51 protein-coding genes and 2 tRNA genes (2 of these 53 cut by a window edge) are annotated in these 57671 nt (G+C 62.6%); 20 read left to right on the plus strand and 33 right to left on the minus strand.

The window, feature by feature from the left end:
• Nucleotides 1-295 carry the end of a protein kinase domain-containing protein gene (locus RE4_RS13680; RefSeq protein WP_019746232.1) on the plus strand. Its footprint begins 1064 nt before the window's first position, so 295 of the gene's 1359 nt are visible here — the last part of the coding sequence; the start codon falls outside the window, past its left edge; the stop codon is at nucleotides 293-295.
• Nucleotides 292-2217, plus strand: coding sequence for a Stk1 family PASTA domain-containing Ser/Thr kinase (pknB, locus tag RE4_RS13685; RefSeq protein WP_019746231.1), 1926 nt, complete (start codon nucleotides 292-294; stop codon nucleotides 2215-2217). The genes RE4_RS13680 and pknB overlap by 4 nt, the downstream gene beginning before the upstream one ends.
• A gap of 57 nt (nucleotides 2218-2274) precedes the next feature.
• Here the strand turns inward: pknB and RE4_RS13690 are convergent, their stop codons facing one another.
• Both RE4_RS13690 and RE4_RS13695 read right to left on the minus strand, forming a co-directional pair.
• Complete coding sequence (locus tag RE4_RS13690; RefSeq protein WP_003942537.1) at nucleotides 2275-2940, minus strand: aminodeoxychorismate/anthranilate synthase component II; 666 nt, start codon at nucleotides 2938-2940, stop codon at nucleotides 2275-2277.
• 22 nt (nucleotides 2941-2962) lie between these two features.
• Nucleotides 2963-3676, minus strand: a complete 714-nt coding sequence (locus RE4_RS13695; protein WP_020967993.1) for a DUF881 domain-containing protein — start codon at nucleotides 3674-3676, stop codon at nucleotides 2963-2965.
• Nucleotides 3677-3778: 102 nt separating this feature from the next.
• Between RE4_RS13695 and crgA the strand changes: the two genes are divergently transcribed.
• Together crgA and RE4_RS13705 are read left to right on the plus strand one after the other, a co-directional pair.
• Nucleotides 3779-4042, plus strand: a complete 264-nt coding sequence (gene crgA, locus RE4_RS13700; RefSeq protein ID WP_019746229.1) for a cell division protein CrgA — start codon at nucleotides 3779-3781, stop codon at nucleotides 4040-4042.
• Nucleotides 4043-4149: 107 nt separating this feature from the next.
• Nucleotides 4150-4641 carry a PH domain-containing protein gene (locus RE4_RS13705; RefSeq protein WP_020905623.1) on the plus strand — a complete coding sequence of 164 codons (492 nt, stop codon included), beginning with the start codon at nucleotides 4150-4152 and terminating at the stop codon, nucleotides 4639-4641.
• Nucleotides 4642-4648: 7 nt separating this feature from the next.
• On the opposite strand, the gene RE4_RS13710 is transcribed toward RE4_RS13705, so the two are convergent.
• Together RE4_RS13710 and RE4_RS13715 are read right to left on the minus strand one after the other, a co-directional pair.
• Complete coding sequence (locus RE4_RS13710) at nucleotides 4649-5497, minus strand: TauD/TfdA family dioxygenase (RefSeq protein ID WP_060938746.1); 849 nt, start codon at nucleotides 5495-5497, stop codon at nucleotides 4649-4651.
• Between the two features lie 123 nt (nucleotides 5498-5620).
• Nucleotides 5621-6988, minus strand: a complete 1368-nt coding sequence (locus RE4_RS13715) for an FAD-binding oxidoreductase (protein WP_024487653.1) — start codon at nucleotides 6986-6988, stop codon at nucleotides 5621-5623.
• Nucleotides 6989-7114: 126 nt separating this feature from the next.
• Here RE4_RS13715 and RE4_RS13720 point away from each other — a divergent pair, with 126 nt between their 5' ends.
• Nucleotides 7115-8980, plus strand: a complete 1866-nt coding sequence (locus RE4_RS13720) for a helix-turn-helix domain-containing protein (RefSeq protein ID WP_060938788.1) — start codon at nucleotides 7115-7117, stop codon at nucleotides 8978-8980.
• Here RE4_RS13720 and RE4_RS13725 read toward each other — a convergent pair.
• The gene (locus RE4_RS13725) at nucleotides 8971-10314 is read right to left on the minus strand and encodes an MFS transporter (protein WP_021332618.1); all 1344 of its coding nucleotides are present in this window, start codon (nucleotides 10312-10314) and stop codon (nucleotides 8971-8973) included. The genes RE4_RS13720 and RE4_RS13725 overlap by 10 nt on opposite strands.
• A 304-nt stretch (nucleotides 10315-10618) precedes the next feature.
• On the opposite strand from RE4_RS13725, the gene RE4_RS13730 reads away from it, so the two are divergent.
• Nucleotides 10619-11146, plus strand: coding sequence for a lipoprotein LpqH (locus RE4_RS13730; RefSeq protein WP_021332617.1), 528 nt, complete (start codon nucleotides 10619-10621; stop codon nucleotides 11144-11146).
• A gap of 31 nt (nucleotides 11147-11177) precedes the next feature.
• On the opposite strand, the gene RE4_RS13735 is transcribed toward RE4_RS13730, so the two are convergent.
• The gene (locus tag RE4_RS13735; protein WP_041814390.1) at nucleotides 11178-12122 is read right to left on the minus strand and encodes a rhomboid family intramembrane serine protease; all 945 of its coding nucleotides are present in this window, start codon (nucleotides 12120-12122) and stop codon (nucleotides 11178-11180) included.
• A 17-nt stretch (nucleotides 12123-12139) separates the two neighbouring features.
• On the minus strand, nucleotides 12140-12667 hold the full coding sequence (locus tag RE4_RS13740; RefSeq protein ID WP_007729190.1) for a peptidylprolyl isomerase: 528 nt from the start codon (nucleotides 12665-12667) through the stop codon (nucleotides 12140-12142).
• Between the two features lie 90 nt (nucleotides 12668-12757).
• On the opposite strand from RE4_RS13740, the gene RE4_RS13745 reads away from it, so the two are divergent.
• Nucleotides 12758-13210 (plus strand): hypothetical protein, encoded by a 453-nt coding sequence (locus RE4_RS13745; RefSeq protein WP_019746221.1) that lies wholly within the window; start codon nucleotides 12758-12760, stop codon nucleotides 13208-13210.
• A gap of 57 nt (nucleotides 13211-13267) precedes the next feature.
• Here RE4_RS13745 and RE4_RS13750 read toward each other — a convergent pair whose 3' ends face one another.
• The 16 genes from RE4_RS13750 to dnaA form a co-directional block, all read right to left on the minus strand.
• Nucleotides 13268-14545, minus strand: coding sequence for a lipase family protein (locus RE4_RS13750; RefSeq protein ID WP_060938747.1), 1278 nt, complete (start codon nucleotides 14543-14545; stop codon nucleotides 13268-13270).
• Between the two features lie 127 nt (nucleotides 14546-14672).
• On the minus strand, nucleotides 14673-16337 hold the full coding sequence (locus tag RE4_RS13755) for an alpha/beta hydrolase (RefSeq protein ID WP_019746219.1): 1665 nt from the start codon (nucleotides 16335-16337) through the stop codon (nucleotides 14673-14675).
• A gap of 62 nt (nucleotides 16338-16399) precedes the next feature.
• Nucleotides 16400-17509, minus strand: a complete 1110-nt coding sequence (locus RE4_RS13760) for a baeRF11 domain-containing protein (protein ID WP_060938748.1) — start codon at nucleotides 17507-17509, stop codon at nucleotides 16400-16402.
• A gap of 271 nt (nucleotides 17510-17780) precedes the next feature.
• A tRNA-Ala gene (locus tag RE4_RS13765) sits at nucleotides 17781-17853 on the minus strand.
• 176 nt (nucleotides 17854-18029) lie between these two features.
• Nucleotides 18030-18103, minus strand: a tRNA-Ile gene (locus RE4_RS13770).
• 75 nt (nucleotides 18104-18178) lie between these two features.
• A complete protein-coding gene (locus tag RE4_RS13775; RefSeq protein WP_060938749.1) occupies nucleotides 18179-19612 on the minus strand; it encodes a DUF3566 domain-containing protein in 1434 nt (477 codons plus the stop codon).
• Nucleotides 19612-22143, minus strand: a complete 2532-nt coding sequence (gene gyrA / locus RE4_RS13780) for a DNA gyrase subunit A (protein WP_019746215.1) — start codon at nucleotides 22141-22143, stop codon at nucleotides 19612-19614. Before gyrA ends, RE4_RS13775 begins: the two co-directional genes overlap by 1 nt.
• A gap of 86 nt (nucleotides 22144-22229) precedes the next feature.
• Entirely contained in the window at nucleotides 22230-24266 is a 2037-nt protein-coding gene (gene gyrB / locus RE4_RS13785; RefSeq protein WP_003942515.1) for a DNA topoisomerase (ATP-hydrolyzing) subunit B, read from the minus strand.
• A gap of 197 nt (nucleotides 24267-24463) precedes the next feature.
• A complete protein-coding gene (locus RE4_RS13790; protein ID WP_020967979.1) occupies nucleotides 24464-25387 on the minus strand; it encodes an alpha/beta fold hydrolase in 924 nt (307 codons plus the stop codon).
• 28 nt (nucleotides 25388-25415) lie between these two features.
• The gene (locus RE4_RS13795; protein WP_024487650.1) at nucleotides 25416-26537 is read right to left on the minus strand and encodes a PDR/VanB family oxidoreductase; all 1122 of its coding nucleotides are present in this window, start codon (nucleotides 26535-26537) and stop codon (nucleotides 25416-25418) included.
• Nucleotides 26537-27448 (minus strand): metal-dependent hydrolase, encoded by a 912-nt coding sequence (locus RE4_RS13800; protein ID WP_007729174.1) that lies wholly within the window; start codon nucleotides 27446-27448, stop codon nucleotides 26537-26539. The genes RE4_RS13795 and RE4_RS13800 overlap by 1 nt, the downstream gene beginning before the upstream one ends.
• Nucleotides 27449-27572: 124 nt before the next feature.
• Nucleotides 27573-28118, minus strand: a complete 546-nt coding sequence (locus RE4_RS13805; RefSeq protein WP_003942471.1) for a DUF721 family protein — start codon at nucleotides 28116-28118, stop codon at nucleotides 27573-27575.
• Entirely contained in the window at nucleotides 28111-29340 is a 1230-nt protein-coding gene (recF, locus tag RE4_RS13810) for a DNA replication/repair protein RecF (RefSeq protein ID WP_060938750.1), read from the minus strand. The genes RE4_RS13805 and recF overlap by 8 nt, the downstream gene beginning before the upstream one ends.
• Entirely contained in the window at nucleotides 29341-30249 is a 909-nt protein-coding gene (gene gnd / locus RE4_RS13815) for a phosphogluconate dehydrogenase (NAD(+)-dependent, decarboxylating) (RefSeq protein ID WP_019746211.1), read from the minus strand. It abuts the gene before it with no gap.
• A 44-nt stretch (nucleotides 30250-30293) separates the two neighbouring features.
• The gene (gene dnaN, locus RE4_RS13820; RefSeq protein WP_007729165.1) at nucleotides 30294-31478 is read right to left on the minus strand and encodes a DNA polymerase III subunit beta; all 1185 of its coding nucleotides are present in this window, start codon (nucleotides 31476-31478) and stop codon (nucleotides 30294-30296) included.
• A 584-nt stretch (nucleotides 31479-32062) separates the two neighbouring features.
• Complete coding sequence (dnaA, locus tag RE4_RS13825) at nucleotides 32063-33625, minus strand: chromosomal replication initiator protein DnaA (protein WP_003942491.1); 1563 nt, start codon at nucleotides 33623-33625, stop codon at nucleotides 32063-32065.
• A 780-nt stretch (nucleotides 33626-34405) separates the two neighbouring features.
• Here dnaA and rpmH point away from each other — a divergent pair.
• The 7 genes from rpmH to RE4_RS13855 all read left to right on the plus strand — a co-directional run bounded on the left by rpmH (nucleotide 34406) and on the right by RE4_RS13855 (nucleotide 38219).
• Entirely contained in the window at nucleotides 34406-34549 is a 144-nt protein-coding gene (rpmH, locus tag RE4_RS13830; RefSeq protein WP_003942540.1) for a 50S ribosomal protein L34, read from the plus strand.
• 26 nt (nucleotides 34550-34575) lie between these two features.
• Nucleotides 34576-34956, plus strand: coding sequence for a ribonuclease P protein component (rnpA, locus tag RE4_RS13835; RefSeq protein ID WP_060938751.1), 381 nt, complete (start codon nucleotides 34576-34578; stop codon nucleotides 34954-34956).
• A complete protein-coding gene (gene yidD / locus RE4_RS30710) occupies nucleotides 34953-35333 on the plus strand; it encodes a membrane protein insertion efficiency factor YidD (protein WP_007729147.1) in 381 nt (126 codons plus the stop codon). The genes rnpA and yidD overlap by 4 nt, the downstream gene beginning before the upstream one ends.
• Before the next feature lie 4 nt (nucleotides 35334-35337).
• The gene (gene yidC, locus RE4_RS13840) at nucleotides 35338-36444 is read left to right on the plus strand and encodes a membrane protein insertase YidC (protein WP_019746208.1); all 1107 of its coding nucleotides are present in this window, start codon (nucleotides 35338-35340) and stop codon (nucleotides 36442-36444) included.
• A 20-nt stretch (nucleotides 36445-36464) separates the two neighbouring features.
• Nucleotides 36465-37028, plus strand: a complete 564-nt coding sequence (locus tag RE4_RS13845) for a Jag family protein (RefSeq protein WP_003942504.1) — start codon at nucleotides 36465-36467, stop codon at nucleotides 37026-37028.
• A gap of 121 nt (nucleotides 37029-37149) precedes the next feature.
• On the plus strand, nucleotides 37150-37476 hold the full coding sequence (locus RE4_RS13850; protein ID WP_020971491.1) for a hypothetical protein: 327 nt from the start codon (nucleotides 37150-37152) through the stop codon (nucleotides 37474-37476).
• Between the two features lie 257 nt (nucleotides 37477-37733).
• Nucleotides 37734-38219: a DUF6301 family protein gene (locus RE4_RS13855; RefSeq protein WP_060938752.1), complete on the plus strand. Its 486-nt coding sequence runs from the start codon at nucleotides 37734-37736 to the stop codon at nucleotides 38217-38219.
• A 138-nt stretch (nucleotides 38220-38357) separates the two neighbouring features.
• Here RE4_RS13855 and RE4_RS13860 read toward each other — a convergent pair whose 3' ends face one another.
• Nucleotides 38358-38657 (minus strand): hypothetical protein, encoded by a 300-nt coding sequence (locus RE4_RS13860; protein WP_097386589.1) that lies wholly within the window; start codon nucleotides 38655-38657, stop codon nucleotides 38358-38360.
• Between the two features lie 713 nt (nucleotides 38658-39370).
• Between RE4_RS13860 and rsmG the strand changes: the two genes are divergently transcribed.
• The 4 genes from rsmG to RE4_RS13880 all read left to right on the plus strand — a co-directional run bounded on the left by rsmG (nucleotide 39371) and on the right by RE4_RS13880 (nucleotide 43118).
• Nucleotides 39371-40051: a 16S rRNA (guanine(527)-N(7))-methyltransferase RsmG gene (rsmG, locus tag RE4_RS13865; RefSeq protein ID WP_019746204.1), complete on the plus strand. Its 681-nt coding sequence runs from the start codon at nucleotides 39371-39373 to the stop codon at nucleotides 40049-40051.
• Nucleotides 40052-40132: 81 nt separating this feature from the next.
• The gene (locus tag RE4_RS13870) at nucleotides 40133-41137 is read left to right on the plus strand and encodes a ParA family protein (protein ID WP_020909862.1); all 1005 of its coding nucleotides are present in this window, start codon (nucleotides 40133-40135) and stop codon (nucleotides 41135-41137) included.
• 1 nt (nucleotide 41138) lies between these two features.
• On the plus strand, nucleotides 41139-42179 hold the full coding sequence (locus RE4_RS13875) for a ParB/RepB/Spo0J family partition protein (protein ID WP_019746202.1): 1041 nt from the start codon (nucleotides 41139-41141) through the stop codon (nucleotides 42177-42179).
• 255 nt (nucleotides 42180-42434) lie between these two features.
• The gene (locus tag RE4_RS13880) at nucleotides 42435-43118 is read left to right on the plus strand and encodes a hypothetical protein (RefSeq protein WP_007729135.1); all 684 of its coding nucleotides are present in this window, start codon (nucleotides 42435-42437) and stop codon (nucleotides 43116-43118) included.
• A 20-nt stretch (nucleotides 43119-43138) separates the two neighbouring features.
• Here RE4_RS13880 and RE4_RS13885 read toward each other — a convergent pair whose 3' ends face one another.
• The 4 genes from RE4_RS13885 to nox all read right to left on the minus strand — a co-directional run bounded on the left by RE4_RS13885 (nucleotide 43139) and on the right by nox (nucleotide 47170).
• Nucleotides 43139-44329 (minus strand): N-acetylmuramoyl-L-alanine amidase, encoded by a 1191-nt coding sequence (locus tag RE4_RS13885; protein WP_020909860.1) that lies wholly within the window; start codon nucleotides 44327-44329, stop codon nucleotides 43139-43141.
• A 128-nt stretch (nucleotides 44330-44457) separates the two neighbouring features.
• A complete protein-coding gene (gene trxA, locus RE4_RS13890) occupies nucleotides 44458-44781 on the minus strand; it encodes a thioredoxin (protein WP_003942530.1) in 324 nt (107 codons plus the stop codon).
• Nucleotides 44782-44819: 38 nt separating this feature from the next.
• Entirely contained in the window at nucleotides 44820-45827 is a 1008-nt protein-coding gene (trxB, locus tag RE4_RS13895; RefSeq protein WP_003942521.1) for a thioredoxin-disulfide reductase, read from the minus strand.
• A gap of 131 nt (nucleotides 45828-45958) precedes the next feature.
• A complete protein-coding gene (gene nox / locus RE4_RS13900) occupies nucleotides 45959-47170 on the minus strand; it encodes a 4,4'-dithiodibutanoate disulfide reductase (RefSeq protein ID WP_060938754.1) in 1212 nt (403 codons plus the stop codon).
• Nucleotides 47171-47268: 98 nt separating this feature from the next.
• Between nox and RE4_RS13905 the strand changes: the two genes are divergently transcribed.
• Complete coding sequence (locus RE4_RS13905) at nucleotides 47269-47835, plus strand: helix-turn-helix domain-containing protein (RefSeq protein ID WP_020909857.1); 567 nt, start codon at nucleotides 47269-47271, stop codon at nucleotides 47833-47835.
• Between the two features lie 9 nt (nucleotides 47836-47844).
• Here RE4_RS13905 and RE4_RS13910 read toward each other — a convergent pair whose 3' ends face one another.
• The 5 genes from RE4_RS13910 to RE4_RS13930 are packed head-to-tail and all read right to left on the minus strand — an operon-like array spanning nucleotide 47845 to nucleotide 56243.
• Nucleotides 47845-48561 carry an RsmA family anti-sigma factor gene (locus RE4_RS13910; protein WP_060938755.1) on the minus strand — a complete coding sequence of 239 codons (717 nt, stop codon included), beginning with the start codon at nucleotides 48559-48561 and terminating at the stop codon, nucleotides 47845-47847.
• Between the two features lie 53 nt (nucleotides 48562-48614).
• Entirely contained in the window at nucleotides 48615-49241 is a 627-nt protein-coding gene (gene sigM / locus RE4_RS13915) for an RNA polymerase sigma factor SigM (protein WP_019746195.1), read from the minus strand.
• 47 nt (nucleotides 49242-49288) lie between these two features.
• Entirely contained in the window at nucleotides 49289-53308 is a 4020-nt protein-coding gene (locus RE4_RS13920; protein WP_060938756.1) for a lipid II flippase MurJ, read from the minus strand.
• Complete coding sequence (locus RE4_RS13925) at nucleotides 53305-55659, minus strand: DUF6049 family protein (protein ID WP_020909854.1); 2355 nt, start codon at nucleotides 55657-55659, stop codon at nucleotides 53305-53307. Before RE4_RS13925 ends, RE4_RS13920 begins: the two co-directional genes overlap by 4 nt.
• The gene (locus RE4_RS13930) at nucleotides 55656-56243 is read right to left on the minus strand and encodes an NUDIX hydrolase (RefSeq protein ID WP_019746192.1); all 588 of its coding nucleotides are present in this window, start codon (nucleotides 56241-56243) and stop codon (nucleotides 55656-55658) included. Before RE4_RS13930 ends, RE4_RS13925 begins: the two co-directional genes overlap by 4 nt.
• 111 nt (nucleotides 56244-56354) lie before the next feature.
• Between RE4_RS13930 and RE4_RS13935 the strand changes: the two genes are divergently transcribed.
• Nucleotides 56355-57671, plus strand: the 5' portion of a protein-coding gene (locus tag RE4_RS13935; protein ID WP_019746191.1) for a CCA tRNA nucleotidyltransferase. It continues 135 nt past the right edge of the window; only the first 1317 of its 1452 coding nucleotides appear in the window; it begins with the start codon at nucleotides 56355-56357; the stop codon falls past the right edge of the window.

The raw sequence follows: 57671 nt of genomic DNA on the forward strand, positions 1-57671 counted from the left end.
TCCGAGCGACCCGACGCCGCCCGTCGTCACGTCCACGACGTTGCCGACCACGACGACGACCAAGCCCACCACGACGACGACTCGGCCGACGACGACGACCACCGAGCCGACAACAACGACGACTCGGCCGACGACAACCACGACCGAGCCGACAACCACCACGACAACTCCGACCACGACAACAACAACTCCGACGACCACAACCACCACCACGACGACAACGACGACCACAACGACCACTGAGCCGTTGGCGGATCCCGGAGACGCTGAAGAACCGCTAGGACAAGACCAATGACGACACCCCGCAATCTCTCCTCCCGCTACGAGCTGGGTGAGATTCTCGGCTTCGGCGGAATGTCCGAGGTTCACCTGGCGCGCGACCTCCGACTCAGCCGCGACGTCGCGATCAAGGTGCTGCGTGCAGACCTCGCGCGCGATCCCACGTTCTACTTGCGGTTCCGTCGTGAGGCGCAGAACGCTGCCGCGCTGAACCATCCGGCGATCGTGGCCGTCTACGACACCGGTGAAGCCGAGACCGACGCCGGACCGCTGCCGTACATCGTCATGGAGTACGTCGACGGCGACACGTTGCGTGACATCGTGCGCAGCACCGGGCCGATGACTCCGCGCAAGGCGATGGAAGTGATCGCGGACGTGTGCGCCGCTTTGGACTTCAGCCACCGCAACGGCATCGTGCACCGCGACGTCAAGCCCGCCAACATCATGATCAACCGTGCCGGCGCCGTGAAGGTGATGGACTTCGGTATCGCCCGTGCCATTTCCGACGCGTCGAGCCCGATGACGCAGACGGCCGCCGTGATCGGCACCGCTCAGTACCTCTCGCCGGAGCAGGCGCGAGGTGAGCAGGTGGACGCACGTTCGGACGTCTACTCACTCGGTTGTGTGCTGTTCGAGATTCTGACGGGCGAGCCGCCGTTCAAGGGTGATTCACCGGTCGCCGTGGCGTACCAGCATGTTCGTGAGGATCCGCAGACGCCGTCGGAGATCAATCCCGACATTCCGCGCGAGCTGGATTCGATCATTCTCAAGGCGATGAGCAAGAACCCGGCCAACCGCTACCAGAGCGCCGGCGACATGCGCAGCGACTTGGTACGCGTTCTGGGCGGTCAGCGTCCGAGTGCGCCGATGGTGATGAACGACGAGGACCGCACCACCATCCTCGGCGCCGTCGGCTCCGACACCGGGAACTACCGCACTGCTCCTGATCCGGTCGAGCCGGTTCCTGCACGGACAACTCGCGCTGCCGAGCCGCCTGCCAAGAAGAAGGGCGGACGCTACGCCCTGATGGGCATCGCGGCGCTTCTGGTGATCGGACTGGTGACGTTCTTCCTCATTCGGGTGAACTCGCCGAAGGTCGAGATGGTGACCGTTCCGGGTGACCTCACCAACCAGCCCGCTGATGTCGCCGAGGCGACGCTGACCAACGCCGGATTCCAGGTGGAGCGTCAGCAGAAGACGGACAAGGTGATCGCCGCCGGAAACGTCATCACGACGCGTCCGGTTGCCGGGGTGCGCATCGAGAAGGGCAGCACCGTCACCATCGACGTGTCCACCGGCCCCGAGCAGGTCGCGATCCCACGCCTGACCGGGCTGAGCCAGGACGACGCCGAGAAGAAGCTCAACTCCGTCGGACTCCGACTCGATCCGACAATCGGCAAGGCCGCGTCGACCATTGCCGAGGTCGACAAGATCGTCAATCAGGATCCGGCCGTCGGAGTGTCGGTTGTTCTCGATTCCGCGGTCTCGATCACTGTCGGCACCGGTCCGGAGCAGGTTCGTGTCCCGGATGTGACCGGTCAGCGTGAAGAGGTGGCGAGGCCCAACATCGAAGGTGCCGGGTTCGTCGTCCAGATCACGGAGATCGATTCGGGACTGCCGAAGGGACAGGTCGTTTCGACCGACCCGACCGGCGGCACGTCGGCCACCAAGGGTTCGACCGTGACGCTGCGAGTGTCCAACGGCAACCAGGTCGCGATGCCTGATCTGACCAACAAGACGGTGTCCGAGGCGTTGACCACGCTTCGCGCAGCCGGCTGGGCGGGAACTGCATCGCAGCTGGTGCAGAACCAGAGCACGACGCTCACCCCCGAAATGGTGGGCAAGATCGTCTCGCAGACGCAGCCTCCGGGCTCGGAGATCTCCAAGGACGCGGTCATCACCGTCAGCGTCGGAGCGCTCGGAATCCCCGGCCGCTAGCAAAGTGAAAAAGTGCCTCCCGGAGATTTCCGGGAGGCACTTTTTTGTGGACAGGTGTCAGAGAATTGCGGGCAATGCGCCACCGAGCGCCGACGCGACCTCGGCCTCGAGGGCTGCGACGAGCCCTTCCGGGGGCGCCTCACCGCAGACTGCGAGCCAGTTCGCGAGCATCCGGTGCCCACCCTGAGTGAGAACGGACTCGGGGTGGAACTGGACGCCGTGAATCGGCAGTTCGCGGTGACGCATCGCCATCACGACGCCGCTCTCGGTGTGTGCGGTCACCTCGAGTTCCTCGGGAATGGTGTCCTCGAGAACCGTCAGCGAGTGGTAGCGGGTAGCGGTGAACGGATCGGGCAGCCCGGCCAGGACGCCGACGTCCTTGTGGTGAACCAGACTCGTCTTGCCGTGAAGCAGTTCGGGTGCGCGGTCGACGGTTCCGCCGAAAGCCGCACCGATCGCCTGATGTCCGAGGCAGACGCCGAGCAGCGGGGTCTTGGTGTCGGCGCAGACCTTCACCAGATCCATCGTCGCTCCCGCGCGCTGCGGAGTTCCGGGGCCAGGGCTCAGGAGAATGCCGTCGAACTGAGCTACTGCACCCTCGAGGTCTGCCGTCAGTTGTGGATCGTCGTTGCGCCAGACCACGGCTTCGGTTCCGAGCTGGCCGAGGTACTGCACCAGGTTGAACACAAAGCTGTCGTAGTTGTCGACGACGAGAATCCTCATGAGAGCAGGGTAAACGCCCGTGCTATCCGCCGGTATAGGCGGGGACCGTGATCTGCGACGGTGTCGCCTGCGTGTACCCGAGGCCGAAGCGGGTCGCGTACTGCTTGTAGATCCGAATGCCCGGTTCGGCAGCGAGTGCCGCCTCGAGGCGCGCAACATCGCCGATCGCACTCATCACGTACGGCGGGCTGTAGGTACGGCCGTGAAGAAGGAGGGTGTTTCCGATGCACCGCGGCGCCGACGTACTGATGATCCGTTGGTCCTGCATGCCCACCGCTTCGGCCCCGCCGGCCCACAGTGCGTTCAGCACGCTCTGGACGTCCTGCTGATGCACGACGAGGTCGTCCGGGGTGGCGTCGACCGGATACTTGCCGTCGGCGTTGCGCGGGGCGTCCGTCATGGTGACCACGACGCCGGGGCCGGTCATCTCCGTCAGTCCCGCGTCGGCGGAGATGTTCTTGATGTCACCGAGAGCGGCGGCCACGCCGGCGTCGGACCGAGCGGCGTCTTCCTGCAGCGAATCGAGCTGAGCGGCAAGTTCGTCCCGGTCGGCCGAAACTTTTTCGGCGTTGGCCTGGGCGCTGCGGACCAGATCGGAGAGCCTGGTGCTTTCGGTGACCTGCAGCTGATTTTCCTCGGCGGATCTCTGCGCCGTGGCGACCATCAGACCGGCTACCAGGCAGACGGCAAGTACACCGATGTGCCAGACGGTTCGTGAAGATTCACCCGAAGACACGTGGCTCCTCCCGGATTGTGCAGGTCGGCCGGTGACCAACTGGACACAGCTACGTTAGCGTGTAGGTAACACATGCAGGTCACACCGTAGAGCGAGGACGCCATGCCCAAGTCGAAGGTCCGTAAGAAGAACGACTACACAGTCAACCCAGCAAACCGCACTCCGGTGAAGGTGAAGATGGGTCCGTCGAGCACGCTGTACGTCTCCGTGATGCTCGGATTTATGCTTCTCGGCCTGGCGTGGTTGATTGTGTACTACTTGGCCGCGGATTCGATCACGTGGATGAACGACTTGGGAAACTATAACTTCCTCGTCGGCTTCGGCTTCATGGTTGTGGGCCTTGTGATGACCATGAGATGGCGCTGACCAGCGATTATCTGATTCGGCTCGAATCGTGACCGTCTCTCAATTACATGGGTGTCATTCATCCCCATTGTGGATAACTCCTGTGGACAACCTAGGAAGTTATCCACATGCTCGAGGATGAATTTCATCCACAGCCTCGTGACAACGCCACAGAGGTCGTCTCGTGGGCCACTCCGATGGGTGTTGTCTACGCGATGTTCGGCGGCGGAATTGCCCTCGCGATCGCCTCGATAATCGCGCCCACGGAGCCTGCCGGACGCTTCCTGCTCGCCCTCGCGGTGATCGGGCTGTTCGTGATGGGCGGCCTCGCCCTGCGTCAGCGCCCCCGGCTAGCGGTGATCGACAACGCAGGAACCAAGTCGATCGCGGTGCAGCGACTGCGCGCCCGCCACACGTTCACCCGCGAACAGATCGACCGCGTGCGTCTCGTCCGCTACCCGCGTCTGGGTCGACGCGTGCCGATGCTCGAGATCGACATCGTCGACCGGCCCACCGACACGGAGAAGCTGTTGATCTTCGGACGCTGGGATCTCGGTACGACGCCGGAGGACGTCCTGGACGTGCTTACCGTCCACGGCTTGGTGCCGCCCGAGAAGTAAGCGCGGGTTACATGGCCAGTGCCGCGAGGTCCGGCTGCACGATGTCGAGTGCCTGCTGCGGCACCGCGACGGCGTCGCTCGACCATCCCCAGATCGAGTACAGCTCACGGCCGGGGTCGGTGTACCCGTCGCGGCCGTGAAGCACCCGGTAGTTGTCGATGCAGATCATCTCGCCGGCTTCGGCACGGAACATCGGCCCGCTGTCTCGCACGTGAATCACGGCCTCACTCCACTGCTTCACCAGCGGCCACTGCGCTTCTTCCGATTCGCCGGCGATCGGCGCGAGGTACGGGTGGTACCGAACCTGGTTGCGTCCACTTGGCACCGTCCGGGCGATCGGCGCAAATGTGTTCTGCGGGAAGTTCGGTTCCGAATGGTCGATGTCTGTGCTCCAACAGAATTCGGCCAGCTCCGCTGTTGCGGGATCGAAGGCGAGCAATCGCGTCAGTTTGACCGCGTCGATGAGAAACGAGTCGCCGCCACTCGGGTACGCCGGGCGCTTGCACCACAGAAACAGGTAATCGGGAGCGTAATCGCCGAAAGCGAAGCCGTCGTTGTGGGCGGTCATCCGCTCGCCGGAGATACCGAACGAGCGCTTGCGGCCGCGTTCATCCACCGGTTGCGTGTCGACGACAGCTGCTTCGGCATCCTGACTTTTGGCGCTCGCCTCGAACTGGCGGCCGACGCGAATGCACTTCTCACCGAGCAACTTCGACGCGAATGCAATGGCATCTTCCTCGGTGTGCAGCCTACCGAAGACCGCGGCGCCGTCCAGAGCGATTGCCGCCCGGACGGCCTCGACCGTGTCCACGCGCCGCGGAACAACACTTGCCAGCGTCAAATCGGAAGAGAACATTCATCACTCCATACGTCGAGTTCGCCAAACGGTTCAACTCGAGCGTAGGAACTCGTCATTTCGACGGCGTAACTCCGGAAACCGATTCGGTTACGGAGCCAGTCTTTCAGATCACCCGGCCTTTCAAATCACCTTGCCCGGGTTCATGATTCCGTGAGGGTCGAGTGCGCCCTTGATTGCATGATGCATCGCGACGACGGCCGGTGACAGTTCCTGTGCCAGGCCACCCATCTTCAGTAGGCCGACGCCGTGTTCACCGGTGACGGTTCCGCCCAACTCGAGGGCATTGTCGATGATCTCGGCAAAAGCCGCCTGAGCACGCCTCCGCGCCGCTTCGTCGTCGTGTGGCGTGATCAGCAGCGGATGCAGGTTGCCGTCACCCGCGTGCGCGATGTTCGCGATGTGAGTGTCGTGCCGGGCCGAGATGGCCTCGATCCGTGCCAACATCTCCGGGACCGCTGCCTTGGGGACGCAGATGTCCTCGGTGAGCACCGGGCCGAGCCGCTCGAGGGCGGGGTATGCCAGACGCCGGGCGGAGAACAGGGCGTCGGCTTCCTCCTGGTCGGTGGATCTGGCGCTCCAGGTTGCCCCGGAACGGTTGAAACAGGCCAACATTCGCTCGGCTTCGGCGTCGCCGATCTCACCAGGTGTGTCGATGCGGCCGAGTAGGACCACCTCGGCGTCGGCCGAGAGGCCCATGTTCTTCCAGGCGTCGACGGCAAGCAGGCACTGTCGATCGATCAACTCGAGGGCCGACGGCGTGAGACCGTCCGCGGCGACGGCTTCGACTGCCTTGCCCGCAGCAACGATGGAGTCGAAGTATCCGACGATGGTGCGCTCGGGATCGCGCTGAGGACGTAGCTTGACGGTCACCTCGGTGATCACCCCGAGAGTGCCTTCGGAGCCGACCATGAGCGCGGAGAGATCAAACCCAGCCACTCCCTTGGCAGTTCGACGCCCGAGCCGAACCAGCTCACCGGTTCCGGTAACCACCTGCATGCCCAGCACGTAGTCCTTGGTGACGCCGTACTTGACGCAACACAGGCCCCCGGCATTGGTCGCGACGTTGCCGCCGATCGTCGACCAGGGTGCGCTCGCCGGATCGGGCGGATACCAGAGGCCGTGCTCGGCGCACGCGTCGCGGAGGTGATCGTTGACCACTCCGGGTTCGACCACGGCCAAACGCTCGAGGGTGTTGATCTCCTTGATGGCGTTCATCGCGTCGAAGGCGATCACGACGCCGCCGGCGACTGCGTTGGCTCCACCCGACAGACCGGTGCCTGCGCCGCGCGTGACGACGGGCGCACCGTGGGCGATGCACGCCTGCACAACTGTCTGTACCTGCTCGGCTGTGCGCGGACGGACCACGGCGACGGGCATCTCGTAGGGAGCCCACTCGGCGTCGTCGTGGATGTAGCTCGCCATGATGTCGGGGTCGGTGATCAGTCGATCCGCATCGATCTGCGAGCCGAGCGCCTCGAGGAGTGTCATGCCTCCACGATAGTGACGGCGGCTACACCACCCCATGTAGATTTACTCCGAGAAACCGGAAACCGTATGGACATTCTCTCCATACTCATCGTTGGCCTGACAAGTTGGCCTGACAAGGGAGTGCGGATGCACGAGAACTGGCTACAGCTTCTCCTGGCCGAGGCATCTACCGAGGAACTGATCGAACACCGCGATCAGTTGGCCGCCGGGTCAGGCCCCGAGGTCGCAGCCGAGATCGAGCGAGAAGCCCGATCCGCACTCCAACTGCGAAGTCTCCTGGCTCAGCGCCGACAACGTGCCACCGAACTGGGCGCGCTCAACGACATCGCGTCACTGCTGACCACGATGCACGATCACCACGCCCTTCTGCAGGAGATCGTGGATCAGGCCAAACGGCTACTCGGCGTAGACCTTTCGTACCTTGCTCTCATTCACGACGACATCTTGATCATCGAAGTCACGAGCGGGGCGTATACGTCGCAACTGCTCGGCCTGACGGTTCCGTTCCGAGAAGGCCTCATCGGTCGCGTGGTCGAGAACTCCTCTCCTGCTTGGTCTCCCGATTACCGCAACGATCCCTCGTTTGCGCACATCGGGCCCGCCGACGACGCAGCACGAGCCGAGAACATGCGCGGCCTGTTGGCCGTTCCGCTGACTTTGAACGGCAAGATCCTGGGTGCCCTCTGCGCGTGCAAACGTCAAGAGCGCCGATTCGGCAACGAGGAAGTTGCGTTGCTGTCCGCTCTCGCAGCTCATGCCTCGGTGGCGATCGAGAATGCCCGCTCTCTCGAACGCTATCGCGCGACGGTTGCAGAAGTGAATGCAGCGAACACCGAACTTGCCGAGCGCACAGCACTTCTCGAACAGACCCTGACCTGGGACCGATCGCTCACACAAGTTGTCCTGCGCGGCGGCGGTGTTCGCGAACTCGTGGAAGAAACCTCCGCGTCGACGGGTTCACCGGTGTTCTTCGTGACCGGAACGTCGGAGATCCCACCGGGACTGCAACGGGTGAGCGAGAGCGTCAACCGGGTCTTCGACATCCTTGCCGCTGACCGACGCGAGCAGGAGGTGACGCTCATCGTCGGTGAGCAGTTCCTGTTCGCCACCGAAGTGCGCAGTGCCGGTGATCAACTCGGAGTTCTGTTCCTACTCTCGCGTCACGAACCCACCGCCGCCATGAGGTTGGCACTCGAAAGGTCAGCCCCGGCCATTGCGCTTGCCCTGGTAGGCGAACGGGCGGCCAGGGAAGCCACTCGCCGAGCACGCGACGCATTTCTGGTCGATCTGATCACCAGGCCAGCGCCGACGCCGGCCGAAGTCACCGGTCAGTTCCGCCTGGCTGGACTCAACCCCGACCGCTCGTACACCGTCGTGGTGGCCCGCCCGGCCGACGCCGTAGACCGTACACGTCGCAGTATCGAGGAAATTCCATTTCCCTCGGGAACTGTTGTTGCCGAACATGGTTCACGGGTCATCGCTTTGATTCCGGGAATGTCACCGGCAGAGGTTGCGGCAGCGTGGGTGCAGCCGGCGGAGAACCCGACCGTCGGAATCGCCGATCCCGCGGTGGGAGCGGAAGCTCTGGCGCGAGCCTATGTCGAGGCACAACACACCGTCGACGTCCTCGAGACTCTCGGGCGGGCCTCCCACGTAGAACCGGCAAGTTCCCTCGGCATTTACCGAATTCTCCTCAGCCGCACCGGCCGCGAAGAACTCGAATCGCTGACGCAGCGGTCCCTCGGTCCTCTCCTCGAGGAGGAGCAACGACGCGGCGTTCCGCTCTTGGACACCCTCGCGTCGTACCTGTCGCACAATTGCAAACATTCTGCGACCGCCACCGCGCTCGCGATTCACGCCAACACTCTGTATCAACGCCTCGAATCGATCGACCGATTGATCGGCACACAGTGGCGTCAGCCGGACCAGGCGCTCGATCTTGCGCTCCTGATCCGGCTGCGTGCCAGTGCGGGGAAACTAGGTCAGATCTGAGCGGTCTTGCTCGATCGCTTGGCCAGCGCCACCACAAGAATTGCGGCACAGAGCATCACGGCGCCCACCACCCACAGGCCTGCCTTGGCATTTCCGGTCACATCGGTGAGCCAGCCGGTGATGTACGGAGCACCGAAGCCCGACGCGTTGCCGATCGAGTTGATCATGGCGATGCCCGCGGCCGCACTGGCACCCGTCAGGAACGTGGTGGGCAGGTACCAGAAGACAGGGAGCGCACAGAGCACGCCGACGGCGGTGAGCGAGACCGCAATCATGACGGTGAACGGTGAATCCAGGTACAGCGCAATCGGAATGGATACCGCGCCCAGGAGCGTCGGGGCTGCAACGTGCCACATTCGTTCACCGGTCTTGTCGGAATGGCGGCTCCACAGCACCATCGCGACAGCGCCGATCGCGTAGGGGACGGCCACGATCAGGCCTGTCTCGACGAGCGAGAAATCGGTGTTGAACGTCTGCTTGAATCCTGCGACGATGCTGGGCAGGAAGAAGCTCAAAGCGTAAAGGCCGTACGTGATTCCGAAGTAGACCAGACCGAAACCGATGACGCGGGGATCGCGCAAGGTCTTGCCGGCGGACTGGTGACCGGCGTCGCCGAGTTCTTTCTCCTCGTCGGCCATGGACTTCATCAGCCAGGTGCGCTCCTCGAGGGTCAACCACTTCGCGTCGGCGGGACGGTCGGTGAGGTAGAACCAGACGACAAACGCCAAGATCACGGCGGGCAGACCCTCGATCAGGTACATCACGCGCCATCCGGCCAACCCGAACAAGCCGTCGCCGTACTGGATGATGGCAGCCGAGAGCGGGGCACCGAGCGCCGACGAGAGCGGAAGCGTCAGCAGAAACAAGCCCATCAGGCGTACGCGGTACTTCTTCGGGAACCAGAAGGTCAGGTAGAGAAGAACTCCGGGGAAGAAGCCGGCCTCGGCGATTCCCAGCAGAATGCGGAGGAAATAGAGGCTGCCCACGTTGGGCACGAATGCCAGCGCAGCGGCGAGGATTCCCCAGGTGAGCATGATCCGCGCGATCCACAGCCGGGCGCCGAAGCGGTGCAGGGCCAGGTTGCTCGGCACCTCGAACAGCAGATAGCCGACGAAGAAGAGACCGGATGCGAGCCCGAACATCGTCTCGGTCATCCCGAGGTCGGCGCTCATGGTGAGCTTCGCGAAGGCGATGTTCGTACGATCCAGATAGTTCACGAAATAGAGCAGGATCAGGAAGGGAATCAGCCGGCGCGCTACCTTCTTCACCACGCGAGATTCGATCTCGCTCGGCGCAACCCCACCGTCAGTGGTGGTGCTATCGGTGGAGGTCATGGCAGGGGTACTCCTCGGAAAAGGTCAGCGTTGCTATCTACGAAGTGACTCAAGCCACAGTAGAAGTACCGATGTCCTCAACCTATGTGGACAATCTCTACAGAAGCCGTCCCTGCATGTGCGTTTACTCCCAACGATCCGGCGAATGACCCGCAGCAGCCTGACGAACGTCCCTGAACAGTCGAAGGCGACAAACCCGCCTGAGCTGGGGGTTTAGCGCTATGAGCACCGAGTCACTGGCTAGTGTTATCGGCGAAATAGCCAGAGCAAGTGCGGACGCACCGCGTGACTTGAAGGACAGAACATGACGAAGATGGTTCGGACCACGATGACCCGCCGGTCCTCCACCGCAGTCGCTGCCACCATCGCGGCGGTCGCACTATTCGCCTCCGCCTGCGGCAGCGACTCCGACAAGACCGACTCCGACAAGAGCGCTGCCGGCGCCTCGTCCGCTACATCCTCGGCCACCGTCGGCGGGAAGACGCTCGACGCCAAATTCGAGACGAAGTGCGCAAAGGACGGCGGCACGACAGTTATGACACTGCTCGACGCGGAAAATGCCACCTACGGCATGTTGACCGTCTCAGCCATCATCGATGAATCCGGCACGGTTCAGACTGCTGGAATCGCCGGAAGCGAGGGTGGATCGAACGGTCTGCCGTACACCGCCGGATTCGCGCCGGGTCTGCCCGGCGGATCTGCCAGTGCCAAGCAGGACGGCAATACCTTCGTGGTGACGGGCGAGGGAATCGGCGCCCGGGACAAGGGCAACCCGATGGAGACGTCGAGCTTCGAGATCACGTTCGCCTGCGAGTCCATCATCGGCGGCTGATCCATAGAACGGCTGGGCCCTAGGATTCTTGCTAGCTGATTCCCAGCTGTTCGCGCAGTTGGACGACGCGGAGCACGATGACTCCCAACGTCACCACGGTGACGGCACCAAAAGCGATCCAGCCGATCCGCACTGCTTTCACGCGGTTCTCACCGGCGCCCAACCACTGCGGGGCGTACAGGAAGGCAGCGGCCGTTGCGGCACCTGCCACCAGACCTCCCGCGTGACCCCAGAACGAGATCCCGGGCAGCGAAATGCTGATGATCACATTGATCGCGATCACCGAGATGATCGGGACCGGGCTTCGACGCAAACGCAGTAGAAGGACGGCCTGTGCGCCCATGATGCCGAAGATTGCACCCGACGCTCCAGCGGTCCAGGACAGGGCCGTGAGCGAGGAGAACACCGGCTGGAACGCCATCACCGAGGCGGAACCGCCGAGGAGCGAAACCAGGTAGATGCCGATGTACCGGGAGCGGCCCATCACGATTTCGGTGTCGCGCCCCAGGATGTAGAGGGCGTACATGTTGACCGCGAGGTGCAAGATGCCGAAGTGCAGGAACCCGGAGCCGATGAGCCGGAACCAGTCACCGCTGGCGACCAGACCCGGATTGAGTGCCCAGTTCGCGAAGATCGACGAGCCGACCTGATTGTTCATGATGCTTCGCGACTGCGCGAAGGTGGCGAGGAACGCCAGGACGTTGAGCCCCATCAAGGTGTACGTCACGATCGGGACCGCGCGGGTGGGGCTCACGGTGTTTCCGGCGACGCCCCGAACGGGGCGGACATCGCGTTGGCCGGCAGCTACACAGTCAACACATTGGTATCCCACCGCCGCCTCACGGAGGCAGTCCGGGCACGCCGGACGTCCACAACGATTACAGGAAAGTGCGGTAGGTCGATCTGGATGGCGGACGCACCGCGGTTGGGGCGGGATGCCCTCACTCGCACCGCCGCCCCAACCGGGGTTCGTCATCTGCTTGTTTTACCTGTTCAGGAGATGGTGATGCTGTTGATCACGACGGGCTCGACCGGACGATCGCCACGATCGACGGCGGTGGAGGAGATAGCGTCGACAACCTTCTTGGAATCGTCGTCGAGAACCTCACCGAAGATGGTGTGGCGACGGTTCAGGTGCGGCGTCGGGCCGGTGGTGATGAAGAACTGCGAGCCGTTGGTTCCCGGGCCTGCGTTGGCCATGGCCAGCAGGTAGGAGCGGTCGAACTGCAGTTCCGGGTGGAACTCGTCACCGAACTTGTAGCCCGGGCCGCCGGTGCCGGTTCCGGTGGGGTCGCCACCCTGGATCATGAAGCCGTCGATGACGCGGTGGAAGATGGCACCGTCGTAGAACGGGCCGGTCTTGGTGCCGGCGGCGTTTGCGGTGGTGTACTCCTTCGAGCCGTCGGCGAGGCCGACGAAGTTCTCGACGGTCTTCGGCGCATGGTTGCCGAACAGAGCGATCTTGATGTCGCCGCGGTTCGTGTGCAGCGTTGCGGTTGCGGTCTGATGAGTTGAAGTCACACCACCATCGTGCCATTGCCGGCGTTCTCGCGGATGCCGCCCCGTAAAACTCTCCCTGTCCCCGCCTCACTGTTATGGCACAGTGAAGTCATGACACGAGTGACCGAGTCCCTCAGCACGCAGTTGCCCGACACCTTCGATCACGCGCGCGCCCGCGTCGAGGACACCTTCGACGAGACTGCCGCCTACCTCGAAGAGACAGCGGCTCGTATCAAGGAATCCGAGGCAGCCGACAACGCTCGCCGCATCGCCGCGGTGGTCGCGACGTCGGTCGCTCGCGGTGCCGGGCAGGTCGGGTTGTTCCTGGGTCGTCAGGGCAAGGTCCTCGCCAAGAAGGGCGTCGAGCGCGCAAAGGCTATCCCCACGAAGTCCGCGGAACGCACCGAGAAGCCTCGCGGCCGCAAGCGCGTCGCCGTGTTCGTCATCGCCGGTGTTGCGGTGATCGGTGGCGCGGTGTTCTTCAAGAGCCGCCGACGCGAGCATCCGCCGGTCGCTTCCGCACCCCCTCGGCTCGAAGAGAACTCGGCCGAGAAGACCGCTTAGTCGACACACGAAAAGCCCCGGAACAGATTGTGTTCCGGGGCTTTTCGATGTTCACGTTCAGCAGTTGGACGGTGCCGGGACGTTGTTGAAGCGATCGATCATGTACCCGACGGATTCCGGGGTACCCACCAGGTACGGCGTCGCATGATTGATTGCCATGCCCGGAATGATCGGGGGCAGTTCGTTGACGGAGAACTGCACCGTCGCACCCTTGCCGCACCAGTCACGGGCCAGTTGCTGTCCCTGGCCGAACGGAACGATGTCATCGGAGCGGCCATGCTGAATGAGCACGGGCGACTCCGGCGTCAGCTTGCCGATCTTCTGCTCGTCGAGGATTGCCTGCGCCATGGGTAGACGCGCCAGAACTGCGGAGAGTGATTCACCGGAATTGGTGAAGCTCGACGACTGCTGGAAGCCGAACTGCAATCCACTTTCGGCGACGCACTGGTTCTTGGTGGCGGCCAACATCTGTCGGCCGCGATCGTTGATCTCGGCGTCGAGCAGCGGCTGAACCTCGGGGTACTGCGCAAGGATCCCGTTGAGCGCGTAGCCGATCACTCCGGTGAGGAACGTGCCGTCGACCTGATGCAGCGTCGCCGCCAGATCGGCGGGCGGTGCACCTGCGTACGTGCCCTTGAGATCAAGCTCGGGAGCATACGACGGCTTCAATTCCGTTGCGGCAGCGGCAGCTCCACCACCTTGCGAGTAACCCCACAGTCCGACGGGGCCGTCGGCGGGAATGCTCGTGTTCGGGAGCTGCTGAGCCGCGCGCACCGAGTCCAGAACCGCGTGTGCTTCGGCTTCGCGGTTGACGTAGGTGTGATCGCCAGGAGTTCCGAGGCCCTCGTAATCGGTGACTACGACGGCAATGCCGTTGAGCAGCAACGTGTTCACCCAGATGGACTCGTAGCCGACCATGACGTCCGTCGGGAACTGGTACTCGATACCGGTGTTGAACAGTTTGGACGGTGCGCATTGATCGCCCTGCCCATGCGTTCCTACCGCTGCGGCAACCAGTGGACGCGCCCCCTGCCCGGTCCACGGGTTCGACGGTTCGAGGTAGGTCCCCGTCACTGCAACGGGAGCACCCTTGGCGTCCTCGCTTCGGTACATGATCTTGGTGGCGGTTGCCGGCCACGCACCGTTCGATCCGGGCACGCTCAGCAGCAGTGGTGACGGCTCACTCTTGATGAGATCTCCGTTGGCACCTGCCGGAAGCTCCGACGGCGGCGTGTAGAAATCCGCCGGGTCCGCCATTGCGGCAGGGGCCGTCACAGCACCCATGACCAGTGCCGCGACGGAAACCCCGGCCGCCCACCATGCTCTGCTCTTCACGTTTCGATCTCCCCACGCTCGCCTGCGCTGTGGCTTGGCACACAGCGAACGCAGAGTAACACATACCTCACGTAACACTTTTTCGTGAGGTTTTCGCCTTAACAGGCTGACTTACAACCGTTTACGACTACTTCGTGGGCTCCAGATTGGAGGTCAGCAGCGAACGAAGCTTGTCGGTATCAGCCGAGGTCCACGCCTCGGGGTGCAGGATCTTGGCCCACATGTCCGCTGCATCCTCGCCGTAATTGTGACCGTGCCCGGACGGGACGTCAGCCGAGAAGACCATGTCGAGGGTTACCTGCCAGAAGGTCACGAGAGGTACCCACGTCATTCCCGGATCCACGTCGCGACCCAGCGGTTCCTTGAGCCAATCCGGCTTGTTGAGCAGCAGGTCGAAGGACCACCATGTGATCGGGTCGCTTGCGTGCTGCCAGTACACGATGCGATCGTCGTCCCAGTCGGACTTCAGCTCCAGATCTTCCGGATCGCCGGCAAACCGAATTGCCTGGCCACCATCGATCACCGGCAGGATCTCCGGTGAGCCCGAGTCGCGGCTGTCCGTGATTTCCTGCCACTGAGCAGTGAAGTTGGGGGTTCCGACCCACAGCGCGCCGTCGACGCGCGTCATCATGTCCTGAGCGCCGGCAAATGCGGCCTGGCCACCGTAGGAGCCGAGGCTCTCACCGAAGACAACCAGCTCGGGCCGCGTCTCCACGGGCAGGTCGATCCACTTGGCGTACACCGCGTTGAACAGTGCGCGACCGGCAATCATCGGCGTCTCACGGTCGGCGATGAAGGCCAACGGACTCGGAAGGAACGAGTACTGCATCGACGCGATCGCCGTGTCCCCGCCCTCGACGTACTCGAACGCCGACGCGACGTCCTCGTTCACCCAACCGCGGCCGGTGGTCGTGACAACTGCGAGGGTTCCGCGGTCGAATCCGCCGGTGCGCTCCAACTCGTCGACGACCCGCTGTGCGACACCGTTGATCGAGTCCGAGGATTCACGTCCCGCGTACACCCGGATCGGTTGCTTCGCTTCACGTCCGGTCAACGCGGTGATCTCGGCCGCGGTGGGACCGCTGCCCATGAAGGTGCGCCCCTCCTGGCCGAGCGAATCCCAGGCTTCGGCGGACATCGGCGAACCACTGCGCTCAGCGATCAAGGGTTGTTCGATGCCGTCCGGTGTTTCGTGATCCGCACCGGAGAAACTCCAGTTCGCGAAGGCAATCAACCCGTTGTACAGCGCACCGTTCACAATGAAGATGCCGAGGGCGAAGATGACGATCAAGCTGCCGACCTTCGCCGCTTCGAGGGGAACGAACCGAAGTGCGACGGCGGTGAGCTTGTTGGTGGTGAAACGAAGACCACGGCCTGCCTCGAGCAGGATGAACCAGATTCCGAGCGAAATCAGCAAGACCAGAAGGTAATTCGCCTGGTTGGTGCGTGGAGCTTCCACCAGATCGCGAACGATCTGCTGCCACCACGAACCGAGGACCAAGAACGTCGGAACCAGAATGACGGCCGCGACCAACAGGATTCGCCAGCCGATCTTCTTGGTGCGATCCGACCACTGCGGTTCGACGCCGCACTTGCGGATCATCCAGGCAACCGTCACGCCGACGCCGTATCCCATCGCGAGCGAGATGCCCGTCGCAACGCCCTGCAAGTACCACGCGCGCGGCAACAGGGAAGGACTCATCGACCAGGTGAAGAAGACCAGAGCAAAGGCAAGCCCGACCGGGTGCAGCGTCTTGCAGTAGAGGCGCAGCCGTTCCCACACACGTTTCATGCCGGAATCGTATGCGCCCCGTGCCCGAATCAGGTCACGAAGCGCACACGCGTCCAGTCTGTTTACGGGGCGAAGCGCAAAATCGCGGCAACTGCGCCGCCACCCGGAATGTCCTCGGCGCGAACAGCGAGGACCCGAGCACCCGTCAGGAGCGCACGACGAGCGATCTCGTCGACGACCCCGTATGTACTTCCGTTGCTCGACTCACCGGTCGTGAGAGCGCCCGTCTGGGGATCGAGACTTCCGGGCACAACGGAGTCGATGTCGATGAAAACGGTGTCGACCTGTCCGTACGTCGCGGCCGTTGCCACGTCGGCGACGTCGGTTTGAGTGCGTCCCTGTTCGGTGCGCACATTGAAGGTGTCCCGCACCGCCGCCAACTGCTCGGCGTGGAAATCGTCGAGCGCCGGACGCGAACCGTCCGCCACCTCCTGCGTCGACAAGGCTTCCGGGTTTCCCTCGACGGTTTTGTCGACCAGGTGGCGGTACGAATTCACGGAGCGATACACCGACGCGATGGGTTCCGCAGCGGCCAGGATCAAGGGGACGTCGCGGCCGGCGAGGACACCACGGACCTCGTGATCGACTGCGCGGGCGTACTGATTGACGCGCAACTTTCGGCTGTCCGAACCCGAGAGCCGACCGGCTTCAGTTCGGCTGTTGATCGAGGACTTACCCGCGTGATCCGCAGCGTTCTTCGGCATTCCCTGAACACGAACCTCGTCGGCCGGTTGGTCGGCGGCGATCTCGATCAATCGCACCGAACCTTCGGCGAGAGCGAGAACAAACGCCGTCTGGGGGAAGGTCACCGAACGGAGCAGTGGCTTGAGATGAAACCGATCGCTGACCGTTTCGAGCGCCTGCAGACGGTTGGGCAGGCGGAAGGTCACCAGACGCTCCGGCGTCGCGTACGTGACCAATGAGCGCGACTGGAAGCGCCAGAAATCGTCGTCGTCGTCGAGCTCTGCGTATTCGGCCTCGAACAGCTTGCGCTCGGCCGGATCCTCCACCGATGCGAGTGCCGAGCGGACCTGGTCCTTGAAGGCGATGCGCGCTTTGTCATGATCCTGCGGCGCATCTTCAGTCGGAGTCACGATGGTGATGCAGGTGGGCCCTTCCACCTCCGCGAGTGCGGCAATTTCACCGTGGCTGGGAATGTCGTTGTGAAGCACTACGAACCTCCTGAAATTGGGTTCTCCTCACGCTACGCCCGGCTGGTTATGACCACTAGACTTTCCGGAGAATTCGGGACGAACGGTCCATAGTGGGCGCTGTTCTGGCCACCCCACTCCGAGCGAACGGCATGTTCATCGCCTTCAGTGCGCCGAAAGTGCCGTTCGCTCAAAAGGGGGAGGGCCACGAGTCGGGCACCGGCCAGCCGGACATCCGCACATCGGCATACAAAAACACCCTCCCGGATCCCGGGAGGGTGTTTTCTTACTGTGGAGCCTAGGAGATTCGAACTCCTGACATCTGCCTTGCAAAGGCAGCGCTCTACCAACTGAGCTAAGGCCCCGTTCGGTTTTCTGACCGGAGTCAGAGTACCTAGGTTCTATCCTGTTTCCAAATCGTGCCAAACCTTGTCTCCGCGCTGACTTTTGATCAGCTTGGTGACCCCGAGAGCTACCAGAATTCCGGCCCCGACAAGCAGGAAAACCTTCATTCCAGCAACCCTTCTTCGGCACATGGGAGTGGGCCTAGGAGGACTTGAACCTCCGACCTCTTCATTATCAGTAAAGCGCTCTAACCACCTGAGCTATAGGCCCCTGAACCGATTCCAAAGATTACCCCACCGGGCCGCTGACACCAAAACGGGCCCGGCGGAGCAATGTTTTCGCAGGTCAGTCGCGGTCGGCGAGAGTTACCTCGACGCCGCCAACCAGGTCGCTGCAGAGGTTGTAGATGAACGATCCGATCGTGACGAGTGCCGTGAAAAGCACCATGTTCGCGATACCGATCAGCGCGGCGTAGCCGAACACCTGGCCGGCCGTCACCAGACCGTCGGAGCCGCCGTCGGCAACGATGTCGGTGAACGCGTTGTTCAGGCGATCCCAGACGCCCATGCCGTCGAGAACGACGTAGAGCAGTCCGACGGCCACCATCCACACGAAGAACAGCGACACCGAGATCACGGACGTGATCTTGAGCGTGGACCACGGGTCGATACGACGGATCTGGACCGTTGCGCGCAGTGGCGCACCGTCCACGACCGAAGCCGATACGGCGTGAGTTTTCTCACCCTTCACCGCAGCAGGCAACGGATGCTTGGCCTCGGAGAGGTCAGGCATGTCCTTCGGCAGATCCTTGCGATCGATGTGCCGAGTCGGCCCGTCGATCGCGGCGGCTTTTGCTTTCGGATTAGCGACGGTGGGATTGGCGACCGTGGGATTGGCGACCGTGGCATTCGCAGCCTTGGGATTTGCGCCCGAGGGTGCAACAGCCTTGGCTGCCGCTGCGCCGGCGACGCCACCAGTAGCTGCGGCAGCTGCCGTTCCTGTCACGACAGGACGCGCCGACGGGTTGCCGGCAGGACGACCTGTCTGTGCACCCGCAGCAGGGCGACCCGCCTGCGGCTGTCCCTTCGGCGCACCACCCTGTGCGGGGGTTTTGGCCGGACCACCCTGTACCGGACCACCCTGTGCCGGGCCTGCCGCTGCAGGACGCTGCGGACCCGCAGGCGGCTTACCCCCAGCAGGAGCTGCCGGTCGACCCGCAGGAGCACCAGCGCCGGCCGGGCGCGTGATGTTGGTCTGCGGCTGACTTTGCGGAACCTGATTCTGCGGTGCCGGAGCCTTGCCCGGGTTCTGAACAGCGGGGTTCTGAGCACTCGGGTTCTGAGCAGGAGCCTTCGGCGCCTGAGATGGCTGCCCCTGAGGCTGGCCTGACGGCTGGGGTCCCCGCTGCCACGGCGGTGCCTGGCTGCCACGAGCCTGATTGGCGACCGGTTGCGGCGGAGCCTGACCATCACCCTTCGCCGGAGTTACCGGCGCAGCCGGAGCCACAGAAGGAACGGAAGGAGCCTGACCCTTGGCCGCACCCGCGGCGTCGGGAGCCGCAGCCGCCGGTTTCTGGGCCGAATCCGACGGGCCGCGAGGCGGCTCCGGTGCCTTGGGCGCCGGAGCTGCCTCGGAAGCTTTGGGTCCGCCGTCCGCTGGAGCTGCAGGTTTCGAGGTCTGCGGCCCCGCCGGAGCAGTTGCCTGCTCCGGCTTCGGTGGCGTCGAACCTGAAGTGCTTTCACTCTTCTGGTCACTGCCCGGCTGGTTGGGAGTGCTCACTAGGACTCCTTAGCTCCATCGGCATTGTCTGCGTTGTCGGTGGTCTCTGCAGCGAGCTCTTCGGGCTCGTCGGCGTTGCGCGCAATCGCGAGCAGTGTGTCGCCTTCGCCGAGGTTCATCAGACGCACGCCCTTGGTCTGGCGTCCCGCCTTACGAACCTGCTTGGCAGCCGTCCTGATGACGCCGCCGCCCGAGGTGATCGCGTACAGCTCGTCGTCGTCGTCGACGATGAGCGCACCGACCAGAGTGCCACGTTTCTTGTCGTACTGAATCGTGAGCACGCCCTTGCCGCCGCGACCCTGCACCGGGTAATCCTCCATGCCGGTTCGCTTGGAGTAACCGCCCGAGGTGGCGACCAGGAGGAACGTTCCTTCACGAACGACGTTGAGCGAGAGCAGCTCGTCGTCACCGTTGAAACGCATGCCCTGGACACCGGAAGTGGCGCGGCCCATCGGACGCAGTGCCTCGTCGGTGGCCGAGAAGCGGATCGACTGGCCCTGTGCCGAGACCAGGAGCAGGTCGTCGTCGGCGGAGCAGAGAACAGCGCCGACCAGTTCGTCTTCACCGCGCAGGTTGATGGCGACGATGCCACCGCTGCGGTTGGAGTCGAAGTCGGTGAGCTTGGACTTCTTGACCAGACCGTTGCGAGTGGCGAGCACCAGGTAAGGCGCGTCTTCGTACGTCTTGATCTGGATGACGGACTGGATGCGCTCGTCCGGCTGGAAGGCCAGGAGGTTGGCAACGTGCTGACCGCGAGCGGTACGGCTCGCCTCGGGCAGCTCGTAAGCCTTCGCGCGGTAGACGCGGCCCTTCGTGGTGAAGAACAGCAGCCAGTCGTGCGTCGAGGTGACGAAGAAGTGCGAGACGATGTCGTCCTGCTTGAGGCCGGCACCCTGAACACCCTTGCCGCCGCGCTTCTGCGATCGGTAGAGATCGGTCTTGGTGCGCTTGGCGTAACCGGTCTCGGTGATCGTGACGACGACGTCTTCGCGGGCGATCAAATCCTCGTCGTTGACGTCTCCGTCGGCGGCGATGATGCGGGTACGACGGTCGTCGCCGTACTTGTCGACGATTTCCTTGAGCTCGTCACGAACGATCGCGCGCTGACGCTCCGGGCGAGCCAGAATGTCTTCGAGGTCCGCGATTTCGAGTTCGATCTCGGCCAATTCGTCGACGATCTTCTGACGCTCGAGGGCGGCCAGACGACGCAGCTGCATGCCGAGGATGGCGTCGGCCTGGATCTCGTCGACGTCGAGGAGTTCCATCAATCCGGCGCGAGCGATGTCGACGGTCTGCGACGCACGAATCAAGGCGATGACCTCGTCCAGAGCGTCGAGGGCCTTGACCAGACCGCGCAGGATGTGGGCGCGCTCCTGTGCCTTGCGAAGCAGGTACCTGGTACGACGGACGATGACCTCGAGCTGGTGCGTCGTGTACAGACGGATCATCTGATCGAGGCGCAGCGTGCGCGGCACTCCGTCGACGATGGAGAGCATGTTGCAGCCGAAGCTGGTCTGCAGCTGGGTGTGCTTGTAAAGGTTGTTCAGCACGACCTTGGCAACGGCGTCACGCTTGACGGTGACGACGATGCGCATGCCGACGCGGTCCGAGGACTCGTCGTGGATGTCGGAGATGCCACCGATCTTCGCGTCACGAACCTGCTCCGCGATGGAAGTGATCAGGTTGTCCGGGTTGACCTGGTAGGGCAGCTCGGTGATGACGATCGTGGTGCGGCCCTTGGCATCTTCTTCGATCTCGACGACGCCGCGCATACGGACTGAGCCACGGCCGGTGGTGTAGGCATCCTGGATGCCCTGTCCACCGACGATGAGCCCGTGCGTCGGGAAGTCGGGTCCCTTGATGCGCTCCATGACGGCCGCGAGGGTGGCTTCCTCGTCCGCCTCGAAGTTCTCGAGCGCCCAGTAGATGGCCTCGGCAACTTCACGCAGGTTGTGCGGCGGAATGTTGGTGGCCATACCGACGGCGATGCCGTTGGAACCGTTGATCAGAAGGTTCGGGATACGGCTGGGCAGAACCGTCGGTTCCTGCGTCTTGCCGTCGTAGTTCGGGGTGAAATCGACTGTCTCGTGGTCGATTTCGCGCAGCATTTCCATCGCGAGCGGCGTGAGCCTGCACTCGGTGTAACGCATGGCGGCTGCGCCGTCGTTGCCGCGGGATCCGAAGTTTCCCTGACCGTCGACGAGCGGGTAACGCAGTGACCACGGCTGGGCCATACGGACCAACGTGTCGTAGATCGAGGAGTCGCCGTGGGGGTGGTAGTTACCCATGGTCTCGGCGACCGGTCGGGCAGACTTCACGTATCCGCGGTCTGGGCGATATCCGTTGTCGTACATCGCGTAGAGCACGCGGCGGTGCACCGGCTTGAGTCCGTCGCGGACATCCGGCAGAGCGCGACCGACGATGACGCTCATGGCGTAGTCGATGTAGCTGTTCTGCATTTCCTGCTGGATGTCGACCGGTTCGATCCGGTCGTGTTGCGGACCGTCCGGTGGCAACGTGGTGTCGGTCATGAGCTCACTTTCTTAAAAGAGGGGGCAAGCCCCTGTGCGCGGAAAAGGAGTCCGGGGACTCCGCAACCGCTCACAGGGCCGCAGGCCTACACGTCGAGGAAACGAACGTCCCGGGCATTGCGGGTGATGAAGCTGCGTCGTGCTTCGACGTCTTCGCCCATCAGCACGCTGAACAGCTCGTCGGCAGCAGCCGCATCGTCGAGCGTGACGAGACGCAGAACGCGCACCGTCGGGTCCATCGTGGTTTCCCACAGCTCCTTGGCGTTCATCTCGCCGAGGCCTTTGTAGCGCTGGATGCCGTCGTCCTTGTTGATCTTCTTGCCGGACTCGAGGCCTGCTTTGACCATCGCGTCGCGCTCGCGGTCGGAGTACGCGAATTCCGGTTGCGCACCCTTCTGCCACTTGAGCTTGTACAGCGGCGGCTGCGCGAGGTAGACCTTGCCGTGCTCGACGAGCGGCCGCATGAAGCGGAACAGCAGCGTGAGCAGCAGCGTTGCGATGTGCTGACCGTCGACGTCGGCGTCGGCCATGAGCACGATCTTGTGATAGCGCAGCTTGGCGATGTCGAACTCGTCGTGGATGCCCGTGCCGAACGCGGTGATGATCGACTGGACTTCGGTGTTCTTGAGGACGCGATCGATACGCGCCTTCTCCACGTTGATGATCTTTCCGCGAAGCGGGAGGATCGCCTGGTACATCGAGTCTCGGCCGGACTTGGCCGAGCCGCCTGCGGAGTCGCCCTCCACGATGTAGATCTCGGACTTCTCCGGATCGTTGGAGCGGCAATCGGCGAGCTTGCCTGGCAGGCCACCGAGGTCGGTCGCACTCTTGCGACGGACCAGCTCACGCGCCTTACGTGCGGCAACGCGGGCCTGCGCCGACGAAACAGCCTTGTTCACAATGGTTTTCGCGTCGGCGGGGTTCGCCTCGAACCAGTGCGCGAGGTGCTCGTTGCACGCCTTCTGTACGAAGGACTTGACCTCGGTGTTGCCGAGCTTGGTCTTGGTCTGACCCTCGAACTGGGGTTCACCGACCTTCACCGAGATGATGGCCGCGAGTCCTTCACGGATGTCGTCACCGGTGAGCTTGGGATCCTTGTCCTTGAGCAGCTTCTTTTCGAGCGCGTACTTGTTGACCGTTGCGGTCAGTGCGGCGCGGAAGCCCTCTTCGTGGGTACCACCCTCGTGGGTGTTGATCGTGTTGGCGAAGGTGTGCACGGACTCCGAGTAGCCGGAGTTCCACTGCATTGCGACCTCGAGCTCGTGGCCGGTGCCCTTGGCGGTGAATCCCACGACCGAGTTGTGGATCGGGGTCTTGCTCTTGTTGATGTGCCGAACGTAGTCCTCGAGTCCACCGGGGTAGTGGTAGATACGGGTCTTGGACTTACGCGGCGCTGCCTGAGCAGCTTCTTCGGCTTCTTCGGCAGCAGACTTGGGAGCCTCGGCTACCTCGGCAGCTTCGTCGTCGATGACCTCGGCGCGCTCGTCGGTCAGCGTGATGGTCAGGCCCTTGTTCAGGAAGGCCATTTCCTGCAGACGACGCGCAACGGTCTCGAAGTTGTAGCGGGTGGTCTCGAAGATCTCGGGATCAGCCCAGAAACTGACGGTGGTGCCGGTCTCCTTCGTCGGGTCGCCCTGTACGAGCTCTCCCGGCTTGGAATCGGTGTACGTCTGCTGCCACCGGTAGCCGTCGACCTTGATGTCGACGTCGAGCCGGGTGGAGAGCGCGTTGACCACCGAGATACCGACGCCGTGCAGACCACCTGAGACGGCGTAGGAGTCGGAGTCGAACTTGCCGCCGGCGTGCAGCTGGGTCAGCACGACCTCGACGGTGGGTACTCCGGAGGCGTGCATGCCGACCGGGATGCCACGGCCGTCGTCGATGACGCGGATTCCGCCGTCTTCGAGGAGGGTGACCTCGACCTTGGTGGCGTGTCCGGCCATCGCCTCGTCGACCGAGTTGTCGACGACCTCCCAAATGAGGTGGTGCAAGCCGCGTTCACCGGTGGAACCGATGTACATGCCTGGACGCTTACGTACCGCCTCGAGTCCTTCGAGGACGGTGATGGACGACGCGTTGTAGTCCTTGCTGGAAGTGCTTGTATCTGACTTCTGGGCAGCCACGGGTGGGTAGCTCTCCTTCTCCGTCAATACTCGAGCGCAGCCGTCAGCAAGCCCTTGCGGGTGTCGTCGGAGCGGGTTCGAGAATGTTGCCGCTAGTTACCGTTGACCATCTTACTGGTAAGCACCGACTAGAAGCGGCCAATGACACCCCTGGCTGCGCCGCAGACGAATTTTTACGATCCCCGGAAGGTGAAACGCTAGGAACTTTGCTTCTCCGAGCGACGCTCTCTCAGGCTCGCGATAAATGCCCGCGCATGTTCGGCAACCTCGCTCGGATGTGAAAACGGCGACCAGTGTCCCGCGGCAATTTCACGTCGCTGCAGGTCGGAGACCCATTTTTCGGTGTCTTCGTATCCCACCGGACGAACGGCTTTGTCGTACTTGTTCAAAATGAGCTGAACAGGCACGTCCGTGTACCGATCCCGCGGCTTGCCGAGAGACGGCCGGATGTTCGCGCGATAAAGCTTGAGTCCGTTCACCATGTCGTCGGCGATGGTGGGCGCGGTGTTGACCACACGAGGGTCCAGACCGTCGAAGAAGCCCAGAAATGCCGGCCAGTGCTTGGAGAACCACAGACGCAACGGGAGGGTGCACAGCCCGGGAATCTGGAACAGAACGGTGTAGGCCGACGCAATTCCCTGCGCCGCCGGGCCGAGGAAACGACGCTTGGACACGCTCGCCCGGATCCACTTGCCGAGATGATCGAGATTGGGGCCCGAGATGGACGAGAACGACGCGATCTTCTCTTCGGCACCCGGCTCGCAGACCGCTTCCCACGTTTCCACGGATCCCCAGTCATGTGCCAGGACGTGCACCGGCTTGCCCGGGCTGACCGCGTCGATGACGGCAAAAAGATCGCCGGCCAGTGCGCTCAGTTGGTAGTCCTGCACCCTCGAGGGGATCGTGCTCTCACCGGCCCCGCGGCTGTCGTAGCTGACGACGCGGAAGTCGTCTGCCAGCAAAGGCACGATGCGGTTCCACAATTCATGGGTGTCGGGCCAACCATGCACCAGGACGATGGTCTCGCCGTCTGCCTTGCCCTGCTCGAACACTGCCAGGCTGACGGAACCGTTGGTCACGCGACGCGCGGTCACGGCATGGACAGGAGAGTGCTTCGACATTGTCGAACCCTTCGGAGTCGGGAAATATCTAGAGATCGAGAACGAGACGTCCACCGTCGGAACGGGATACGCAGATGAGCATCTCCGTTTCCTGTTCGGTGTCGGTCAGACGCCTTTCGCGGTGATCGGGCTTGCCCGCGAGTACCTTCACACGACAGGTTCCGCAGAAACCCTGCTGACACGAGTACCCGACACCGGGCAATGTCTTCTTGATAACGTCGAGCGCGGACTCGTCGGCGGGCACGGTGAGCACCTGACCCGAATTGACCAGCTGCACTTCGAATTCCTTGCCGTCGATCACCGGCGGAGCCCCGAACCGCTCGAAATGCAAAGCAGTGGAGGGTGTATCGCGGAATCCGCGGCGGACGGCGTCGAGCATCGGCGTCGGGCCGCAGCAGTACACGGCGCCGCCGACCGGCGCTCGTCCGAGAAGGTCTGCGGTGGTGGGCAATCCGAACTCGTCGTCCGGGCGCACGAAGACACGCTCGGGTTCCCAGCTCGCGATCTCGTCGAGGAACGGCATGGATTCACGAGAGCGGCCCGAGTACACGAAGTACCAGTCCATTCCCAATTCTCTTGCCGCACGGACCATTGCGATGATCGGCGTGATACCGATACCGCCGGCAACAAACAGCGCACTGCCTTCACCCACAAAGGGAAATCCGTTGCGAGGGCCGCGTACCGTGACGTGCTCACCCGGCTGGAGAGCGTGCATCTCGATGGAACCGCCACCGCCGTCGGGGATCCGACGAACCGCGACGCTGTATCCCGTGCGATCGGCAGGGTCGCCGCACAGCGAATACTGACGCCGCAGACCCGAAGGTAGATGGAAGTCCAGGTGCGAACCCGGATGCCACGGCGGAATCGGTGAACCGTCGGCGGATTCGAAACGCAGGCGAACGACGTTCTCGTCGGTCGCCACCACCTCACGCGTACTGACCACCATGTTCATGGCCGTGTCGGGGTTGTGGCCAGCGATCTCGGGGTTGTAGTCGTAGGCCGTCAACACCCGAAGGTACTTGTCCGCCAATAACTCCGTGATGCGCATGGCACGGTCGGGACGGTTCTTTCCGGACAAATCGGGTGGCGCCGGAAAACGCGGCAACCCGTCGTGCCCGGAGATGACGTCCTTGACCCTCGAGAGTGAAATCACCGTGCAGCCGCCTGAGCTGCGGGTGACGACGCCAGGTACTGCACCGCCTGGGCGGTCGAGCCCTCGTTACTGGGGTGATAGGACTTGCTGAAGTACGTCGACATCCGCTTGACCAGCTCGAACGACGTGGGAACTGTGCCACGCTTTCCGGCCGCGATGAAATCGGACAGGTGGGGCCGTCGACGGCTGGGAGCCTGAGCGGCAAGCTCGGGATCGTTGCGCATCAAGAACCGAGTTCCACGAATCCACAGCCACACGATTGCGGGCGTGACGAGGATCTGGGTACGGATCCGGCGGGTCTCACGCTTGTCGAAGTAGCGCATCACGTCGTACGCGACGGCGCGGTGTTCGACTTCTTCGGCGCCGTGCCAGCGAAGAAGATCAAGCATGGTCGGGTGCATGCCGGCTTTGTCGAGCCCCTTGGCGTTGAGCACCCAGTCGCCGAGGAAAGCAGTGATGTGTTCGATGGCCGCGATGATCGCCAAGCGCTCCACCAGGTGATTCTCGGCGCGCAGACCCGTCATCGGGCGCGGTCCGAGCAGTTTCGAGAATGCCCACTCCATCTGCTGGGTGTACGGCGTCGGATCCAGGCCGTTTTCCTTCAGATGGACGAGGACACCCGAGTGCGCGTTGGAGTGCATCGCCTCTTGGCCGATGAATCCGACGACGTCTTCACGGAGTTTCTCGTCCTCGATCAGAGGAAGAGCTTCCTTGAAGGTCTCGACAAACCACTCCTCACCGGCTGGGAGGAGGAGGTGAAGCACGTTGAGAACGTGTGTGCTGAACGGATCGCCCGGAATCCAGTGCATGGGCAGATCGGACCAGTCGAACTCGACATTGCGAGCCTGCAACAGGATGTGATCCGGCTCGGCGAACGACGAAGCGGGTGTCGATATCTTCTGCGACATCTAGCTACTCCTTCATGCCTGCCGATCGGTAGGGAACGACAGCCTTGTGACACAGTTCACTCACTAGCGAGTTTTAACTGTAACACGAAGTAATAGGTAGAACCAGGTCCTGGTTGAGTTTTCCTCAGCCGTACGTATCGCGAGGTCCGCGGCCTTTCACATGCCTTTCACCCTTGCGCCAGCTAGGCGCACTCGGACCGGTGATGCGCAGTGTCTTCACGACGCCGTCACCGACCGCAGCAGCGATCTTGGCCAGAATCTGGGACTGCATCATGCGCAACTGGGTAGCCCACGCCGTCGACTCGGCGGAGATGCTGAGAACACCTTCTTTCAGAGAGATCGGCTCGGCGTGCGCGGAGATGTCTTCACCGACGACCTGCGGCCACCGACCGAGGACCGTGCCCTCGGACACCTTGGGGGACCACCCACGCGATTTGGAGATAGCGCTGGTGAGAGCGCCGAACGGCTGAGGGTCCCGCGCATCCGGGCCGGGGCCGGACCAACCGCTGCGTCGACGCGGGCGGCCACTTCCGTATTTGGGCGACGAGCGCCCCTGCCCGACGGCCTTGCCGTTGGCTTTGGCTGTCGCGCGTGCCTCCTCGAGGGCACGGCGCGCCAGATCGATCCCCTTGAGCTCGGGCTCCGGGGCCGCGCTGCTGTCTTCAGTCATCGAACTCGACCTCCTGATCCGTCGAGCCTACGGGCACTATCCGGGATATCCGACCGTCTCCGGTATCGGAGGCTTCGACGCCGAACTTGGCCGCCTCGAGTTCGTCCGGTACGTCCTCGGGAACGGCGGCCGTGATCAGCACCTGTTCTGCGGTAACCGCAACGGTGGCGAGCGCACGACGCCGACGACGGTCCAATTCCGCGAATACGTCGTCGAGCATCAGGACCGGGTCGCTGCCGTCCGCACGCAACAGTGCAAAACCTGCCAGTCTCAGCGAAAGCGCGAATGACCACGATTCACCATGACTGGCAAAACCTTTCGCCGGACTGTCGCCGAGAACCAGCTCCAGGTCGTCCCGATGCGGACCGACCAGACACACTCCGCGATCGATTTCCTTCGACCTCATCTGTGCCAACTCGAGATGGAATCTCTCCTCGAGGTATGCAACGTCGTCGATACCGGAAATCCTTGCAGGATCGGTGAATTCGGGATCCAACGACGAACCCAGGCTACTCTTGTATCGAATCGACGCCGGCCGGGATTCGGGTGCGATGGAACGATACGACTCCGCCAGGTGGGGTGCCAGATCATGGACCAACTCGAGGCGCCCGGCCAACAATTGTGCGCCGTGAGCGGCCAGATGCCCGTCCCACACCTCGAGGGTTGAGAGGACGTTGTCGGACTCGCCACCACGAGAACCGCGACGCAAAGCCGCACCCGCAGTTTTGAGTAGGGCTGAGCGCTGACGCAGCACTTTGTCGTAATCCGCACGGACGGCAGCCATTCGGGGTATCCGGGACGTCAACAACTCGTCGAGATAGCGCCGACGATCACCAGGATCACCGCGAACCAACGACAGATCTTCCGGCGCGAACATCACCGACTGAAGAATCCCCAACACTTCACGCGGACGACGTGTCGGCGACTGATTTATCCTGGCGCGGTTGGACTTTCCCTCGATCAGTTCGACGTCGATGGTCAGTTCGCGCCCGTTGTTGACCACGGTTGCACCGGCAAAAGCACTGGCGGAACCGCTGCGGATCATCGGTGCATCCGTGGACACTCGATGAGACGACAGCGTGGACAGATACCCCAGTGACTCGAGGACGTTGGTTTTACCGTGCCCGTTCGAACCGAGGAAGACAGTTGTTCCCGGCGTGAGGTCCAGCGTCAGCGAATCCCAGGATCGGAAGTCCCGCAGCGAAAATCTACGAACGAACACTTAGCTTCCAGAAGCCGAATTCTTGGGCGAAGCGCTCTTGACCGCGTGACCACCGAACTGATTACGCAAGGCCGACACCGCCTTCATGGCCGGTGAATCATCCTGTCGTGAAGCAAATCTCGCGAACAGAGCAGCGGAGATGACGGGAGCGGGGACAGCGTGCTTGATGGCTTCCTCTACCGTCCAGCGGCCCTCACCGGAATCCTCGGTATAGCCCGTGATCTGCGCAAGCTCCGGATCCTCCTCGAGGGCGTCGACAAGCAGATCGAGCAACCACGAACGTACGACGGTTCCCTTCGACCAAGCTCGGAGCACGCCCGGTACGTCCGCGATCAGGCTTTCCGCCTCGAGGAGCTCGTACCCCTCGGCATACGCCTGCATCAGGCCGTATTCGATGCCGTTGTGCACCATCTTCGCGTAATGACCAGCACCGACGGGACCGGCGTGGACAAAGCCGTCTGCAGCGTCGCCGTCGGGGCGAAGGGCGTCGAAGATCGGCATTGCCTTCGCCACGTCGGGCTCGGATCCGCCCACCATCAGGCCGTAGCCGTTCTCACGGCCCCAGATGCCACCGGAGACACCGCAGTCGAGGAAACCGATCCCACGGGCGCCCAGAAGCTCGGCATGGACAGCATCGTCGGTGTAACGCGAGTTCCCACCGTCGATGACCAGATCGCCACCCTCGAGGGCATCAGCCAGCTCGGCAATGGTGCTCTGGGTGATTTCACCGGCCGGAACCATCACCCAGACGACTCGAGGTCCCTCGAGGGAAGCAGCGAGTTCGGCAAGTGACCCGACATCGGTGACTTCCGGTCGAGGGTCGTATCCGATCACCTCGAGGCCATGCGCGCGCAAGCGCTCACGCATGTTGAAACCCATCTTGCCGAGACCTACGAGTCCGATCTTCATACTGTTCTCCCTGGTCAGGCGCGAACTGAAGTGCGGGGTACCACTCAGCCCGGGAGGCGAACCGGCATCAGCAGGTACGTGTACTCGCTCGAGGGCGCAGCGAAGTTACCGGACTCGTCTGCCGTGGGCTCTTCCTCGGCCGCGGGGCGAAGAACAGCCGGACGGCTGGGAGTGGTGAAGCCGAACAGAACGTTTTCGCTGTGAAGCGAGTTCAACCCGTCGATCAGGTAACCGGGGTTGAACGCAATGGTGAGTGCTTCGCCCTGGAACGACGCGTTGAGTGTCTCTTCTGCGCGGCCGGCGTCGTCGCCACCCGCAGAGAGGAGCAGACCGTCAGCGGAGAACTGCATGCGAACCTGTGCGCCACGCTCGGCGACGAGTGCTACACGCTTGATGGCCTCGATGAGAGGCGTGACCTCGACCGTTGCCATCGCGGTGTGCTGAGCAGGCAGCAACTGACGGAACTTCGGGAACTCGGCGTCGAGGAGGCGCGTCGTGGTGCGGCGTCCGTCGTTGACGATGCCGAGGAGTCCGTCGTTTCCGATGGTTGTACCGGAACCGAGAGCCAACTCGACCGGCGAATTTGCATTGCCGGCAAGCGTTTTCGCGGACTCGGACAGAGTCTTGGCCGGGATGAGAACAGCAGCCTGGACGTCAGGGTTTGCCGGAGTCCACTCGAGTTCACGAACGGCGAGACGGAAGCGGTCGGTAGCGGCGAGGACGATCGAATTCTGTTCGATCTCGACACGGATACCCGTGAGCATGGGAAGGGTGTCGTCCTTGCCCGCTGCAACGGCTACCTGGCTGATGGCTTCGGAGAACAGGTCGACGGGAATGGACCCGGACTGCTGCGGAAGCGTCGGAAGCTGGGGGTAGTCCTCGACCGGCATCGTGGGCAGGGAGAACTTGGCGCTTCCGCACGAGATGAGCACGCGAGTGCCCTCGAGGGTCACATCGACCGGCTTGTTGGGAAGCGACTTGGTGATATCGGCAAGGAGGCGTCCGGAGACGAGTGCCTGACCTGCAGTTGTGACATCTGCCGAGACGCGGACCTGCGCAGATACCTCGTAGTCGAACCCGGAAACGGTGAGGCCGGCTTCGGTTGCGTCGAGAAGAACTCCGCCGAGAACCGGCACAGGCGGCCTCGAGGGCAGGCTACGAGCAACCCACGCTACTGAATCAGCGAACTCTTCCCGGGAAACGCGAAACTTCAGGCTTCCAAGCTCCATCGCCGGGTTATTCCTCTCGGTAGGCATGTTCGTCTGCTGCGGATCTGCATCAGCTCACTTGAAGTCTGACACAGACCAAGCGATGCCCACCGTATGCCCTCGAGGGCGCAAGTGGAAAGCCGAAGCCGGGACGAGCGCAGCCTGAGGCGAGGTTCTCAACAGGAGTTGTCCCCAGAACTATTTTCAAAGAGCTTTTCCTAGGAAATTCTCAGTAGTAGTAATAAGTCCTGTGCAATCTGTGGAGCAACGGTTGTCGACGCTGGTAGGTACCCTCGAGGGCCTGTGCACTTCTCGAGGACAGACTCGAGGACCAATCGACCCCCTCTGTGCACTCTCTGAAAGTTTTCGGATTCCTCCTCGAGAACTCCACAGACTTTCGGAGTTATCAACACAGTTATCCACAGATGTGAATACTTTTCACAAGAAACGAAGAGTTTGTTCTTATCGGCGTGTCCGACTCCGGCGTGTCGTCCCTCGAGGTGGACAACCGCCCTCGAGGGGACCGCACGTGGAACCCTTCGAATACACCGATGCCGCTCGAGGGAACCTCTGCCTCGAGCGGCATCGATCGAAATAAGTGCAGGTCAGCGCTTGGAGCGCTGCTTGATCCTTGCGGTCAACTCCTGAACCTGGTCGTACACCTTGCGGCGTTCCGTCATTTCCTTACGGATCTTCTTGTCGGCGTACATGACCGTCGTGTGGTCACGGCCGAACGTCTGACCGATCTTCGGCAATGACAAATCAGTGAGCTCACGGCACAAATACATCGAGATCTGGCGGGCCTGAGCGAGTGGCCGGGCCTTACCCGGCCCACACAGGTCGTCGATCGACATGTTGAAGTATTCGGCCGTCACCGCCATGATCGTCGCCGCGTTGATCTCGAGGCTCGACGAATCGGGCATCAGATCGCGCAGGACCACCTCGGCCAACGTCAGATCCAACGGCTGGCGGTTGAGCGAGGCAAAAGCGGTGACGCGGATCAACGCGCCCTCGAGTTCACGAATGTTGCGCTCGATACGGCTGGCGATCAACTCGAGGACGTCGTGCGGGACCTCGAGGCGATCCATCCTCGCCTTCTTGCTCAGAATCGCGATACGCGTCTCGAGCTCAGGCGGCTGAACGTCGGTGATCAGGCCCCATTCGAAGCGCGTCCGCAGACGCTCCTCGAGGGTTGCCAACTGCTTGGGCGGACGGTCCGAGGAGACGACGATCTGCTTGTTCGCGTTGTGCAAGGTGTTGAAGGTATGGAAGAACTCCTCCTGGATACCTTCCTTGCCTTCGATGAACTGGATGTCGTCGACCAGCAGGACGTCCGTTTCCCGGTATCGACGCTTGAACGCGACCTTGCGGTCGTCACGAAGACTGTTGATGAAGTCGTTGGTGAATTCTTCGGTCGAGACGTACTTGACCCGCATGCCGGGGAACAGTCGCTGTGCGTAGTGGCCGGCGGCGTGAAGAAGGTGCGTCTTGCCCAGGCCCGAAGCTCCCCAGATGAACAAGGGGTTGTACGCACGCGCCGGCGCCTCCGCGATCGCGACGGCAGCGGCATGAGCGAATCGGTTGGACGATCCGATCACAAAAGTGTCGAAGGTGTACTTCGCGTTGAGACTGTTCGCGCCGGACCCAGAAGCAGAAGGAGTAGCGGGCGGCTTCGTGAAGTACGACGGCCACGATTCGTGAACGCTCGCGAGTGCTTCGCGGTCGTCGTCGACTTCTTCGGTCTCGGCAGTCTCGGAGTCCGAAGGTTCTCCGTCGCCTTCGGTGAATCTGCGCCGACGGTATGCGCCCGATGAGTTGACCGACTCGAACTGACGGCTGCCCGTGCGCTCCTCGACCGGTTCGGCGGGTGCGTCGGCATCGTCTTCGAGTGCGATGCGGACACCGAGTCCCTCGACCTGGCCGCCGAGGTGGCGTCCGAGTGCCTGCAGGATCGGCTCGCGTAGATCGCGCTCGATCGTCTCTTGAGCAAATGGCGATGGAACCGAGAGGAGTGCAAAACCCTGAGCAAGTGTGAGAGGCCTCACCAGACGGACAAATGCCTTCTGCTTGCTGCTCAAAGCCGGAAGATTACTTCCGGGGTCATCACTCGTGAGTTCTGCAACCACGTCGACCCAGACCCGTGCGAGCGCGTTGGGATCGTCGTTCACGTGGTTCCTTCCCGTGTTTCGCCGACAGTGGGTGTGCTGCAGCTGCCGAGCGTATGGCTGCGGCGTCGAATGATTCGGTGGATTACCACCAGGGGTGAGAACCCCGTAACAGGCTACGAATATGCCACCTGGGCTGTGTTTCCACACAATTATCCACAGATGTGGACAAACCTGCACTGAGTCGGTTTTTTCGTCAACCAAATTCGTCAAAGTGATCGAGAAATTGATCTACCTGCAACTTTGTCGGAACTCGAGGCGTTCGCCACTTGGTGTCGGGGATGCGTCAACACTCACAGCCCTGTGGATGAATGTGGAAACTCGGGATTCGGGGTCGCGTCCGGCGCTCGTGCCCGTATGTGCTGATGAGGCCTTGTCGAGAGCATGCGCCGGTGGAACTGTCCGGGTTGCCTTCGGGTCACCTGCAGTCCGTAGCGGAACTGTTGCCAAGGTCACACTTGCTGCCGCGCTCGAGGTCACGGCCGTATGCACACCGCGAATGGAATCTGCGGAATTATGGAAGTATCGGCGTGTCGCCGTGGTTGCCGCGGGAGGGCTCCGAATCGGGCTGGTTTGACCTTGGCAACGGTGGTAAGTAACCTCGAACGGTCACCCGCTGGTGGTGATCGCTTCGTGCTGGCTACATATGTCAGGTCGGATCGGTCTTCCAAGCCACAACGAGTGAAGTTGATTGTTCTGTACCTGTTGGATCCAAAGGCGCCGTAAGGCGTCGATCACTGAATGACGCCGGGAGGCGTCAATGAACTTCGAGGAGTGTTGACCGTGGCCAAGGGCAAGCGGACGTTCCAGCCGAATAATCGCCGCCGCGCGCGTGTTCACGGCTTCCGTCTTCGTATGCGTACCCGTGCGGGTCGTGCAATCGTTTCGGCGCGTCGCCGTAAGGGCCGCGATTCCCTCACCGCCTGATCTGATTTCGAGTTCAGGAGCTCGGGGTGTTGCCTGAGCCGTCTCGGTTGCGTCGCCACGCGGATTTCTCCGTGGCGGTGCGACGCGGGCGTCGTATGGGAAGACGCGACCTTGTCGTGCACGCGTTCGATCGCGAGCAAGTAGAGGCGCTGGTAGTAACAAATCACGGTCCCCGTTTCGGGCTGATCGTGAGCAAGGCTGTCGGGCCGGCGGTGATTCGACATCGAGTCGCACGCCGGCTTCGTCATATCTGTGCAGATTTCGTCGGGCAGGTTTCGCCGGAGACGGACGTGGTTATCCGCGCACTTCCGGGCGCAGCTACCGCCAGTTCAGCCGAACTGGCCAAGCAGTTGCTTGGGGGCCTGACCAAAATGAACCTATTGGTGTCGGTAAGTGAAGAGCCATGAGTACTCCGCTCTCTGAGCAGATCGAGACTCCCAGAGCCTCCCGTGTCATCACGGTGTTGAAGGCTGTGCGTCGCGCTCCCGCCACTGTTCTCATCTTCTGTATCGAGTTGTACCGGACGTATGTGTCGCCCTTGAGGATGCCGACCTGCCGGTTCACCCCCACCTGCAGTGAATACGCGGTCGAAGCGCTGCGCACTCACGGGGCGATCAAAGGCCTTTTCTTGACTGTGGTGCGGTTGGCGAAGTGTGCCCCCTGGCATTCTGGAGGGTGGGACCCTGTCCCTGCCCGTCGTGACCGTGATGCGGGTAGCCGCCATAGCTGTCCGGAAGCACGCGCAGCGTGTCACAGTCCGACGGACGAACAGAGGAGTACTTAGAGCCGTGCTCAATTTCATTTACTATCCGGTATCCGCGATTCTGTGGGTCTGGCACAAGGTCTTCGGGTTCATTCTCGGCCCGGACAACGGAATAGCCTGGGCGCTCTCCGTGGTGTTCCTGGTGTTCACCTTGCGTGCGGTTCTGTACAAGCCGTTCGTGAAGCAGGTCCGCACGACCCGCCAGATGCAGGAACTGCAGCCGCAGATCAAGGCATTGCAGAAGAAGTATTCGGGCGACCGTCAGCGCCAGGCCGTCGAGATGCAGAAGCTCCAGAAGGAGCACGGATTCAACCCGATCATGGGCTGTCTCCCGGTCTTGGCTCAGGCTCCGGTGTTCATCGGTCTGTTCCACGTCCTGCGCTCGTTCAACCGCACCGGCACCGGCATGGGCCAGCTGGGCATGAGCGCCGAGGACAACCTCAACACCCCGAACTACGTCTTCTCGGCCACTGACGTCCAGTCGTTCCTGGATGCTCGTCTGTTCGGCGCGCCCATCTCGGCCGCGATCACGACGCCGGTTGCGCAGCTTCAGGCTTATGTCACCGAGAACGTTCCCGAGCTTCCGTCACGCCTGAACATCATTCTCGTGGCCGCTCCGTTGATGATCATCGCCAGCATCGCGACCCACTTCAACTCACGCGCTTCCGTTGCCCGTCAGAGCGAAGCAGCTGCCGCGAACCCGCAGTCCGCGATCATGAACAAGCTCGCGCTGTACGTCTTCCCGCTCGGTGTTCTGGTCGGTGGACCGTTCCTTCCGATCGCGATCCTCCTGTACTGGGTGTCGAACAACATCTGGACCTACGGTCAGCAGCACCTCGTCTTCCGCAAGATCGATGCCGAAGAAGAAGCGAAGAAGCAGGAAGCGATCACTCGCCGCAACGACAATGCGCCCAAGCCCGGTGCCCGTCCCGATCCCGGTAAGAAGAAGGGATCCCCGGCTGCGCTGAAGACCGCGGATTCAGCCGACGACGACGGTGACGCCCCGGAAGTTTCGCTCAAGAAGCCTCAGCCGAAGCCCTCGGGTTCCAGTGGTGGTTCTACGTCGAAACCGAAACAGAACCGGCCACAGAGCAACCGCGGCAACTCCCCCAAGCGCAATAAACGGCGCTGATCCAGGAAAGAGAACGACCAATGTCCAGTGAAGCTGACATCGTTGTGGATGGAGAGAACGCAGACGTGAGCACCGAGACCACTGCGCCGGTTACCGATGTGGATGTAGACATCGACGATTCCGATGACGATTTGATCGAAGAGGGCGAGATCGCCGGCGACTACCTCGAGCAGTTGCTCGACGTGCTCGATTTCGACGGAGACATCGACCTTGACGTCGAGGGCGATCGGGCGATCGTCAGCATCGACGGCGGCGACGACCTGACCAAGCTTGTGGGACGCAAGGGTGAGGTTCTGGATGCTCTCCAGGAGCTGACTCGTCTGGCTGTTCAGCAGTCGACCGGAGAGCGCAGCCGCTTGATGCTCGACATCGCCGGGTGGCGTGCAGGCCGGCGCGAGGCACTCAGTGCTCTCGGTGCGGAAGCTGCACAGCGTGTTCTCGAGACCGGCGAACGCGAAGAGCTTGCTCCGATGACGCCGTTCGAACGCAAGATCGTGCACGACGCCGTCGCCAAGGTCGCCGGTGTTTCCAGCGAGAGCGAAGGCGCTGAACCGTCTCGCCGAGTCGTTGTCCTCAAGGACTGACACTCCCCCTGATCGAATGCGGGCCCCGGATTTTCCGGGGCCCGCTTTTGTGTCCGAGAGGTGTTTCACGTGAAACCGAATCCGGCAGCACGGTGAAGGTCAGGTGCCTATCGTTGTCGACATGTCCAACGAGCGCTCCGGATTCCCTCTCGGATTGATGACCCTTGGGGCCTTGATAGGGATGCTCGTGTGCGGCCTGAGCTATTGGCCCGTGGTCTTCGAACTACAGCAGAAAATGGAAGTCCAGTCCTTTCCGCCGGGCGGTCTGAAGTATTGGCTCTGCTGGTTGTTGCCGCTGGGAGTAGTCGCCGTCGTATTCATTCCACTTGCACTGGCATGGCGATCCGGGAGACCGGTCATGCTCAGCTTCGCGATTGCCTTCTTGTTCGTCGGGGGTGCACTGTGCATGTTCGGATATTCGATCGACAACATGCCGTACTACATGTGAGCCCCTCCCCTCCCCCAGGAGGAATAGTCGGCCTTCGTTTCACGTGAAACCGGATCGATGGTTGTTGCCCCGAGCCCTCGAACTCCGCCCCAGATTGCCGCCACAATGGATCACCGACCTGATGTCGTCAGGCCTGCTGGCAAGGTCGTCACCTTCGGCGCTGGCATCCGATGACCGACAACCCGCCAGCCCTCACTTCGACGGCCCCCGGATTGGGGCGTCATCAACAACGATCAACAAGGAATTAGCATCCACACATGCACGTCGACATCGAAGGCGCCACCCGGATCGCCCGCCTCGCCGCAGAATTCGACTGGACCTGGGCCGTCGACGACCTCGAACCCTTCTGCGCACAAGCTGGATGGGAACTCGTCGAACTCAGGCAAGGTGGCGGCTCGATACGAACGAACCTTCATGTCTGCCGGCCGAAGGCGAACATGTTCAGGCGGAACCGTTCGATGCACTACATCTCAATCTTCGTCTCGGACCTGGCAGATCTAGGTATTCCCAAGGCAGAAGTTCGCCCGTTGCTGGTCGAGGGGTTCACGAACCTCGATGTGGCATTTACCGCACTCCTGGGGACAGCCACGAGCGCCGAACCCGGACCTGAGGCAACTATCCGGTGGGATCTGCCGAAAGCGGTCATCACACTGCACCGGGGTTTCAGTGCAATCCACCTCGCTCTGAAGAGTCCGAAGTATCAGGCATGGATGGATGAGCCCGAACCGGAGGACGAGGACTAGCGATCGAGGTCGGCGAGATCGCATCCGGTGTGGGAACAGGTTTGCGCACTCCTCACACGAATCGGACCACTCACATCGAATGGGCTTCGTCGCCACGCAAAGTCGATGATGCAGGCTTCGGGGTGAGATCGGCGGCGACTACTTTGCCAAGCAAACCGGAATCGACCTCATCTTCACGGGCTCCGGTTCATAGACTGCGGACCGCGTCGGGGTAATCACGGGACCGCATTGAGTTCGGTTGACTCGCGGGGTGTGCGCGATCGGCGTCGCGCCCACACCTGCTGCTGGTGTCGGCACGAGAGCGGGTCCGGGCTGTTTGAGGTGGAATGGCTTGGCGGTGCCCGGATCGAACTCGTGAGCGGTGATCTTGTTGGTTCCGGGTTCGGTATGCACCAACAGGTAGTCGTAGTCCTTGCCGTCCAACAACTCCTGCACCAAGCGCGGATCTTAATCGCGCACAGCGTGCAGCGCTTTCGAGTCCAGGCGCAGGAATTCATCCTGCGCATCGGGCAGGTCCCCTGCTCGACTTTGATCTTCCCGCCGACACCGGTATCCACATCGAAGGCGAACTCGCCATGCGCATCCTGTGATGCGAAGCTCCTTGGATTCGCGGTTTGTGATGCCAAGTCTCCGGTGTCCCGCAACAGGAGTGTCAAGCCGCCGGATGTATGGCTCGCAACAACCGGCGGTGAGATAACGATGCTGTCCGGGACTTGGACTCGAAGCTCATCCGCGTCGAACAACAGATTGCGTCAGACCGACCGAGTCCGTTCGGCTGTCCGACGGCAGCAATTCTCTACAACCACTTTTCGTAAAAAATTGCCCATTTTGGGCCCGAATTCCATCCATGTAACTACCTACGGCAGTTTCGTCACTGTGATGATATTGATAATCGACCTCCTATCTGCGTTCGATCGCCCGGCTATGTTTCACGTGAAACGGGTCAGAACTCGGAGAATTATCAGCGCAATGTTTCACGTGGAACGTGAACCCCTCCCCTCCCCCACTTGAATTTTGGGCGGAATACTTCCCAAAGAATGAACGAGTCGGCAGACTCACAGCGAGTCGGTGTGCAGAAGCGAACACATGTCGGCTTCGGAGCGGATAATGATTTCGGTCTTGATTGTTGATTTCGCGGTTTACGCGGGAGGATGTTTCACGTGGAACAGAATGGTGCGGCGTCGGTTGACTGGGACGAACAAGAGACTGCGCGCGCAGTGTTCGGTGACAGATATGAGATCGCGGAACGGTACTACCAATCCCTGGCAACGGATGGTGTCGAGCGCGGGCTGATTGGTCCCCGTGAGGTTCCCCGACTGTGGGAGCGTCACCTTCTCAATTGCGCAGTGATCGGTGAACTGATCGCCGAAGGTGAGTCGGTTGTGGACGTAGGAAGCGGTGCCGGCCTACCCGGAATCCCTCTCGCGATCGCCCGCCCGGACTTGAAGGTGACTCTCGTCGAACCGTTGCTTCGACGCTCTGTGTACCTCGCGGAGTTCATCGAGTCCAACGGATTGGACGTATTGGTTGTCCGAGGCCGAGCCGAGGAATCGGGTGTTGTGAAGGAAGCGGGCGGTGCGGACGTGGTCACTTCGCGGGCCGTGGCGCCTCTGGAGAAGCTCGCACGTTGGTCCCTCCCACTCATTCACGAGCACGGCCGGATGTTGGCACTCAAAGGTTCGAGCGCCGCCGAGGAGATCGAGCGGGACCGTACGGCGCTCACCAAATTGGGCGCAGGTAAGTTGGAAATACTCGAATGTGGAGCCAAGATTCTCCGCACCCCCACCGTGGTGGTGAAGGCCGAACGTCTCCCGAAGCGTCGCCAGCGTTGATGATTTACACGCATGCAATCGAGAGCAATGTACAGATGATGAGAGCACCTAGTGATCGATTCCCAATCGAAGGAGCAGTCAATGTCGGGTCGATCTGAATCCGCCGTTTCACGTGAAACACCGAAGCAGCACACGGGCGCGGGTGCGGATCAGATCGTCAACGACGACGACGACAATTTCACCGCCCCCTACGCGGCGATCTCCTCGGAGGAGACTCCCATCGGGGCGGCCGCACATCGAGCGAGCCAGGTGCTTCACCCCCATTCGGTGACGCTGCCGAAGCCGGCGTTCCGCCGCGTGATCACCATCGCGAACCAGAAGGGCGGCGTCGGGAAGACGACGACCACGGTGAACCTTGCGTCGGCGCTCGCCCTTCAAGGGCTCACTGTCCTCGTGGTCGATTTGGACCCTCAGGGCAACGCCAGCACGGCTCTGGGCGTCGTCCATACCTCGGGCACCCCCTCCAGTTACGAGTTGCTCATAGGCGAAGTGAAGGCCCCGGAGGCGATCCAGACCAGCCCGCACAGTGAGCGACTTCTCTGCATCCCGGCAACGATCGATTTGGCGGGCGCCGAGATCGAATTGGTCTCCATGGTTGCCCGCGAGAATCGACTCAAAGGCGCGCTCAACGACAAGGTGCTCGCAGAGCTCGACGTCGACTTCGTCCTCATCGACTGCCCGCCCTCGCTGGGGCTGCTGACCGTCAACGCGATGGTTGCTGCCAAGGAAGTCCTGATCCCGATCCAGTGCGAGTACTACGCCCTCGAGGGGGTCGGTCAGTTGCTCCGCAACATCGAACTCGTCCAGGCTCATCTGAACCCGGATCTGCATGTCTCCACGGTCCTTCTGACGATGTACGACGGGCGCACCAAGCTGGCCGACCAGGTCGCCGAAGAAGTACGCAAGCACTTCGGCGAGGCCGTACTGCGCGCTGTGATTCCCCGCAGTGTGAAGGTTTCCGAGGCTCCCGGATACGGAATGACAGTTCTCGATTACGACCCCGGTTCACGCGGCGCCATGAGTTACCTCGACGCCGGACGCGAACTTGCCGCCCGCTCTGCCACCACGACGACCCAGGAGCAGTGAGATGAGTCAAGCACGCAAAGGTGGATTGGGCCGCGGCTTGGCTGCTCTCATCCCCACTGGGCCGGCCACGGCACCGGGTTTGGGATCGGCTGCAGCGGACGTCGTAATCGGCGTCGACAAGCGCAACCCCTCCCCTCCCCCACCGACGAAGGCAGCTCCGAAAACGCCGAAAGCCACCAAGGCGACGGCTGCGAAGGCTCCGGTGGAAGCTGAGCCGGAGACCGAACTCGAGCCGACCGGCGCGGTCTATCTCGAGATCGAACCGAGCCTGATCGAGACGAACCCGAAGCAGCCTCGCAGCGTTTTCGACGAGGAAGCGCTCGCGGAGTTGGTTCACTCGATCCGCGAATTCGGCTTGATGCAGCCGATCGTGGTCCGTCGTCACGGTGACAAGTACCAACTTGTCATGGGTGAGCGTCGCTGGCGCGCGAGCCAGGAAGCCGGGCTGGAGAAGATTCCGGCGATCATTCGTGAAACCGATGACGACTCGATGTTGCGCGACGCACTCCTTGAGAACATCCATCGAGTGCAGTTGAACCCCCTCGAGGAGGCAGCGGCGTATCAGCAGTTGCTCGAGGAGTTCGAAGTAACCCACGAAGAATTGGCCAATCGGATCGGACGTTCGCGTCCCGTCGTGACCAACATGATTCGTCTGCTGAAGCTGCCGGTGGCGGTTCAGCGCCGCGTTGCGGCTGGAGTACTTTCGGCCGGCCATGCTCGCGCACTGCTGTCCCTCGAGGCGGGTGCCGACGCTCAGGAAGTCATGGCGGCACGCATCGTCGCCGAAGGAATGTCGGTTCGCGCGACGGAGGAAGCCGTCACTCTTGCCAACCGGGCGGACAACGAGATCGCTCCCCCGCAGAAGCGCAAGCCCATCGTGATGCCGGGTCTGCAGGATGTGGCCGAGCGGTTGTCGGACTCGTTCGACACCCGGGTGACTGTCAGTCTGGGCAAGCGGAAGGGAAAGATTGTGGTCGAATTCGGCTCGGTCGACGACCTACAACGCATCGTCGGAATGATGGAAGCGCAGAAATCGACGTAGTGAACTCGGATGCCCGTTTGGTGACGTAATTACGATGACCGGGCACACCACCTATTTTCGTCACTGTGACGAATTTAGGTGGTCCGAGCTTCTCGAAATCTTGAACCGGGACGAAAGATGTTGAACAGCAATACATTAGAGCGATCAACTCTCGCGCCACTGCCGACTCGGTACAGCTGGCCTATCCTGGAGAAGAAAAAAGCGGCGGGCGAACATCAAAACCGCTTCGGGGACCTACGGAGAGTGAGTTAGTCAGTGTCGACTCACGTCATCACCTCTCTCACGCTCGACAGCCTGGATCAGCTTTCTGCCCATGCGCGTCGATGCGTGTTCTGGGAGATGGACCCGGGCGCGCTTCACGACGCCCGAGGATTCTGCGATCAGGAATTCGAGAAGGAAGCCTGGCTGTCGATGGTCATGCTCGAGTGGGGTTCGTGCGGACAGGTCGCCGTCCGCGACGGAAAGCCGCTTGGAAGTGCGTTGTACGCCCCTCCCCGCATGATCCCGCGCGCGCAACTGTTTCCGACCAGCCCGGTCAGCTCGGACGCAGTGCTTCTGACAAGCCTTCGCCTCGAGCCCTCGGGCATAGAGGAAGAACTAGGGCCAAGCCTGCTGGCCGCTGTCGTGACAGATCTGGTTCGACGCGGAGTTCGTGCGCTCGAGGCATTCGGTATCCGTAGCGACGACTTGGGACCTGCTTCCGACGTGGCCAGCGCAACGGCCGCTCTGGAATGTTCACCCGCAGAATGCATGATCAGTGCCGAGTTCCTCGAGGATTACGGTTTCGAGGTCGTGGCACCGCACCATCGCTATCCGCGGCTTCGTCTCGAACTCAATCGAGATCACGAATGGAAAGTCGACGTCGAAGAAGCCCTCGACCGTCTACTGAAGGCCGCAGCTCTCGAAATGGTGGAGATCAGCGAGCTCGCCAGAGTGTGAGCAGGTGCCGACCGCAGGACCTACGAAATGCGGTCGGCTACCGAAAGTTCTTCAGCGAGAAGCTCGGCGAAGGTGAAGGTGCCGGTCGGCTGATCGTCTTGACCCAGCAGGTACAGCCGCTTGACGGAGATCAAGATGGCTTCGGCAATGGTGTCCCGCATCCGCGGATTCGTCAGTACCGCAACGTCGGACGCGTTGGACAGGTAGCCGAGATCGATCTGCACTGTCGGCATGTTGGTGAGGCGCAACAACTCCCACGTCCGACCGTGAGTTCTGCAGTCCCGCAACGGAGTTCGCGCAACGATCTCGCGCTGAACGAAACCGGTCAACACCTGCCCGATCATCGAGACCGAACCGTGCGAATTTCCGAAGTGGAAGCTCGCGACGCCGTTTGCCGACGGGCTCGAGTTGCTGTCGCAACGCAGGGAGATCATCAGATCCGCGTCGAACGCATTGGATGTCAGTGCGCGCTCGGCCTCGGTGGGATCGGCGTTGTGCGGGCGGGAGAGGAAAGTTTCCATCCCGGTTGCAGCCATCCGCCCCTCGAGGCGCATGGCCAAATCCCAGAGGATGTCAGCTTCGGAGATGCCGTTGACGATGTTGCCCGTCGACGGCCCGCCGAGGCCGGGATCGATGACGATGCGCTTACCGCCAAGCTGCGGGCCCTTGCGGCGCACCAGTTCCTCTTCGCTGATCGCATGTGGGGAACCACCGGTGACGCGGGTTCCCAGAAGTTCCAGCGAACGGAGTGTCTGCGGTCCGCAGATACCGTCGGCAGCGATCCCGATTTCACGCTGGAAAGACGAGAGAGATTCGTGGGTTTGCGGACCGAAGAAACCGTCGACCCGCCCGGCGTAGAAGCCCAGATCTTGCAGTTTTGCCTGCAGCGCTGCGACGTCGTCGCCGTACAGCGGCGCAGACAACTGGTAGATCAACGTACGGGCACCCAGGCGGTACGAGGCCTCACGAAGTGACCGATAGGTTGCCGGGCCCACAATGCCGTCGACAAGAAGCCCACGCTGCTGCTGGAAGGCACGAACGGCGCTGTCGAGTTGATGATCGAAGATGGCGTCGGGTGCAACCCAGTGGGCACCGTCGGCGCTTTCACGTCGAATGCCGGAAGTTCCGTGATGGAGGTATCCCAGCTTCGTCAATGTGCCCCGAATCTCGGCGACGGCCGGGCCGTGATCGCCGTGTCGGAGTCTGTGCATGCGTGAAAGCCTCTCGGATCGGTTAACGAATTCGATCGATGTGCCTGGTCGTAGACCCGATCAGGCACATCGATCGATTATCTCAGAAATTCTGTGGATTGCGAGAATCCACGATGCTCACCCAGCCGTCAGAGAACGTCTGCGAGGTCCTTGAGCAGCGCGGCCTTGCCCTTGGCGCCGACGATCGTCTTGATCGGCTTGCCGTCCTTGAACAGGATCATCGTCGGGATCGACATGACCTGGAAATCGCGCGCGGCCGCGGGGTTGGCATCGATGTCGAGCTTGGCGACGGTCAGCTTCTCGCTGTTCTCGCCGGCGATCTCCTCGAGGACCGGGGCGACCATCTTGCACGGGCCGCACCAGGTTGCCCAGAAATCGACCAGAACGGGCTTGTCGCTGCCCAGGACGTCCTGCTTGAAGGAATCGTCGGTGATGGTGACGGTATTCGACACTGTTACTCCTCGAGGGTTGGGTACGACAGCTTGGTGAATCAGGGAGCGCCGACGACGTCGACCGTGTGGCCGGCTGCGTCGAGCGTGTTGGCGGTGATGTCGCCGCGGTCGGCCAGCCAGCGTTCGGCGTCGATTGCTGCGGAGCATCCGGTGCCGGCAGCGGTGATCGCCTGACGGTACGTGTGATCGACCAGGTCACCGGCAGCGAAGACGCCGTCGACGGAGGTCGCGGTGGAACCGGGAGCGACGCGCACGTATCCGGCGTCGTCGAGATCGACCTGGCCCTTGACGAGTTCACTGCGCGGGTCGTGGCCGATGGCGACGAACATGCCGGTGATCTCGAGTGTGGAAGTTTCACCGGTGACGGTGTCGCGCACGACGAGGCCGGTGACGCTGTTCTCACCGAGCACCTCGACGGGCTCTGCGTTGGTCAGGAAGCGGATCTTCTCGTTGGCCTTGGCGCGCTCGAGCATGATCCGTGAGGCGCGGAACTCCTCGCGGCGGTGCACCAGGGTGACCGAGCGAGCGAAGCGGGTGAGGAAGGTTGCTTCTTCCATCGCGGAGTCGCCGCCGCCGACCACGACGATGTCCTGGTCACGGAAGAAGAAGCCGTCGCATGTGGCGCAGGCGCTGACGCCGCGGCCGAGGAGGCGTTCTTCACCGGGAATGCCCAGGTAGCGGGCTGCTGCGCCCATGGCGAGGATGATCGCGTGCGCGGCGTAGGTTTCGCCGTTCGCGACGACCGTCTTGATCGGGCCGCTGAGATCGATCTCCTCGACGTCCTCGGTGCGGATGTCGGTGTCGAAGCGCAGTGCCTGCTCGCGCATCTGTTCCATCAGATCGGGGCCCATGATTCCTTCGCGGAATCCGGGGAAGTTCTCGACCTCGGTGGTGGTCATGAGGGCGCCACCGAACTGGGTTCCCTCGAAGAGCAGGGGCTGGAGCTCAGCGCGCGCGGTGTAGACACCAGCGGTGTAGCCGGCCGGTCCGGAACCGACAATGATGACGTCATGGACCGCGGGCGTGTTTTCCAGCTGGGTGGTCATGCGAGCCTTCCAATAGTGAGTGCAGACCCTCCGCTTCTTGGAGAGCCGTACCGATCAACACCAGGATAAGGGGTGTTGTTCCCGCACTCCGCTGGAAAGTGGCTCACAGCCGGCAGCTCACAGCGCGGGACTCACTGGGCGGGGCGCGGTGCCTCCCGAACCACCAGCGCGTCCCGAACCACACAGCGCGTGCCGGTGTAGATGGTGGGCATGCACTTGTTGCAGTGGATACACAGACCCTCGTCGACGCTCTCGGCCTGAAATTTGTTGATCAGTTGTGGGTCCCTGAGCAGTGCGCGCGCCATGGCGACGAACTCGAATCCTTCATCCAGTGCGTGCTCGATGGTGTCGACGCGGTTGATGCCGCCGAGCAGGATCAGTGGCATCCTCAGCGCCTGTCGGAACTGACGGGCGAAGGGCAGGAAGAAACCCTCCTCGAACGGGTACGTCGGAAAGAGTTTGGGACCGTAGAACTTCAGCCCGTACCCGACGAGTTTGGGTTGGGAGGCGACAAACTCAGCCAGTGGGACCTCGCCGCGGAAGAAGTACATTCCGTTGAGAAGTGAACTGCCACCGGTCAATTGCATCGCGTCCAGGTGGCCGTCGGCTTCGAGGATCTGGGCGATCGGCAGGCTCTGGTCGAGCCACAGACCTTTCGGCACCCCATCGGACATGTTGAATTTCGCGGTGACCGCCACGCTGGATCCAGCGGCCACTCGCACCGCTTCGATGACTCGACGCGGATACTCGGCGCGCTTGGCGACGCTGCCACCGTATCGGTCGTGGCGCTTGTTCAGATTGGGGCTCATGAACGAGCTGAGTAGATAGTTGTGACCGAGATGGACCTCGATGGCGTCGAATCCTGCGTCCACTGCGACGCGGGCGGTCCGTTCGAAGTCGGAGACGACACCGTCGAGTTCGGCGAGTGTCGCGCCTTTGACGAGGCCCATCGCGGGCGGACTCAGCCGGGTCGACGGCGCCAGGGTCTTCGTCTTGTTGGAAAGCGTGTTGGCAACCAGTCCCGCGTGGCCGATCTGCGCCGCGGCAAGCGCGCCTTCTGAGTGGACGGCGTCGGTCAGTCTGCGTAGTCCCGGCAGCGCGCGCTCGTCCATGACAAGGGTGTCGCGGTGGACTCGTCCACCTGGTGAGACCGCGCAGTAGGCGACGGTGGTCATCGCGGCCCCGCCCCGAGCCACTTCGGCGTGGAAGTTGATCAGATCGTCCGAGACCTCTCCCCGGGGCATGACGCCCTCGAACGTTGCAGCTTTGACGATGCGGTTGCGCAAGGTCAGAGGGCCGAGACGTGCGGGTTCGAATATCGACGGTGTGGGCGCTGTGGTCATTTTCAACTTCCTGCGACGGCCTGATCTTTACGATGCCAGTGGACTCGTAACTACGACGATATAGCGCCTACTCCCAATCTGTCCGACAATTCGACACGATGAACGCCACAGGATCAGGTCGCCCACGAGACCCACGCATCGACGACACAGTCCTCGAGGTCACCCGAGCGATGCTCCTCGAGGTCGGATGGGAGCAACTCAGCCTCCGGGCGATCGCGGCACGGGCAGGGGTCAGCCGAGCCTCGATGTCACGACGATGGCCGTCGAAGGCACATCTAGTTCTCGGATCGATCCTGGGTGCAACACCTGACCTGACACCGTTCGAGGGCACCGATCGCGACGGCTGGATCCGATGGGTGGTGGAGGGAAGTGCTCAGCTCTTCTCGCGGCCCGAGGTTCGTGCTGCGTCGCCGGGACTGCTGGCTGCGCTGCGCGACCATGACGACCTACGCAACGAATTGTGGCGCGGTTTCAGTGGGCCGAGCACGCAACTCTTCCTTCAGAATGCCGAAGATCCCGAATCGGCACTGCTCGATGCCAAGGCCGTGCTGGTATTGGCGGCCGGGGCAGCGATGTTTTCGAGTCTGATAGCGGTCGAGGACGATACGGATGCATTGCGTGGGAGGATTCTCGAGCTCCTGCTACCCGCGGCAACACCGCGCTGACCGTCGACGTCAGCCGATGTTCTTGACCGACAACGTATTCGGATTCCCGTCGCTGCAGTTGATCCCAACGGTGAGTGCAGTGATCTGACGCGGCTGCGATCCCGCGAAGAGTAGGACTATCGCCGGTGCACCGTCGATGCGAACCTCACCCGAGCCGAGCACCGGCCTGCCCTCGTCGATGCCATTGGCGCTCAGGCAGCCGGCAAGCTTGGACGGATCATCCAGCGGTCCAAGGTTTTTGGATCCGATGAGTGAAAGCAGAGACGCCGAATCCGGATCGTCGACAGCAGATGTCACCGGTATGCTTGGTTGAGCAACAACGCTTTCGGCAGGTTCGGAATCTCGGGTTCCGACCACAACGATCACGAAGGCCACCAACACGGCTGCTGCGGCACCGAGCAGCCACGCTTGTGGGCGTCGCCGGAACGGCACGACGGTTGTCTCTGCTGACAGCTCGTCCTGACCGGACTGTAAATCCAGTGCCGAATTGATTCGCTCGGCAAGCGAATTCGGAATCCGTTCGTGAGAGGCCTCGCGCGAGTTCAGTGTCGCGAGTGATGCTGTGACGCTGTCGAGAGTAGTGACAAATGCCTGGGCGTCGGCGTCTGCGTGTACCAGCGGCCACAGAGCTGCGCTGGTTTCGGGATCGAGAACCCCGGCGTGAAGATCCGCCAAGAGGTCCTCCGAAAACGGAGGCGACGGAACGCGAACAGACGGATCTGTCATGAACCCTCCCTCGGCAGTCGGTGTGGACGCTTACAAGATAGGACGCGGCCGGTTCACGAATGGTTCCCGCCTTCGCGAAAGTCCTCCAACTGGGCGGCGAGGCGCTTGCGCGCGCGGGCGCAGCGACTCTTCACGGTCCCTACGGGCACGCCCAACCTCTCGGCGGCCTCGGCCACCGGATACCCCTCGACATCGACGGCGACGACGGCAGCGCGCTGCTCAGGGGGCAGCGATGCCAGCGCTTGTTCGACGGTCAGGCTCATGTCCACTCCCGCCGCGTAATCGCGGTGATCACGGGGTTCCTCCGCATTCTCGGAAGACAGAGAGAACGCGGCCCGCGATTTGTTGCGTCGGATCCGGTCAAGGCAGGCATTGACCACGATGGTGTGGAGCCAACTACGCACCGCCGCATCGCCGCGGAACTTCGCCGCCTTGCGGTGCGCGGAGAGCAGACCCTCCTGGAGTGCGTCTGCCGCGTCCTCGTCCGAGTAACTCGTACGCCGGGCAACGTGCCACAGATGATCCTGATGCCGGACCAGTAGTTCACGGAACGCGTGTCGATCGCCCGCGACATGAGCGGTCAACAATTCGAAATCCGTCGGCTCGAGATTCTTGTTCTCGAAACTTCTGGATTCGAAATTTCCGGCTCCGCCCCCGGTGCCCCCCCGATAACTGTGCACGGGCGGATATTAGCCCAGTCGGTAGGTTTCAGAAGGGCCAAGGGCGATCACTTTGCGGCAGTGAATGCAATCTCCGAGATGGATGTCTGGTTTTGTCCGGATTCGGTGCTGAGCTGCGTAATCCAAACCAGGACATACTGACCCGAGCCGTCCGACGAGAGCGGAATGTCGGTCACACCGTTCTTCAGTACACCGGATCCGATTTCCTTGGTCTGATCCAGCGAAGTGTTCGCAGAAGGGGCAGAACGGATTTCAACGACGGTTCCGGGCGAATCGGACGTGATCGCAATGTTTTTCAGGTTGGCCGCATCGGCGAGCGTCACCATCAGGCCGACGCCGTTCTTCAGGGACGGGAAGGGCTGGAAGTACGAGTCCGACGACCATGCGGTGGCCGGATTGCCGTCGATGGCGTTCTTCGCCGTTGCCGGCTGATCCGGCGTGCCCTGGGGCGAGAACACCGTTACGGCCGAGGCGGCTACCGGCACGGTTGCGGCCGCCGGTGCGGGGGCAGGTGAATTGTTCTCGGGCGCAGTAGCTTCGGTGGTCAAGCCGAAACTCTGCTCGCTGAGCGGGGTGTCGTTACTGCCGCCCGAGAGGAAGCTCGCTACCCACACCACAAGGAGAATCAGGACGATCACGGTGAAGACACCGAGCGCCGTCAGTGCCGCGAGCATCCGCGTCGACTTCTTCTTCTCGGCCTCGATGGCTTCGGGGTCGTTCAGTGCGTGACCCGACGCTCCCTGTTCGCGGTGGCCGAGACGAAGTGCCGGAATCATTTCCGTCTTGTCGTTGACGACGGACGCCTGATCGAGGATGTGCTGCACGGTGGCAGCAGTGCGGATTCCACTCTCCGACTGCAACGCTCGAACTGCCACGGCCGAGATGTCGAACGGAACCTCCGGACGGACGACCCGAGGTTCGACGATGTTGCCGTCGGCGCCGCGGCCGGCGGGAAGCAAACCACCGACGGGACCGGCGGACGGATCGGCGAGCGGCCAGCGCGCCGTGATGAGCGAGTACAGCATGGCGCCGAGACCGCGGACGTCGCTGGTGGAATCGGCGTCGGCAAGCGTCGCCGGGAACGCCAGTACGGCGTCACCGTTGATGCTGATGCGAACGCGGTCCGGGTGATCGATGGACAGCGCGCCGCCGGTGCGGTGAGCAGCTTCGGCAGCGGCCGCGAGGGCGCGGATGGCGCGGGCTGCACCGATCGGTGACGGCGTGGTCTCGGCCATCTCACGCAGCGAGCGACCGGGAGTCCATTCGGCGACGACGATGCCGCCCGAACTTCCGCGGACGACGTCGAGGACGCGAGCCAGACCAGGCGAGTTGATTCGTCCCAGGCGCAGTGTGCGCGAGAGAACCGCCTGCGGTCCGGACTGGCTGTCGTCGTCACCGCGCTGATCGGCGTCGACGAACGTCAGGGCTACTTCACGGTCGAGCTTGACGTCGAGAGCTTCCCAGAACTGCAGTCCGCGGGTTCCGCCGTGCGGCGCGAGCAGACGGTAGCGTCCGCCGGCGACAGATGCGCCCGGGATGAGCTTGGGTCCACGGGGCATCGGTCGCTGGGCCGGTAGTGATACGGATCCGGCGGCAGGTGTGCGAGGCGCAGCGGGCGGCGGTGTCTGAGCTGCAGCCGTCTTCTGAGGTTCGGGTGCCTTCTTGTCCGAAGCAGGCGTCTTCGGCGCGGGTGTCTTCGACACAGGTGCTGAAGGTGTCTTCGACACAGGAGCCGAAGGTGTCTTCGACACACTGACCGGAGGCACCGGCGGTGCGGCCTTCTGCACCGGCGGCTGTGGCTTCTGGCCCTGCTGTGGCTTCTGGACCGGCCGCTGCGCGGGCTGCTGTGGCCTCTGACCCTGCTGTGGCTTCTGGCCGGCAGATGCGGAGGAACTCGTGGATGCAGGTGTGCCCGACGATGCCGTTGACTTCTGTTCGGACGCTTTCACGGCAGAAGTCCCGGCACTCTTGTTGCCGGAAACGTTGTCGTCGCTCACCCTCGCTCCTTCTCCATCGATAGCCCGTCCCCGAATACGCGCGGGTTGCGATCCTGTACGCCCATGACCAGGGTACGGGAGCGCACCCGGTCGTTCTTGCTCGTTTGATTCCGTTCTGATTGCAGGAATCAGCTCGGTGACGTCGTCGTCGGTGTTGTTACGTGTGTCCGGTTCGGCGCGACCTGTCAGTGAACGAATCTTGCGGGAGACCGCAACCGTTACCGACAGAACTTCCGGAACCTTCTTGAAGTAGAGAATCGTGAAGGTGATCGCGAGCATCAGGATGCCGCCGACGGCGACGCGAACCATCGAGCCGGGTCCGCCGAAACGCTCGGTGAGTTGATCGAATCCGAGGACGCGGTCGACCGCGAGCATGGTCAGCGAACCGGCCAGCGAGGCGAGTACGACGGACCAGACTGTCTTGCCCACGTTGGCCATCTGCAGGTTTCCGAGGCTGCGGTGCAGGAGGTATCCGCCGATGACGGCGCCGGTGATGTATCCGAGACCGTTGGCCGCACCGAGCAGGATCACGACCTGATCGCTGTTGGAGGCGAAGACCGGAGCGAGCGCCGAGAATGCAATTTTCACTGCAGTGATGCCGAGAACGATCCACGTCGGCGTCCAGGCTTGTTCGCGGGCGTAGAACACACGAAGTTGGATCAGGACCAGCGCGTACGGAATCAACGTGAATGCCGACCAGCTCACGGCAGTACCGAGACGTTCGGCCTGTTCGGGTCCGAAGCGGCCGTAACCGTAGAGCGCTTCACCGACCTGCGGACCCATGAAGGTCAGGAACATGATGATCGGAACCAGCGTGATCATGGTCAGACGTGTCGCGACCGACAGATCGTCCACGACGGCCGGGGTGTCGTCGGCCGCAGCGTTGCGGCTCAGGCGCGGCATGATCGCGGTCAGAACCGTCACTCCGAGCACGCCGTACGGGAGCTGCAGGAGCAACCAGGCCTGGCTGTAGATGGCAGGGCCGGCTTCGTCGGCATGTGAGGAAATCTTGGTCGCGAAGATCATGCCCATCTGGCTGATCAGGACGTACAAGACGATGGCGACGGCCATGCCGCCGAACTGGCGCAGGCGATCGTCGAGACCCCACAGCGGCTTGAGCGAGATCTTCTCGCGGCGAAGCGCGGGGATCAGGCTGGCTGCCTGCACGATGACGCCGATGGTGATGCCGATGCCGAGGGTGAGCAGCTTGGCGTCGCCCATCGAGACCGGATCAAGCGAGATCTCGCCCGGAGTCAGGCGGTAGACCACGAGCACCACGAGGACGACGACGTTGTTGAGTACAGGAGCCCAGGCTCCGGGCTTGAAGATCTGCCTGGTGTTCAGAAACGCTGTGAACAGTGCCGACAGCCCGTAGAACAGGATCGCCGGCAGAAGTAGATACGACAGCGCCGTGGTCAGGTCGGTGCTGACCTTGCCGTCTTCGGACAGGAAGACGTATTTGGTGAGTACGGGTGCTGCCAGGGTCGCGAGTAGCGCGGCCATGCCCAGTAGGACGAGCGACGCCGTGAAGAGGCGTCGGACAAATGCTTCGCCGTGATCGGCGTCCTCCCGCTCGGCGCGGACCAGCACTGGGACGACGATCGCGGTCAGAACGGCGCCCAAGACGAGCTCCGCGATCATGTTCGGGATCTGGCTGGCCACGGTGAACGAACTGGCGATGGCCGGGCCGAGGACCATCAGGATCATCAACTGCTTGGCGAATCCCGTGATGCGGCTCGTCAGCGTCGCGATCGCGATGGAACCCGTCGCCGCGAGGAGGCGGGAGTTCGTCTCCTTACGATCACCGACCAGGGCGTGCGCGTCGGTATCGAACTCGTCCGACTTTGTCGCCTGCCGATCGGCGAATTCCATCTCGGCTTCGCGATATCTGGGATAGTCGCGGATCACCGGGATGGTCATGGTGGGTGCGTCGTCGAAACGTGCGTCGGGGTTGACCGGCTGAATCGGGTAGCCGCGCTCCCACGGTGGCATCCGAGGATGCGAACGGGTCGTGGCACTCTTGCGGGTGATCGCCGAGCGGCGACCCTCCTCGGGTGGATTCCCGGTCATGAGCGTTCGTACCCTTCATCTGCTGGGTCCGGCTGACCCTTGAATCGATGCCACAGCCGTCGCCCTGCCAGGAACAGCAGCAACCCTCCCGCTGTCGCCGTCACGGCGGCCAGGGGACGACCGTACGCATTCGACCGTACGGTCACGCTGGTCGGCGTACCCAATTGGCGGCCATCTGTCGTGGTCAGCGAGAAGTTGACTTCCAGCTTGCGAGAATCGTTCATTTCGGCAGGCACAGTCAACTGTCGGCTACCTCGCGGCGGCAGCTGTTTGGGACCGATGTCACTGATCTGCATCTCGGGAGGGGCTTCCACACGCAGGTCGACGTTGATGGCGATGGGCAGCTCGTTGCGCGCCACCAGCAGGAGTGGGCTCTGCCCCGACGCGAGGGTGTAGACGCCGCCCGGAGACACCACGCTGACGGCCCGGTACATCCCGTCGACGGCTTCGGTGACGTTGTCGGCGCGGATGGTCGCAGCGCGCTCCGCCCGATTGACCGATGCGGAGTCGACGTTGCGGCGATCCGCCAAGGTCATCGAGCGAAGTAGATCTTCGCGGAGCGGTGCCGTGAATCCTCGGGGGGTGAGCGAAGCCGCCGGATCGTCCACGAGCGATGCTTCGAGCCCGTCGATACGCGGAAGTTGGGTGGTTGCGGTCTCGACGACGGACGTCTGCGGACCGTCCTGGGTGGCTCGGTCCGGGTAGTCGAGCGTGGCGGCGTCAGTGGCCCCCGGTTGTCTGCCGAGTAGTGCGGGCAGGGCCTGAGGTGAGGCGAGACCGGAGCGAATGAGGGTCGCGAGCATCGAGAGCACGGCGGTGGCGTCGTTGCTGTCCGCGGTCCACAGCTGCGGCGGCGCGAAGATCTGATTGCGCGGCAGCGACGTCGGCGTCAGCGCGGCCCAGGCCATCGCTCCCAGCGCGTCCTGGCGCCGGGCGCTGCGCGATTCGATGTCGATGGTCGGCGCGGTGTCGTCGGGAATGTACGACGGGACCTGCGGCTCCGAGCCGGTGGCGGCCAAGGCTGCGGCCGCCGAAGTGTCGAACGCAAGGGCGTCGAGTGAGCCGGTTATCCGCGACGACAGTTGCGGGGCTGCCGAGTCGACGGAGGTGTCAGCCACCATCGCTGTGGTGGGATTCACGCTCAGCACCTCTGCGGTGGCCGAGTCGAGGACACCCGAATCCGGCCAGACGAAATCCCGCAGTGACGTCACGCCGAGGATGTTGTCGACGATGTCTGCCGGGCGTGCGAGCGCGGTAGCCGTCAACTCCGGATTGGCCACCGAGGTGACTGCGGCGAGATCGGCCTGGGCGAACGGAACCGCCGTAGTGCACATCGAGGACGCGAGGGTCTTCACCCGGCCGAGCCATTGGTTGGCGGCGTCGCTGCCACGGCCTTCGTGCGACGGTCCGGTGGGATCTGACGAGTTGTCGGCCACGAGGTATCCGCGAGTCATGTTCTCGACGGTGATCAGAAGGTCAGGGTCGATTGCCAGGCAGAGCGCATCCGTGACGCGGCGATCGGTATCGCTCTCGGGCTTGGTGGCGTTCTCCACCGCATCGACCAACGCGTCCAGGCGCCCGCCGTCGGAAAGTTCGGTGGCAAGTTCGTCGTCGATCAGGCGCACTGGTTCGTTGACCGCGCCCGGGATTCCGCCGACGAGTCGTGGCGCGTCGGCCAGCGGCCACATGAGCGTGACGCCGATCGGGGCGGACGTGTCGGGGGGAACGACGGCCGTCGCCGACGAACTGGGTGTTCCGGATGTCGCGTTCGATTCGGCCGCGGCCGGCACACCGAGCACTGGGAGCAGGAAGCGTGCGTCGTCGAGTCGGGCGGCCCCGCCGTATTCCGGGGTGCCGTTCACGTTGACGAGCATCGGGTAGACGCCCGGTTCGGTGATGTCGAGAGACAACCCGGTTGTGCTCCGGAGCGGCAAGGTGAGTGTGAACTGCTTGGACTGGCCGGTGTCGAGGGTGGTGGCAACGGTGTCGAATTCGCCGACCGTGTCGAAAACAGCCTGGTCGAAATCGAGTGCTGCGCGCACGTCGGAACTGGAGTCGATCGCGGGAGCGCGTTGCAGCCTCACTCCGACGTCCTCGACGGGACGGTCACCGACGTTCTTCACCGTGCCCTTGACCACGACGTTGCGGTCGCTGGTTGTCGTCACGGTGGTCGGTGCGGTGGAGTCGATGGTCAGCTGCAGAAATTTGGCATCGTTGGTGTTTCGCGCCGGTGCACGCTCACTGGGCTGGCTGGACGGAGCGGCCCAGGAGACGGCCGTCGTCGCGGGCCCGAAACCGACAGCGGCCATCACCAAAGCGGCCACACCGGCCCGCCGCAGAGCCATTCTCATCCGGCGTCCGGTTCCTTCGGGTGCTGTACTCGCGGGATTTCAGGTCGGTGCATTTCAGGTCGCGGCATTTCAGCGATCATCTGCGATGCAAGTTCGGCCAGCTTGCGCTCGTCGGCGTATGCGAGTCGCTTGTGCAGTTCCGTCAGCGGCACCCAGGCGACTTCGGTGACCTCGATGTCCTCGTCGGAGAGTTCACCGCCGAGAAAGCGGAGGAGATAGTGGTGCACGGTCTTGTGGACGCGTCGACCTTCGGTCACGAACCAGTAGTCGATGCTGCCCAGCGGTGCCAGGACGGTTCCCTGGATACCGGTTTCTTCTTCGACCTCACGCATTGCGGTCTGTTCGGCCGTCTCACCTTGCTCGATATGGCCCTTGGGTAGCGACCAGAGCAGGCGTCCGCGGCGGTCGGTTCGGCCGATCAGTGCAGCGCAGAGGCGTTCGGGAGGTCCGCCCCAGCCGTCGACGACCAAGCCGCCCGCAGAAGTTTCACGGACGGTTCGCATCAAAGGTTTATCGGGGTTGCCGACGGCAGGTCGACGCCGCGGGTTGCGGCGACTCCTGTTTGTTCGTTCGGCACCAGACACCTCATCGATACTAGTTGGCCTTGCAGCGTTGCCCGGTAACCCGCGCAAAGCGGTCTATCGCGTTCGTATGCGCGTTCTGCTATTTGCGCACCTTAAGTAAGCTCCTTTCACGTGACTGTCCCTACCTCCGATGCTGATCGCCGCCTACGACTGCTTGCCGACGCCACTGCAACGCTCGGCACGTTGTCCGACGTGTTGAACCCGCTCGGTGAGCGTTTCGCCGAGGCCGGTCACGAGCTGTTCCTGGTGGGTGGCAGTGTTCGCGACGCGATCCTCGGCCGCTTCAGTGGCGATCTGGACTTCACGACGGACGCCAGGCCGGAGAAGGTTCAGGCTCTGCTCAAGGGCTGGGTGGACAAGCAGTGGGACACCGGCATCGAGTTCGGGACCATCAGCGCCATCAAGCACGGCCAGGAGATCGAGATCACGACCTTCCGGGCCGACGCTTACGACCGTGTCTCGCGTAATCCGATAGTCGAGTACGGAACGACGTTGGCCGACGATCTGGTGCGCCGCGATTTCACCGTCAACGCGATGGCGATGAAGATCGGCGCGGACGGTTCCTACACGTTTGTCGATCCGCTGAACGGCATGGACGCCCTGCTGGCCGGGGAACTCGATACGCCGTCGGCGCCGGAGAACTCGTTCAACGACGATCCGCTGCGGATGCTGCGCGCAGCCAGGTTCGTCTCGCAGCTTGGTTTCACGTTGAACAATCGCGTTTTCGAGGCCATCAAAGAGATGGCGTCGCAGATCGAGCGGATCACCGCCGAGCGTGTGCAGGTGGAGCTGAACAAAATGATGCTGGGCATGTACCCGGTGGACGGCATCAACATGATGGTCGACTCCGGACTGGCTGCATACGTGCTGCCCGAGGTTCCGCAGATGAAGCTCGAGATCGACGAGCATCACCAACACAAGGACGTCTACCAGCACTCCCTCACCGTGCTCCAGCAGGCGATCGATCTCGAAGAAGGCGATCCCGACCTCGTATTGCGTTGGGCTGCACTGCTTCACGACATCGGCAAGCCGGACACCAAGCGTAACGAGCCAGGCGGTGGCGTCAGCTTCCACCACCACGAGGTGGTTGGCGCCAAGCTGGTGCGCAAGCGCATGCGTGCCTTGAAATTCTCGAAGCAGATGGTCGACGACGTTTCGCAGCTCGTGTTCCTGCACTTGCGTTTTCACGGCTACGGCAAGGGGCAGTGGACCGACTCCGCGGTGCGGCGGTACGTCACCGACGCGGGCGAGCTGCTCCCCCGGCTGCACAAGCTCGTCCGGGCCGACTGCACCACGCGTAACAAGCGCCGCGCCGCGCAGTTGCAGGCCACATACGACGACATCGAAGAGCGGATTGCGCGCATCGCGGAGCAGGAAGACCTCGCTCGCGTGCGTCCGGACCTCGACGGCAACGCCATCATGGAACTG

It is taken from the genome of Rhodococcus erythropolis NBRC 15567, assembly GCF_001552595.1.
Lineage (GTDB): Bacteria > Actinomycetota > Actinomycetes > Mycobacteriales > Mycobacteriaceae > Rhodococcus_F > Rhodococcus_F erythropolis.

Excerpts from the sequence above, each read along its gene's own strand:
- pknB (WP_019746231.1), top strand. The coding sequence starts at position 292 with ATGACGACACCCCGCAATCTCTCCTCCCGCTACGAGCTGGGTGAGATT.
- RE4_RS13690 (WP_003942537.1), bottom strand. The coding sequence starts at position 2,940 with ATGAGGATTCTCGTCGTCGACAACTACGACAGCTTTGTGTTCAACCTG.
- crgA (WP_019746229.1), top strand. The coding sequence starts at position 3,779 with ATGCCCAAGTCGAAGGTCCGTAAGAAGAACGACTACACAGTCAACCCA.
- RE4_RS13705 (WP_020905623.1), top strand. The coding sequence starts at position 4,150 with ATGCTCGAGGATGAATTTCATCCACAGCCTCGTGACAACGCCACAGAG.
- RE4_RS13710 (WP_060938746.1), bottom strand. The coding sequence starts at position 5,497 with ATGTTCTCTTCCGATTTGACGCTGGCAAGTGTTGTTCCGCGGCGCGTG.
- RE4_RS13715 (WP_024487653.1), bottom strand. The coding sequence starts at position 6,988 with ATGACACTCCTCGAGGCGCTCGGCTCGCAGATCGATGCGGATCGACTG.
- RE4_RS13720 (WP_060938788.1), top strand. The coding sequence starts at position 7,115 with ATGCACGAGAACTGGCTACAGCTTCTCCTGGCCGAGGCATCTACCGAG.
- RE4_RS13725 (WP_021332618.1), bottom strand. The coding sequence starts at position 10,314 with ATGACCTCCACCGATAGCACCACCACTGACGGTGGGGTTGCGCCGAGC.
- RE4_RS13730 (WP_021332617.1), top strand. The coding sequence starts at position 10,619 with ATGACGAAGATGGTTCGGACCACGATGACCCGCCGGTCCTCCACCGCA.
- RE4_RS13735 (WP_041814390.1), bottom strand. The coding sequence starts at position 12,122 with ATGACGAACCCCGGTTGGGGCGGCGGTGCGAGTGAGGGCATCCCGCCC.
- RE4_RS13745 (WP_019746221.1), top strand. The coding sequence starts at position 12,758 with ATGACACGAGTGACCGAGTCCCTCAGCACGCAGTTGCCCGACACCTTC.
- RE4_RS13755 (WP_019746219.1), bottom strand. The coding sequence starts at position 16,337 with ATGAAACGTGTGTGGGAACGGCTGCGCCTCTACTGCAAGACGCTGCAC.
- gyrA (WP_019746215.1), bottom strand. The coding sequence starts at position 22,143 with ATGACCGACACCACGTTGCCACCGGACGGTCCGCAACACGACCGGATC.
- RE4_RS13790 (WP_020967979.1), bottom strand. The coding sequence starts at position 25,387 with ATGTCGAAGCACTCTCCTGTCCATGCCGTGACCGCGCGTCGCGTGACC.
- RE4_RS13800 (WP_007729174.1), bottom strand. The coding sequence starts at position 27,448 with ATGTCGCAGAAGATATCGACACCCGCTTCGTCGTTCGCCGAGCCGGAT.
- RE4_RS13805 (WP_003942471.1), bottom strand. The coding sequence starts at position 28,118 with ATGACTGAAGACAGCAGCGCGGCCCCGGAGCCCGAGCTCAAGGGGATC.
- gnd (WP_019746211.1), bottom strand. The coding sequence starts at position 30,249 with ATGAAGATCGGACTCGTAGGTCTCGGCAAGATGGGTTTCAACATGCGT.
- dnaN (WP_007729165.1), bottom strand. The coding sequence starts at position 31,478 with ATGGAGCTTGGAAGCCTGAAGTTTCGCGTTTCCCGGGAAGAGTTCGCT.
- yidD (WP_007729147.1), top strand. The coding sequence starts at position 34,953 with ATGAGTACTCCGCTCTCTGAGCAGATCGAGACTCCCAGAGCCTCCCGT.
- RE4_RS13845 (WP_003942504.1), top strand. The coding sequence starts at position 36,465 with ATGTCCAGTGAAGCTGACATCGTTGTGGATGGAGAGAACGCAGACGTG.
- RE4_RS13850 (WP_020971491.1), top strand. The coding sequence starts at position 37,150 with ATGTCCAACGAGCGCTCCGGATTCCCTCTCGGATTGATGACCCTTGGG.
- RE4_RS13855 (WP_060938752.1), top strand. The coding sequence starts at position 37,734 with ATGCACGTCGACATCGAAGGCGCCACCCGGATCGCCCGCCTCGCCGCA.
- rsmG (WP_019746204.1), top strand. The coding sequence starts at position 39,371 with ATGTTTCACGTGGAACAGAATGGTGCGGCGTCGGTTGACTGGGACGAA.
- RE4_RS13870 (WP_020909862.1), top strand. The coding sequence starts at position 40,133 with ATGTCGGGTCGATCTGAATCCGCCGTTTCACGTGAAACACCGAAGCAG.
- RE4_RS13875 (WP_019746202.1), top strand. The coding sequence starts at position 41,139 with ATGAGTCAAGCACGCAAAGGTGGATTGGGCCGCGGCTTGGCTGCTCTC.
- RE4_RS13885 (WP_020909860.1), bottom strand. The coding sequence starts at position 44,329 with ATGCACAGACTCCGACACGGCGATCACGGCCCGGCCGTCGCCGAGATT.
- trxB (WP_003942521.1), bottom strand. The coding sequence starts at position 45,827 with ATGACCACCCAGCTGGAAAACACGCCCGCGGTCCATGACGTCATCATT.
- nox (WP_060938754.1), bottom strand. The coding sequence starts at position 47,170 with ATGACCACAGCGCCCACACCGTCGATATTCGAACCCGCACGTCTCGGC.
- RE4_RS13905 (WP_020909857.1), top strand. The coding sequence starts at position 47,269 with ATGAACGCCACAGGATCAGGTCGCCCACGAGACCCACGCATCGACGAC.
- RE4_RS13910 (WP_060938755.1), bottom strand. The coding sequence starts at position 48,561 with ATGACAGATCCGTCTGTTCGCGTTCCGTCGCCTCCGTTTTCGGAGGAC.
- RE4_RS13920 (WP_060938756.1), bottom strand. The coding sequence starts at position 53,308 with ATGACCGGGAATCCACCCGAGGAGGGTCGCCGCTCGGCGATCACCCGC.
- RE4_RS13925 (WP_020909854.1), bottom strand. The coding sequence starts at position 55,659 with ATGAGAATGGCTCTGCGGCGGGCCGGTGTGGCCGCTTTGGTGATGGCC.